Genomic DNA, 56,849 nt, shown 5'->3' with positions numbered 1-56,849 from the left:
CGGCGCCGGACGGTCGACACCTCCCGCGAGCGACCCCGCCACCGACATGAGCGTCAACACCACCGCCCACGTCATGGCGGACCTGGAGCGGCTGCGCGCCCACCTGGGGATCGAGCGGTGGCTGGTGTGGGGCCTGTCGTGGGGCTCGGCCCTGGGACTGCGGTACGCGCAGACGCATCCCGGGGTCGTGTCCGAGCTGGTACTGACCGGAGTCGCCATCGGCTCCAACGCCGAAGTGGCCCTGCTGACCCGTGGGTTGGGGCAGATCTTCCCGGAGGCCTTCGAGGATTTCCTCGCCGGACTGCCCGCCGACGAGCGCGACGGCAATCCGGCCGCCGCGTACAACAGGCTGCTCGAGTCGCCCGACCCGGAGGTCAGGGAACGCGCCGCGCGGGCCTGGACCGACTGGGAGACGGCGACGATCCCCGCGCCGCCCGGTTCGGTCGCCCGGTTCGAGGACCCCGAGTTCCGCAGGGGCTTCGCGCGGACCGTCACGCACTACTGGGGCAACGACCACTTCCTCGGCGAGGGCAACGACGAGGGCGTGGTCCTGCGGGACGCCCACCTCCTCAAGGGCATCCCCGGCACCCTCGTGCAGGGCAGCCTCGACTTCGGCAACCTCCTCGGTATCGTCTGGCGGCTCCACCACGCCTGGCCGGACAGCGAGCTGGTGATCGTCGACGAGGCGGGCCACGACGCCGGAGCGGTCGGCGACGACGCACTGGTGGCGGCGACGGACAGGTACGCGCGCGGCGCCTGAGAGGTACGCGCGGCACCTGACAGGTACGCGCGGAGCCTGAAAGGCCGGCCTTACGGCCGCCACGCGTACCGCACGTCCGGCTCCCGTTCCTCGTTGCCGGAGCCGTCCGTCCACTCGACGGCCGTGAAACCGTGCCGCTCGTAGAAGCGGTGGGCGGGAGTGTTGACCTGGAAGGTCCACAGGCTCAGCCCCCGAGGACGGCGCTCCTTGGCGAGCCGGACGAACCGGTCGCCGATGCCGTGCCCACGCCGTTCCGGTGCGAGATGGAGCTGGGAGAGCTCTTCCCCTTCCAGCACCATCACCCCGACGACCGCGCCGCCGTCCGACGGTTCCGCCTGCGCCACCCACGTCTCCGCCGCGGGGAGCACCACGTCGCGGAAGTGGGCGCGCACCTCGTCGTCGGAGTGGGGCCTGACGACCGTGGGCAGGGCGGCGGCGAAGGACCGCAACCACACGTCGGCCACGGCCCGGGCGTCGGCACTCGTCGCCCGCCGCAGCAGGACCTGCGCCCTGTCGTCCCCGCTCACGGACGCGCGTCCTCGGGTACGACGGCCGTGGCCGTGATCTCCACCAGCTGTCCCGCCACCTGCTCGGCCCGGCGGACCGGGTCTCCCTCACCGAACAGCTCTCCGTCCCCGTCGAGCGGGACGGACCCCGCCAGGAAGGCGAGCCCGGTTCCCGCCTCGACGACGGAGGCATGGGCATGGCCGGGCGGCGGGAACAGGCCGGGCACGGTGACGCGCTGGATCATCGGGGCCCTCCTGGGGCGGCGATCGGTCGACCCGCCGATGGTCCGTCTTCGGGCCGGTCGCCGCATCCGGTTTTTCCCCGCCGCCCCGCGTGCGGTGCAACTACGGGTGCAGCACCACCTTCGTGTAGCCCTCGATCCGCTTGTCGAACTTGTCGTAGGCCGACGGCGCCTGATCCAGGGGCAGTTCGTGGGAGACGACGAAGCTGGGCTTGGCCCTCCCCTCGATGATCATGTCCCGCAGGTACCGGTTGTAGCGCTTCACGTTGCACTGTCCCGTCCCCACCCGCAGACCCTTCTCGAAGAGCTTGCCGATCGAGACGAGGAGCATGCCCTGCCGGGCCTGCTCGTCCGGGCCGCCCGGATCGGACGGGACGTAGAGGCCGGGCACGCCGAGCGCTCCGGTGGCCCTGACCGTACGCACGAGTGAGTTCAGGACGGTCGCCGGTTCCTCGCGGTCCGTGCCGCGCGCCGCCGCCTGGTAGCCCACGGCGTCGATGCCCTTGTCGGTGCCGGTTCCGTCGGTCTGCTCGTGGATCTGCTCGACCGGGTCGCCCTCGGCGAAGTTGATCGGCACCGCGCCGATCTCCTCGGCCTTCTGCAGCCGCTCGGGAACCCGGTCCACGACGAACACCTTGCTCGCGCCGCGCAGCAGAGCCGAGTAGGCGGCCATGAGCCCGACCGGCCCCGCGCCGTACACCGTGACGCTCTCGCCGGGGCGGACCTGGGCGAGTTCGCAGCCGTGGTAGCCCGTGGGGAAGATGTCGGCGAGCAGTACGAAGTCGTTCTCGTGCTCCTTTCCCGGCGGCAGCTTCAGACAGTTGAAGTCGGCGTAGGGAACGCGGAGGGATTCGGCCTGGCCGCCCTTCCAGGGCCCCATGGCGACGTAGCCGTAAGCGCCGCCCGGGAAGCCGGGATTGACGGTCAGACAGTAACCGGTGAAGCCCTCGACGCAGTTGGTGCAGAATCCGCAGGCGACGTTGAAGGGCATGACCACGCGGTCGCCCTCCTTGAGCGACGTGACGCCCTGGCCGACTTCCGCGACGGTTCCCATGTTCTCGTGGCCGAAGGTGATGCCGGGCTCGGCGGCGGTGCGTCCCTCGTACATGTGCAGATCGGAACCGCAGATCGCGGTGGACGTGACCCGTACGATCACGTCGTTCGGATGCTGGATGGTGGGATTCTCGACGTCTTCGACCGCTACCTCGAACGGTCCCTTGTACACGACGGCCTTCATGGCTACGACCTCCGCTCGATGGCGTACGTGTCCGGTTGCCGCGCCCCTCCCGACTCTCCGCGTGACCGATATCTCATGATTCTCCGGTCTGCTCGATGGGGCAAGCCGGTAATATCCGCATGCATAACGTCCGACGTCGTACCGAGAGTCGTACCGAGAATGGAGAGGGGTGGACATGGCGGCGCAGCGGCTGGGAACCCTGCTTGTCCCCGTGCCCGGGCTGTCCGGCACCACTTATCCGCCGGGCACGACCGTGACTGTCCGTGGTCGCGGCGCGACGGTCGACGCCTTCGTCGACGGAGACTGGCTGCCTCTGTCGTGGTGGGAGTTCTCCGACGGTTTGCGCGAGGACATCGCGGACCGCTGACCTTGGTCCGTCTCCCCCTGCCCGCTGACCCCCGTCAGGTGACGTGGACCCAGTCCAGGGTGCGCTCCACGGCCCGCTTCCAGTCCTGGTAGCCGTCCCGGCGCCGTTCCTCGCTCCATTGTGGGCTCCAGCGCTTCGACTCCTGCCAGTGCGAGCGCAGCTCGTCGGTGTCCCGCCAGAAGCCGGTCGCGAGCCCGGCGGCGTACGCGGCGCCCAGTGCGGTGGTCTCGGCCACCACGGGACGGCTGACCGGCACACCCAGTACGTCGGCCTGGATCTGCATGCACAGGTCGTTCGCGGTCACGCCGCCGTCGACCTTGAGGACGTCCAGGTGCACGCCCGAGTCCTGTTCCATGGCCTCGACCACGTCGCGGCTCTGGTAGCAGATGGCCTCCAGTGTGGCCCGCGCGATGTGACCCCCGGTGTTGTAGCGAGCCAGCCCCACGATGGCGCCACGGGCGTCCGAGCGCCAGTAGGGGGCGAACAGACCGGAGAAGGCCGGAACGAAGTACATCCCGCCGTTGTCGTCCACCGAACGCGCCAGCTGTTCGCTGTCCGCGGCGCTCCTGATGATCTTCAGCTGGTCGCGCAGCCACTGCACGGCCGCGCCGGTGACGGCGATGGATCCCTCCAGCGCGTAGATCACCGGGCTGCCCGCGAACTGGTACGCCACCGTCGTCAGCAGCCCGTGCCGCGAACGCACCAGTTCCGTGCCCGTGTTCAGCACCAGGAAGTTGCCGGTGCCGTAGGTGTTCTTGGCCTCGCCGGGGGAGAAGCAGACCTGGCCGACGGTCGCGGCCTGCTGGTCGCCGAGTACGCCGGTGATCGGGACGGCGGCGCTCAGCGGCCGGGAGGAACGGGCCCGGCCGTACGCCTCGGGATCGGACGAGGGGCGGATGACCGGCAGCATCGCGCGCGGGATGCCGAAGATGTCCAGCAGTTCCTCGTCCCAGTCGAGGGTCTCCAGATTCATCAGCATGGTGCGGCTGGCGTTGGTCACGTCGGTGGCGTGCACGCCACCGTTGGGCCCTCCGGTGAGATTCCACAGCACCCAGGCGTCCGTGTTGCCGAACAGGGCGTGGCCCGCCTCGGCGGCCTCGCGCAGTCCGTCCACGTTCTCCAGCAGCCACTTGATCTTGCCGCCGGAGAAGTAGGTGGCGGGCGGCAGGCCGGCCTTGTGGCGGATGATCGCGCCCCGGCCGTCACGATCGAGGGCCGCGGCGATGCTGTCGGTGCGGGTGTCCTGCCAGACGATGGCGTTGTAGTACGGGCGGCCGGTGCGCGGGTCCCAGACCACGGTCGTCTCGCGCTGGTTGGTGATGCCGATCGCCTGCAGATCGGTGGCCGACAGCCCCCCGTCCCGCAGAGCGTTCTGGATCACCGTGTTGGTGCGCTCCCAGATCTCCACGGGGTCGTGCTCCACCCAACCCGACCGCGGCAGGATCTGGCGGTGCTCGAGCTGGTGCCTCGCCACCTCGTTGCCGGCGTGATCGAAGATCATGAAGCGCGTGCTGGTGGTTCCCTGGTCCACCGCGCCGACGAATTCGGGCATCGTTCGCCACCTCTTCTCGTGACCGCTCTTCTCGTGACCGGGCAGGCCTGTGTGTGCCTGGGCGGTGTCGTTCGGATCGTGCCGAGCCGAGCGGGGCCCGGCACGCGCGTCTGCCGTGTTGTCGTCGGTTGCCGGGGCTCCGCCCCGGCGCCCTCCTCCGCCTCGCGGCCGCACGCACCGGACCCGGCTCGGCTCGGCCGCAAGGCGCCGTTTCGGCGGAGTCGGCCTGATCCGGCACCGCCTAGGGCTGTTCGGTGGCCGGGCCCTCCTCGGCCGCCTCCGACCTGGCCTTGATCACCGGGCTGATGAGCAGGTCGTACACCCAGGCGCCGAGCACTCCACCGATAAGGGGGCCGACGATGGGGATCCACCAGTACCCGCTGAACCATCCGAAGGTCCCGGGCAGGGCGATCGAACCCCAGCCTTCGAAGAAAGTGAACAGCCGGGGTCCGAAGTCGCGTGCGGGATTGATCGCGTATCCGGCATTGGTGCCGAACGTCATACCGATCGCGACGACCACCAGGCCGATGAGAAACGGGTGGAGATTCGACATCGGAGCCGTATTGCGGGTGTCGATGAGTGCGCAGACCAGCAGGAGGAGGATTCCGGTCCCCACCATCTGGTCGAGCAGGGGGCCCCACCACGAATCCCCGAAGTATTCGGCGGGGAATGTGGCGAAGATCGAGTAGGTCGCCAGCGATTCGTCCCGCGGGACCCCCGCCTTGGCGTCCGCCGCGTCGATCGCCCACCGGTAGCACGCGTAGACGAGCGCGGCGGCGACGAAGGCGCCGACGACCTGCGCCAGCCAGTAGGGCAGGACCTTCCGCCAGGGGAAGTCCCTGCGTACGGCGAAGGCCAGCGTCACCGCGGGATTGACGTGGGCGCCGCTGATACCGCCGGCCACGTAGATGGCGAACACCACGGCGAGACCCCAGCCCCAGGAGATGATGAGCCAGTTGGCGGGTCCGAACTCCACCACTTGCCGGCCTGATCCTGGCAGACCGACAACAGCGACAGCAACCGACCCGACTCCCAACAGAATCAGTACGAAAGTCCCCAGGAATTCGGCGAGCATCTCACCGCCGAGGCCTTTTCGGTAACCGCGTCGACGTGCAATGCGTTCAGCCATCGGCTCTCCTCGGCTGGAATGGCACGGGCCTTCCCTCCCTCAACGGAAGCGTAGGTGTACCGGAGGGATAGGGCGCGCCGAGCGCCACAATTCCTCCCAACAGAGCAATGCGCGCGACAGCGCTCATCCGCCCGCGCCCGCGGTCATCGGCGGCCGGCCTCCCCTGTACGCTCGCGGGTCCGCCGCGTTCCGCCCCGACCGACAGGAGCCCGCAGCATGCACTCCCGCACGGACCAGGCCTTCCTCGACGCCACCGCCGACCGTCTCGCCGGCCTGCCCACCGTCCGGGCGATCGCCCTCGGCGGGTCCCGCGCCCAGGGCACCCACCGGACCGACAGCGACTGGGACATGGCGATCTACTACCGGGGCGCCTTCGACCCGGACGACCTGCGCGCGGTCGGCTGGGCGGGGGAGGTCTCCGAGATCGGAGCATGGGGCGGCGGCGTCTTCAACGGGGGTGCCTGGCTGACCATCGACGGGCGCCGGGTCGACGTCCACTACCGCGATCTCGACGTCGTCGAGCACGAACTGGCGGAGGCGGAGGCGGGCCGCTTCCGCGTCGAACCGCTGATGTTCCACCTGGCGGGCATCCCGACCTACCTGGTGATCGCCGAGCTCGCGATCAACGAGGTGCTGCGCGGCGAACTGCCCCGCCCCGCCGCATACCCGGACGCGCTGCGCGGCACCGCTCCCGAACACTGGCGCGGTACGGCCGCCGCGACGCTCGCCTACGCGCGTGCGCACCACGCCCCGCACGGCCGTCTCACCGAGGTCGCCGGGGCCATCGCCACAGCGGCGCTGCACAGCGGGCACGCCGTGCTGGCCGCACGCGGCGAGTGGGTCACCAACGAGAAGCGGCTGCTCGACCGCGCGGGACTTAGGGGCGTGGACGGCATCCTCGCCCGGATGCGGGACAACCCGGAGTCGCTCAGCGCCGCCGTCGCCGACGCGGAGGCGCTGTTCGCGGCGTCACCGCGCTGACTCCGCGGCGTGCCAAGGTTCGAGGAGCCGGCCCGGCACGCCGGACCGGCTCCGGGCCGAGCCGTCGCCCCGAACGGTGACGGTGGTGTTCCGGCCGGCCCCGTGCCGGTCGGGACACCGGCGCACCTGCCCTACCGTCTTGCCGGGGCCGGCGGGACGGGGCATGACGCCCCAGCCGTCCGCGAGGGCGTCCACCAGGAGCAGGCCGCCGTCGATGATCGGGTCCGCGGTCCTGGTCCATCCGAAGGGCCGGGTCCGTTCGTCCACCGGAAGGACGCCCGGCCCGGGTTGCGTTCACAGAGAAGGCGTCTCGCGCCCGCATCGTCACCTGCCCGAAACACGCTCGTTCGCCCCCTTCCGACAACGCCGCCTACCGTGGAGGACGCGTTCCCCTCGGCCCGGTCACCGTCGCCCGTGAGCTAATCCACCCCCGACGCGACCACTGGAGCCCCGTGACCCGCCCCGCCCGCGCCCTACCCCCGTGGCTGGCCCATGCCCTGCGAGCCCAGCGCGGACCGGTCTCCTGGAGCGCGGTCGTGCGGGGCGCGCTGGGCGGCGGGCCCCTGCTGCTCGCGGCCGTGCTCGGCGGGCGGCCCACGCTCGGTGTCGTCGCCGCCATCGGGGCCATGTTCGCCGGGATCAACGACCGGCCGGGGAGCAGGCGGGCCTCGGTCGGGCGGATCGGCGGACCCGCGCTCGCGGGGGCGGCCGGGCTGGTCGCCGGGACGTATGCCGGGGACCACGTCCCGGCCGTGCTGCTCACGGTGGTGCTGACCGGTCTCGGTCTGGTCGCCGGCGGGGTCAGCGCGCTGGGGCCGGTGGGTTCCGCCGTCGGCACGCAGCTGCTGGTCGGCGCGGCCGTCGGCGCCGGGATGCCGTTGCCCGAGCCGGGATGGCAGCGGGCGCTCGCCTTCCTCGCCGGTGCCGGGTGGCTGCTCCTGCTGCGGCTGGCACTGCCCACCCCGGGTTCGCTCGCCGGGGACTTCCGGCTCGGCTTCCGGTTCGACGGGGAGCGGCACGCCGTCGCCGGGGTGTACGACGCCGTCGCCGCGCTGCTCGACGCGACCGGCTCGCAGACGGCCACCGCACGGCGGGCCGCGCTCACCGCCGCCCTCGACCAGGCGCAGGACGCGCTCGCCGGTCCCCGGCTGCGGCGGTACGCCTCGTCCGCGGCCGAGCGGCGGCTGCACGCGCAGTACGCCGCCGCGCTGCCGCTCGCCGAGGCGGCGACCGCGCTGGCCTGGGCGGAGGAGGCCGTACCGGCCCGCGCGTCCGAGGGACCTCGGCGCCTCGCCGCCGCCGTGCGCGGCAACACCCCCACCGGGCCGCTGCCCGCCCCCTCCCGGTCCGCTCCCGCGCTGCGCGCCCTCGACGACGCCCTCCTGAACGCCGCCGAGGCCTTCGACCGGGCGGACGGCGGCGACCTGCACAGCCGCAAGCGGTCCCGCGCCGCCCGCGCCCGCACCGTCCTCGGCGCGCGCGGCCGCGAGTATGGCATCCGGGTCGCCCTCTGCTTCGGGGCGAGCGCCGCCATCGCCCAGGCCCTGCACCACGCCCGCTGGTACGGGCAGCACGAGCACTGGTACTGGCTGCCCGCCACCGCCGTCTTCCTCGTCAAGCCCGACCTCGGACCGCTCGCCTCCCGGGTGCTCTCCCGGGCCGCCGGAACGGTCCTCGGGGCGCTCCTCTTCGCCGGGTTCGCCGCGGTGCTGCCCCGGCCGGAAGGGCTCATCGCGCTGGTCGCCCTCAGCGGGGCGCTGATCCCCGTCGCGACCCGGCACTTCGCCGCGCAGACCGCCGTCGTCACCGTGCTCGTGCTGGCCCTCGTGATGGTCGGCGGCGAACCCCAGGCCTCCGTCGGCCGGATCGCCGAGACGCTGCTGGCCTGCGCCGTCGTGCTGGTCGTCGGCCACCTCCCGATGCCGGGACAGCGCGGCGACGCCATCCGCGCCCGGCTCGCGGAAGCGGGCGGAGCCGCCCGGGCGTATCTCGACCACGTGCTCGGTGAGTCCGGCGACCGCGCCGCCCGCTGGGCCCTGCGCCGCGAGGCCTATCGCACCCTCGCGGAGGCCCGTACCGCCATCGCCCTCGCCTCCGCCGAGCTCCCGCCGCTCGCCCGGCACGCGGACGGCGCCGACGAGATCGCCACCACCCTCGAACGGCTCGTCGACACCACCACCGCCTGCGCCGTCCAGCTCGACGACACCGGCGGGCTCGACCCCCGGCACGTCCGGCGACTCGCCGAGCTCCAGGACGAACTCGCCCTCCGCCGCGACCGCGTGGGGCTCCGTCCGTCGGACCTGCCCGTCGCCGGCTGAGCCGGCGGCCGGTCTCACCCGACGCGCACCCACACCGGCGCGTGGTCCGACCCCGCCACCCCGCGCCGCTCCGCGGGGTCGGGACCGACCGACGGCAGCCGCGGCGGGACCTCGTCCGGCAGGCCCGTGCCCGCCACCGTCACCCGACGCACCAGCCGGTGACTGAGCAGCACATGGTCGATCAGCTCCCGGCGACCGAAGTTCACCCGCGAATAGCGCTGCGCGGCGGGGATGAGCGGAGCCACGTCCCACAGCCGGAACGCGTCGCCGTCGTCCGGGCGGTCGTAGCCGGGCGTGCCGATCTCCGAGCCGGGCGGGCCGAGCAGGATCTGGGTGGTCGCCGCCTGCACCTCGTCGTTGAGGTCGCCGAGCACCGCCACGTCCCGGTCCCGCCCGTCGCCGTCCAGCAACTCGTCCGCCAGCGCGCGCAGGGCCACCGCCTCCGCCGCCCGCCGGTACAGTGCGTACGCGCCGTAGCGGGCCCGTTCACCCTCGTCACGCGGATGGAAACGGCCGTTCGGATACGACAGCAGCTTCGACTTCAGATGGCACACCGCCACCCGCAGCGGCGGCCCGTCGCCGTCGCCCGCCACCTCCACCGCGAGGAAGCCCCGGCCCGCCTGCCCGGCCGTCAGCCCCGCGTCGTCCGCCTGCACCGGCAGCAGCTCCGCCGGGAACGCCACGGTGTCGGCGACCACCGTCGGGTCCGTACGGCTCAGGAAGCCGACCCGTATGCCCCGGCTGTCCGCGTGCTCGGACAGGGCGATCCGCCAGTCGTCGTCCAGCATCCCGGCCAGGTCCTCCAGCGCGCCGGGGTCGCCGACCTCCTGCACCCCGAGCAGCGCCGGATCGAGCTCCGTGATCACGGCGGCGAGCGAGGCCAGCTTCGATGCGTACGCGGCCTCGTCCTCGGGCCCGAAGGGGCCGCCGGGCCGGTAGAGGTTCTCCAGATTCCAGGTGCCGAGGAGCATGCGGGCCCCTTTCAGCCGTGGGCGGGCTCGTGGTGAGGCCGGGGTGCGCGCCCGGCCCGCCCCGCGACAGAACCGCGACAGGATGTCGAGGTTCGGCTCACCCCGGGTCAGGAGCGCGTCGTACGTTGACGTGATGACGCCCTCTGCCGTGGAGAGTCCCGCCGGACTCATCATCACCGGATGCACTGTCCTCACGCACGACGATCAAGAAGGGATCGGATTCGCGCAGGACGCGGCGATCGTCGTACGCGACGGGGTCGTGGCGGAGGTGACCGGCGCCGAGGCGGTCGCGGGCCGGGCGGCCGACGAGTGGATCGACGCCCGTGGGCAGGTCGCGCTGCCGGGCCTGATCAACTGTCATACGCACGCCCCGATGGTGGCCCTGCGCGGTCTCGCCGAGGACCTGCCGACCGACGAGTGGTTCAACGACGTCGTCTGGCCGGTGGAGTCCAACCTCACCGAGCGGGACGTCGAGCTGGGCGCGCGGCTCGCCTGCGCGGAGATGATCCGGGGCGGCGTCACCTGCTTCGCCGACCACTACTTCGCCATGGACACGGTCGCCGCCGTGGTCGCCGAGTGCGGGATGCGGGCGCTGCTGGGCGAGGCCTACTTCTCGTCCCAGGGACCCCGAGGGCGGGAACGGTCGCTGGAGTTCGCGCTGCGGCACCGGGGCTCGGCCGACGGACGCGTCACCACCGCACTCGCCCCGCACGCCCCCTACACCGTGGACGACGCCGATCTCGCCGCCACCGCCGAACTGGCCCGCGCGCACGGGCTGCCCGTGCATCTGCACGCGGCCGAGAACCGCGACCAGACCGAGACCAGCCTGGCCCGGCACGGCGTCACCCCCATCGAGGTCCTGCACCGCACCGGCGTCCTCGACACCGATGTGCTCATCGCCCACGGCACCGGCATCGTCGAGAGCGACCTGCCGCTGCTGGAGCGCGCGGACGGCCGTACCGCGGTGGCCACCGCACCCCGCGGCTACCTCAAGTTCGCCTGGCCCACCACCACCCCCGTCCGCGCGCTGCGCGGCATCGGCGTCCCGGTCGGACTCGCCACGGACGGCGCCGCCTCCAACAACTCCCTCGACGTGTGGGAGGCGATGGCGCTCACCTCCCTGATCCAGAAGTCGACGGAGGACGACCCCCGCTGGCTGACCTGCCGTCAGGCCCTGCACCACGCCACGCTGCAGAGCGCCCGCGCGGTCGGCCTCGGCGAGAGCGTCGGCAGCGTCGCGCCCGGCCGCCGCGCCGACATCGTCCTCGTCGACCTGACCGGCCCGCACACCCAGCCGGTGCACGACCTCGCCGCGACCCTGGTGCACAGCGCACGCTCCGCCGACGTCCGTACGACCGTCGTCGACGGCCGGATCCTCATGCGCGACCGGGAACTGCTCACGATCGACGTCCCGGCGGTGGTACGGGAGCTGGGCGAGCGGCTGCCCGCGCTCGTCGACCGGAGTCACGGCCGGCGGATCCAGCAGTACGACACCTGAGAGCGGACGCAGGCGTACGACTCCCGAAGCGGACGCGGGCGTACGACTCCTGAAACGGACCCGGGAGTGCCGCACCCGAAGTGATCCAGGGGTGCGACACCCGAAGCCCGGAAAACATCCGCGAGGGAGCGATGAGTTCCGCACGGGCCGGGAGTCACCTTCCGCAACGGGACCGTCGCACAGGAGGATCCATGTCGCTTCCGGAGATCGTTTCGCGCGCCGAGTGGCGTGCGGCGCGTGAGGAACTGCTGGTCAAGGAGAAGGTCGTCACACGCGCGCGGGACGCGCTGAGCGCGGAGCGGCGCCGGCTGCCCATGGTCCGGATCGACCGGGAGTACGTGTTCGAGGGCGGTGACGGCAAGGCCACGCTGCTCGATCTGTTCGAGGGGCGGCAGCAGCTCGTCGTCCACCACTTCATGTTCGCCCCCGACTGGGACGCCGGGTGCCGCGGCTGCTCCGCGTTCCTGGACCAGATCGGGCATCTCGCCCACCTCAAGGCCCGGGGCACCACGTTCGCGGCCGTCTCCCGGGCGCCGTACACCAAGATCCTGCCGTTCAAGGCGCGGATGGGCTGGACGCTGCCCTGGTACTCCTCGTCCTCCGGCGACTTCAACGAGGACTTCGAGGTGACCCTCGAACACGGCGGGGAGCTGGTCGAGCGGCCCGGCCTCAGCTGCTTCCTGCGCGACGGCGACCAGGTCTTCCACACCTACTCGACCTACGGACGCGGCCTGGACGGACTCGGCTCGACCACCAGTCTGCTGGACCTCACCGCGCTCGGCCGGCAGGAGGAGTGGGAGGAACCCGAGGGACGCGCGTCGGCCTTCGGGGCGCCTGCGGGAAGTGAGCGCATCCGCTATCACGACGAGTACGACGACTGATACGGAAGGTGACGGATTGCTCCGAAAAGCTGAGAGCCCGCTCACACTTGGCGGTGAACCGGTGTCAAGTACGTCTCAGTACCGTCACTGAGCGAGGTGTTCGCCCCATGGTTGGCGTTTAACTCTACGAGTACAACGCTGCATGGAGGTGGCAGGGTGAACGGGCGAACGGTGCTCGAACGCTTTCCCGCAGGTGGACCGCGTGGGTCATGGCCGGCGGAGGAGTTCGCGCACGCGCGGCGCCTGGAGGGCCTGCCCGCCGAGGTTGTCATGGACCTCGCGACCGACATGTTCCTGGTGATCGTCCGCGGCGACGGCGGCGGTGATGCGACGGCGTGAGCGAACGTCGGCGCAGGGCCGCCCGCCGGGCGGTTACGCGGTGACCGGGCGGGACCAGGTGGGGGTCGTCCCCGTCAGGCGGCACAGGGCGAGGTAGAGCGGTATCGGCGGCGTGTAGGGGAGCGTGCCGTCGGGGCGGTGGATCAGGCCGGGCAGGTTCGGGGCATCGGCGTCCGCGAGCACGGCGCCGGCGGCGTAGCGCGCGGGGGCGGGCCACTCCAGGGCGTAGTCGGAGTCGGACGGGACCAGCCACCACCAGTGCGCGTCATCGGCGTAGACGCAGCCCACGCGCGGCAGCCGGGGTATCACCAGCGGGCCGAAGCGGGCGGGGACCGCCACCGCGTCGCAGCCCATGGGGGCCGTCATGCCGTCGGGTACCGGCAGTCGCCGGGGGACGCCGGGGGTCTGCCGTCGGCGCTGGAGGCGGACCAGCGAGTCGAGGCTCAGCGCGGGAACGCCGGACGTCCCCGTCACGCCCGTCCTCCGTTCCGGTGGGTGCGCTGACTCGGGGGTGTGCCCCGGTTCCCGGCCGGCCGGCGCGGCCGGCCGGCCTTGTCCGCGTCGTCGCCGTCGCCCTCGTCCGAGCCGCCGGCCCGTCCGGGCTTCGGGCGCGCGCCCCAGCCAAGGTCGTCGTGCGGCTCCGCGGGGTCGCGCGAGGTGTCCGCCGTGCGGGGCAGATCGGCCCAGACCAGCAGCCCGGGACCGTGCTCGTGGGCGCCCCACGAGTGACACAGGGCGTCGACGAGAAGCAGTCCCCTCCCGTGCTCCTCCTCCGGCCGCTGCCGGGTGTTCGCCCTCGGCCGGCCCGGTGCGCAGCCCTCGTCGCGCACGGCTATGCGCACGAGATCGCCGCCGTCGTGCAGCTCGCAGACTATGTGGCTGCTCGCCGTGTGCACGATGGCGTTCGTGACCAGTTCGGAGACGACCAGGGCCGCTGTGTCACAGGTGTCCTCGCAGACCGACCAGCCGGTCAGTCGCGCCCTTGTCAGGCGTCTGGCCTGAGCCGGGGAACCCGGATGGGCGGCCAGCTCGAAACGGAACCGGCGCTCGGCAGCGGCCCCGGAGGAGGCGGCTCCCGCGACGGCACCGAGGCCGATGGAGCCGGCGGCGGTGGCTTCTGTTCCTAAGGGCGCGGACGGAATCACGCTTGCCACTATCGCCCCGCCGTGAACACTTGGCAAGTGTCACTCTGAAAAATGCAGAGTGCTGTGTGACGGTCTGGACGGGCGTGGCACACTGCTCGCAACAGCACCTCGCGCGGCGCCAGTTGGGATTACCGAAGGTCTGTTCGAATGAGCATTCGCTTGATGTTCGGATGAATGGGTCATCGGAAGGATCTCCGCATGGCGCCGCCGGGCTGTCAGGATCTGTTTGAGGGAGGTGGAGTATGAGTGAACCCCGTTCCGCGCCGACGGTCGGTCAGGTCGTCCTCGGCCGGCGCCTACTGGACCTGCGGGAACGCGCGGGACTCAAGCGGGAGGAGGCCGCCCGCATCCTCCGTGTCGCCCCCGCCACCGTCCGCCGTATGGAGATGGCCGAGGTCGCGCTCAAGATCCCGTACCTCCAGCTCCTGCTGAAGGCGTACGGCGTCTCCGACGACGAGGCCGAAGCGTTCGTGCAGCTGGCCGAGGACGCCAACCGGCCGGGGTGGTGGCAGCGTTTCCACGACATCCTGCCCGGCTGGTTCTCGATGTACGTCAGCCTGGAGGGCGCGGCCGCCCTCATCCGCAGCTACGAGCCCCACTTCGTCCCCGGACTGCTCCAGACCGAGGACTACGCGCGCGGTGTGCTGCGCTCGGGTGCCGTCGGGCAGACGCAGCCCGAGGACATCGAGCGCCATGTCGACCTCCGCATGCGGCGGCAGGAACTGCTCAGCCGTGAGGACGCGCCCCGGCTGTGGGTCGTGATGGACGAGACCGCGCTCCGCCGCCCGGTCGGCGGCCCGAAGGTGATGCGTGATCAGATCGACAAGTTGCTCGAGGCCGCGAAGCTGCCCCATGTGACGCTGCAGGTCGCGACGTTCGCCGGCGGGCCGCACCCCGGCACGTACGGGCCGTTCGTGCTGTTCCGATTTGCCATGCCCGAACTGCCGGACATGGTCTACAGCGAGTACCTGACCGGCGCCGTCTACCTGGACGCGCGCACCGAGGTGGCGACCCACCTCGAGGTCATGGACCGCATGGCGGCGCAGGCCGCCACGGCACATCGCACGAAGGAGATCCTCCGGGATCTCCGCAAGGAGCTGTGAATGGAACTCATGGAGCCCCTGAAGTCCCTGCCCCGGCCGCGGGTCCGCGCCGGACGGATCTACAACGGGATGCCCGCGCGGGAGCTGGGCAGCGAGGGCTGGCGCAAGCCGTGGAGCGGCGGCAACGGGGGGAACTGCCTGGAGGCGATGAAGCTCGACGACGGCCGGATCGCCGTACGCCAGTCCACCGACCCGGACGGACCGGCGCTCATCTACACCTCCGCCGAGATGACGGCCTTCATTGAGGGAGCGAAGGCGGGGGAGGCGGATTTCCTGCTGTCCTGAGGTCTTTTGTCCGCTTTACCTTTGTTTCATCGCCTCACTCTTCTCACTTCTTGGCACTGACTTGATCATTAATAGTTGCAGAGACTTATGGAGTCCGTCATGACCGGGCAGTACCCCGTGGAAATCGACACGAGCAGGCCGCACCCCGCGCGGATGTACGACTGGTATCTCGGAGGCAAGGACAACTACCCGGTCGACGAGGCCATGGGCCGGCAGATGCTGGCCCTCGACCCGAGGGTCCCGGTGATGGCACGCGTGAACCGCGCGTTCATGCAGCGGACCACGCGCTGGCTGGCCGGCCAGGGCGTACGTCAGTTCCTCGACATCGGCACCGGCATCCCCACCGAGCCCAACCTGCACCAGGTGGCCCAGGCGATCGCGCCGGACGCCCGCGTCGTGTACTGCGACAACGACCCCATCGTGCTGGCCCACGCGGCGGCCCTGCTGCGCGGTACGGACGAGGGGGTGACCGAATACCTCCAGGCCGACGTGCGGGAACCGGACGCCATCCTGGAGGGGGCGCGGGAGATCCTCGACTTCACCGAGCCGGTCGCGCTGTCGCTCATCGCGCTGCTGCACTTCGTCTCCGACGAGGACGGCGCGCACGAGCTGGTCGGGCGGCTGCTGGACGCGCTGCCCTCCGGCAGCCATCTGGTCGTCACCCACGCGACGGCCGACTTCACGCCCGAGGAGTCGAAGGCGGCCACCGAGAAGCTCAAGGCCGCGGGCGTCACCCTGGCGCTGCGCTCCCGCGAGGAGTTCAGCCGCTTCTTCGACGGCCTCGACCTGGTCGATCCCGGCGTGCAGGTGCCCCACCAGTGGCGCCCGGAGCTGGGGGAGCCGATCCCGGGCCAGGACGACGGGGTGATCCCGGGCTACGGGGCGGTGGCCCGCAAGCCGTGAACCCGGCGGAGTAATGGGGCCCGCCCGGGTCCTTCGTTCCGGCACCACTCCGCCCCCGGCGGCCCGCCGTACGACACGGCGGGCCGCCGTCGCGCGTGCGCCTCCGGATGGTGGGTGCGTCGGGTCCGTAGGCGTCGCCGACTGCGGGCAGCCGTGCCTCCCCCCGTGCGAGAACGGCCTGGGAGGTGCCCCCGGGGCGGCACGGCCGGGTGCGGTGGCACCCCGTAAGCGCCGGGCTGCGCGAACACCTCCCGGCCCACTCGCTGCCGGCACCCCGCAAGCGCCGCGGCTGCCCACCGACCGGCCGGCGGTACAGCGGGGCGCCCCCGCAAGCACCGGGCTCCCGCCCACCCGACGGACAGCGCCGCGGCGCGTCACCACCGTACGGGGCGGGTCACGCCGTCATCGGTCGGTCGTATGGGCGGATCGGGGCAGGGAGACGTGTGGTGCCGTCGGTCAGATGGCGGTCGACCGCTGCCGCCACCGCGCGGCCCTCCGCGATGGCCCACACGATCAGCGACTGCCCGCGGGCGGCGTCCCCGGCCGCGAAGACGCCCGGCGCGTTCGTGGCGAAGCCCGCGTCCCGGGCGATCGTGCCGCGGGGCTCCAGCTCCAGCCCCAGCTGGGCGATGAGCCCGTCCCCCTGGTCGGGCCCCGAGAAGCCGAGCGCGAGCAGGACGAGATCGGCGGGCAGCGTCCGCTCGGTGCCCGGCACGGGGCGGCGGCCCGCGTCCACCTCGACCAGGTGCAGTGAGCGCACCTGCCCGTCCGCGTCGCCGGTGAAGCGCAGCGTGGATGCCGCGAACAGCCGGGCGTCCGCGTCCGCCGCCGGCGCCGTCCGCAGATCGCGGGCCTCCTCGTGCGCGGCGGACAGCCGGTACAGCTTCGGATACGTCGGCCAGGGTTCCGCGTCCTCGTCGCGCTCGGCGCCCGGCCGGCCGTAGATGTCGAGCTGGGTGACCGACGCCGCTCCCTCGCGCACGGCCGTGCCCAGACAGTCGGCGCCCGTGTCACCGCCCCCGACGATGACGACGTGCCTGCCCGCCGCGGACAGCGGCGACGACTCCAGATCCCCCTCGCACACCCGGTTGGCCAGCGGCAGATACTCCATCGCCTGGTGAATACCGGTGAGTCCCCTGCCCGGAACGGTCAGCTCGCGCCACGCCGTCGCCCCCGTGGCGATCACCACGGCGTCGTAGCGGGTCCGCAGCTCGGCCGCTTCCACATCGCGCCCGACCGTCGTGGACGTACGGAACTTCGTCCCCTCGGCCCGCATCTGCTCCACGCGCCGTTCCAGATGACGCTTCTCCATCTTGAACTCGGGGATGCCGTACCGCATCAGCCCGCCGATCCGGTCGTCCCGCTCGTACACGGCGACCGTGTGACCGGCCCGGGTCAGCTGCTGGGCCGCGGCCAGTCCCGTGGGGCCCGAACCGATGACCGCGACCGTCCGGCCGGAGAGCCGGTCCGGCGGGGCCGGCGGCGCGAAGCCCTGCTCCCAGGCACGGTCGGCGATCGCGCACTCGACGTTCTTGATGGTGACCGCTGGCTGATTGATGGCGAGCACACAGCCCGCCTCGCAGGGTGCCGGGCACAAGCGGCCGGTGAACTCGGGGAAGTTGTTGGTGGCGTGCAGCCGGTCCGCCGCCGCCCGCCAGTCCTCCCGGGACACCAGGTCGTTCCACTCGGGGATCAGATTGCCCAGCGGGCAGGCCTCGTGGCAGAAGGGGACACCGCAGTCCATGCAGCGGTCGGCCTGTGGGCCGACGATGGGCAGCAGCGCCCCGGGGACCTGGACCTCGTTCCAGTCGTGGACCCGTTCCGCCACGGGCCTGCGGGGCCACTCCTGGCGGGGCGTGGTCAGAAAACCCTTGGGATCGGCCATGGCCGTCTTCCTTGCGTGCGCGGGTGACAGGCCGTGCGTCGTCGGGGCGGCACTCCTGCGGCCACGATACGTCCGCTCAGCCGTGCTCGCAGAGTGCCCGGACAGCGCTTTCCGGGAAGCGCCGCCCGGCCATGGCCGAGCGGCGCGGGCCCATGCGAGCGTCCAGGGCGGGCTGCCGGGGCGGGTTGTCAGGGCGGTGCGCGCCTGCCACGACGGCAACCGGCGCGGTGCCGTTCTCTGAGCGGCCCATGGACGACAAACCCGCGGAACGAAGGGGGAGCTGAGCGGGGTGCCGTACATGATTGCTTCCCCGCGACGCGACGCGGGCCACGTGCCGGCCGCCGGGCACCGGACCGCGTAGGACCATGCGATCCGAGCGATCCGAGCGATCCGAGCGACCTGAGCGACCTGAGCGACCTGAGCGACCTGAGCGACCTGAGCGATCCGAGCGATCCGAGCGATCGGAGCGACCGGACCGGCCGCTGACGCATCATGGCCGTGTGCGACTCGAAGCGATCACCTGGGACCGGCTCGGCGACCTCCTCGCCGAACGCCTGCTGGAGCTGAACACGGCCGACGGCGGCCCCTGGCCCCGGGTCGCCCTCGACGGCGCCCCGGCCGCCCGTCCGGGAGACCTCGCCGAGCGTGTCGCCGAGGCGCTGCGCATACGCGGTCGCCCCTCCCTGGTCGTGGGCACCGAGGGCTTCCTGCGGCCCGCCTCGGTCCGGCTCGAATACGGCCACCGGGACGTGGAGTCCTACTACGGCGGCTGGTACGACACCGGAGCCCTCTGGCGCGAGGTGTTCGGCCCTCTCGAACCCGGCGGCGGCGGACGGGTCCTGCCCGACCTGTGGGACCCCGTCACCGACCGCGCCACCCGCAGCCCCTACGTCGAACTCCCGCCCGGTGGCGTGCTGCTCCTGCACGGACCATTCCTTCTGCGGCACTGGTTCCCCTTCGATCTGAGCGTCCATGTCCTCCTCTCCCCGGGTGCCCTGCGCCGCCGTACCCCCGAGGCCGAGCACTGGACCCTCCCTGCCTTCGCGCGCTACGAACAGGAGACCGACCCGGCCGGCACCGCCGACGTGCTGGTGCGGGCCGACGACCCCCGCCATCCGGCGTGGCACGGCTGAGACCGACGGGGCGGCGCGAGGGGGTTCGCGGAGCGAGCCGCCCTCCGTGTGCCGTCCGCGGTTGGTACGGCGAGAATGAAGAGCGCCGGGACTCGCGGAGCGCCCCGCGCCGCGCCGGCCGTCCGGCACCGGGAGGTACCTCATGACCACCGCCGGAGACATCATGCACCGCGGCGCCCAGTGGATTCCCGCTCACCAGACCCTCGATCGCGCCGCGCAGTTGATGCGCGAGCTGAACGTCGGCGCGCTGCCCATCAGCGACGAGGACGAGCGGCTGTGCGGCATCCTCACCGACCGGGACATCGTCGTCGGCTGCGTCGCGATGGGGGGCGATCCGGCCCGGGTCACCGCCGGTGAGATGGCCAAGGGCACCCCGCGGTGGATCGAGGCGGACGCCGACATCGGCGAGGTGCTCCAGGAGATGCAGACCCACCAGATCCGCAGGCTGCCCGTCATCGACGGCAAGCGCCTCGTCGGCATGATCAGCGAGGCCGATCTCGCCCGGCACCTGACCGAGGGCCAGATCGCCACCTGGGCCGAGAACGTCTACGCCAGGACCACCACGGGTTGACCCCCGGGCCGCCGCACCGGGGCGGGTCTCAGAGCCAGCGCGTGCGCCGGAACGCCCGGTACAGCAGCAGGCAGGCCACGGATATCACCCCGATGACCATGCCGTAGCCGTACCGCCAGTGCAGCTCGGGCATGTGGTCGAAGTTCATGCCGTACATCCCGCAGACCATCGTCGGCACCGCGACGATCGCCGCCCATGCGGTGATCTTGCGCATGTCCTCATTCTGCGCCACCGTGACCTGCGCGAGGTGGGCCTGGAGGATGGAGTTGAGCAGTTCGTCGAAGGCCGCTATCTGCTCCTTCGCCCGCTGCAGATGGTCGGAGACGTCGCGGAAGTACGCCTGTATCTCCGGGGCGACCACCCGGATCGGCCGTATGGCGAGCTCCTCCAGCGGCCGGCCGAGCGGCACCACCGCCCGCTTCAGTTCCAGGAGTTCCCGCTTGAGCTGGTAGATGCGGCCCGGGTCGACCCGGGCGCCGTGCTCCGCGAACACATCCGTCTCGACCTGGTCCATGTCCTCCTGGACCGAGTCGATGACGGTCAGATAGTCGTCGACGACATGGTCCGCGATCGCGTGCAGCACCGCGGACGGGCCCTTGGCCAGCTGCTCGGGATCGGACTCCAGCCCCTCGCGCAACGGTCCCAGCGAGCCGTGCCGTCCGTGCCGCACGGTGATCACGAAATCCTCTCCCAGGAACACCATGATCTCGCCGGTGTCCACCACCTCGCTGGTGGCGGTGAGCTCCTCGTGCTCGACGTAGCAGACCGTCTTGAACACGGCGAACAGCGTCTCCCCGTACCGCTCCAGCTTGGGCCGCTGGTGGGCCTCGACGGCGTCCTCGACCGCCAGCGGATGCAGGTCGAACAGTCCGGCGATGCCGGCGAACTCCTGGTCCGTCGGTTCATGCAGGCCCAGCCAGACGAACCCCTCCCCGCTCTTGCGCACCTGCTTCACGGCGTCCATCAGATCCCCGCGCGCGGCGATGCGGTGACCGTCCCGGTACGTCACGCAGTTGACCACCGAGGAGCCCAGCGGAGACCGGGCGGGGTGACTCAGATCCACGCGGGGGCGCCGCCGGGCCAGCCGGGCCACCCGGCGCAGTCCGCCGACCTTCCCCAGACTCGTGACCTTCCGCAGATTCCCTGCCATGGACATCTGGCTCTCCTTGCGTGGTTCCCCCGCGCCGTACCTGTTTCCCGGCCTTGGCGCGCCAGTCTGCCAGTCCTGGACGCGGCGTGCGCGAGCCTGTGGGAACCGACTATTCCGCTCGGTTCCCGCCTGTGGACAAGGGGAGTTCACCCGGTGTGATGTCCGTTCGTCAGGCCCGTGCGGGTGGGCGTCCCCCTATGCTCTCCACCGCTTGTGCGCCCGCCCTGCAACCCTCCTCCGCCGCCTGCTCCGGGCCGGCGCCCGCGAGCAGGGCGGCCAGGAACGCGCCGGTGAACGCGTCGCCGGCGCCCGTCGTGTCCTGTGGCGTCGCGGGTACGGCGGGGACACGGGCACACACCTCGCCGGACCGCGCGAGCAGCGCGCCCTGCGCGCCCTGCTTGGCCACCACCAGCGGGACGAGCCGGCTCAGCCGCGCCGCGGCATCGGCGGCATCGGACGACCCCGTCAGCAGACAGGCCTCGTCACGGCTGGGCAGCAGGACGTCCACGCCTTCGACGAGCGCCCGGAACCGGTCGATGCCCAGATCCACGAGGAACCCGGCCGACGCCGGATCCAGACTCACCGGCACCCCCCGCGCACGGGCCGCCTTCAACGCCACCGCGACGAAGGCCCGGCTCGGTGCGGTGAACAGGAGGTAGCCCGACAGGTGCAATCGCGCCACACCGTCCAGCAACGCGTCCGACCAGTCACCGGGGTCGAACCGCAGCGACGCGCCGCTGTCGGTGAGAAAGGTCCGTTCGGCTGCCGCGCCCTCGTCGACCAGGCAGATCACCGTCCCCGTGGGGGTCTCGCCGTCCACGACCAGCAGGGGGCGGACCCCGCAGGCGGCCAGCTCCCGCTCGTGCCAGGCCGCCGCGTCCGAACCCACCCGTCCGAGGAGCCGCACCTCGGCATCACCCCAACGGGCCGCCCAGCAGGCCACATTGGCACCCGCGCCACCCGGCACCCTCCTGATCGACGCCGCCGTGTCCGTACCCGGGGCGAGCGGCCTCCGGTGCCGGGCGACCACATCCGTGATGACGTCACCGACGACCAACAACGCCCCGCCCCGCACCGCCCCCGTCATTCCCCGGCGGCCCAGGCCGTCGCGACGCGCGCCGCCAGGCGTACGTTGCCCCGGACCGCCGCCAGGTTCGCGGCGAGGGAGGCGCCGTCGGTGTGGCGGACCAGATAATCGAGCAGGAAGGGGGTGACCCCCTGACCGCTGACGCCCTCCGCCTCGCACGCGTGCAGCGCCTCGTCGAGCACCCGCGCGTGCACCCCCGGGTCCAGCTGCTCCTCCTCGCGGACCGGGTTGGCCACGATCAGCGCCGACTCCGGCCCGCCGAGCGCGTCCTGCGTCCGCATCACGTCCGCCACCTGCCCCGGAGTGTCGAGCCGCCAGTCCACGGGATGCCCCGAGTCGGACAGATAGAAGCCGGGGAAGCGATCCGTGCCGTACCCGGCGACCGCGACCCCCAGCGTCTCCAGCCGCTGCAAGGTCGCCGGCACATCCAGGATCGACTTCACCCCCGCGCACACCACGGTGATCCGCGTACGCGCCAGCAGACCCAGGTCGGCCGACTCGTCCTGGGTCACCGTCCACTCCCGGTGCACCCCGCCGAGCCCCCCGGTGGCGAACACGCGCACGCCCGCGAGCGCCGCCAGCAGGGCGGTGGCCGACACCGTGGTCGCCCCGCTCGCCCCGGTGGCCACCGCGAGCGGCAGATCACGGTGGCCCAGCTTGCGGATACCGTCCTCGTTGGCGACCCGCTCCAGCTCCTCCTTGTCCAGGCCGACCCGGGGCCGCCCGTCCAAGACGGCGATCGTCGCCGGCACCGCGCCCTCCTGCCGTACGGCCGCCTCCAGCTCCAGCGCCACCTGTAGATTGCGGGGCCGGGGCAGCCCGTGCGCGATGATCGTGGACTCCAGGGCCACCACCGGCCGACGCGCGAAGATCGCCTCCCGTACCTCTTCGGACACCATGAGCACCACGCGCCTGCCTCCTGTCTGCCGGTACTCCCTCATCTCTGGCGGCCCGCGCGCCGGGCCAAACCCTTGCGCGCTGTCACGGACATCACGGAGGCTGGCAGATATGACGGACAACACGACTCGGCTCGACCACGTCGTCCTGTGGGTGCGTGATCCCATCGCCGCCGCCGGCTTCTACGAGAAGGCCGTGGGCCTGGAGCCCGTCAGGCTCACCGACTTCTCCGTGGGTGAGGCGCCCTTCCCCTCGGTGCGCGTCAACCAGGAGACCATCCTCGACCTCATGCCGGTGGCCAGGGCGGACCGCATGACGATGCTTCCCGGCGCCGCCGAGAGCTCGGGCCACCCCGTCAACCATGTCTGCCTGTCCCTGCCGGCCGACGACTTCGACGCCCTCCGCAGCCGCCTCGAGGAGCGCTCCGTACCCGTGACGGACCTCTCGCACGACTCCTTCGGCGCGCGCGGCCCGGCCAAGCGCAGCTTCTACTTCCGCGACCCGGACGGCAACGTGTTCGAGGCGCGGCACTACGACTGACCGATGGCGCCTGGAGGCTGTTCGCGGCGAGGGACCCACCGCCGCCGTCCCGATCCGTCTGGACGGCGCGCCGCAGTGCCGGAGTGCCCGAGCCGTCAGAACAGCGGCTCGGGCAGCACACCCTCCAGCGCGAGCAGTCGCCTCTTGGTCTCCAGCCCGCCGCCGAACCCGCCGATGCCGCCGCCGCTCTCCACCACCCGGTGGCACGGCACGACCACCGGCAGCGGATTGGCGCCCATCGCCATACCCACCGCCTGGGCGGCACCGGGCTGACCGACCCGGCCGGCCAGATCCCCGTACCCCACGACCGTCCCGAACGGCACGCCGACGGCCAGCTCCCGCAGAACCTCACGGTGGAAACCGGCGATCAGCGACCAGTCCAGCGGCAGGTCGAACGCCTGCCGCCGGCCCGCGAAGTACGCCTCGACCTGACGTATCGCCTCGGCCAGCAGCGGGGAGCCGGGCTCCTCGACGGGATCGGTGCCGAGCCGGGACGCCAGCCGGTCCAGCGCGCTGTCGCGCACCTCGTCCGTGGCGTGGAACACGACGTTGACCAGACCCTCACGGGTCGCGGCCAGCAGCAACGGGCCGATGCCGGTGCCGACGACGGCCCACACGACCCGCTGCTCGTACTGCCCATGGCTGTCCATGCGCCCCACCGTACGACCCGCCGCTGACATCGACCCTCGTAGCGGCTTCCGGCGGTCGTGGCTCTGCCACTGACTGACGCGACGCCGGGACGAAGAGGGCGGCGCGGGCGGACGCCTCAGCCGCCCACCGCCTCCCGCACCACGTCGGGCGTGTTGGTGATGATCCCGTCGACCCCGAACCCGGCGACCCGCCGGGCGGCGTCCGCGTCGTTCACGGTCCAGGTGAACACCTCCAGCGGCCTGCCGTGCGGCCCCCGGAAGGCGTGCACGGCGGCGACGTAACCGGAGGAGAGCGAGGCGTACGACGGGTTGATCTGATCGGTGAAGGCCGCGTACGACGGCAGGTCCGCGACCGGCGGCGTCCCGAGGAAGCCGGTCTTCACCGCGGGCTTCAGGTCATGGACCGTCCGTACGCTGTCCGCGCTGAAGCTCTGCACGATCAGCCGGTGCTTCACATGCGGGCGGTCCAGCCACCCCTCGTTGCTCAGAACCTTGAGGGTCTGCCGCTCTATGCCGGGATACAGCTGAGGGTTCTTGATCTCCAGCAGCAGCTTCTGGTCGTGCCGCTCGACGCGGTGCACGAACTGCTCCAGTGTCGGCACGCGCGCGCCCGCGTACGCCGGGCCGAACCAGCTGCCCGCGTCCAGCCGGGCGATCTCCGCGGCGGTGAAGTCCTTCACCTTCCACGGAGCCCGGTCGGGGAAGACCTCCTCGACGTCCGTGGTGCGCTGCAGGCTGTCGTCGTGGACGACGACGAGTTCACCGTCCTTGGTGCGCTGGACGTCGTTCTCCACCCAGTCGACGCCGAGCGCGGCCGCCTGGTCGACGGCCGCCAGGGTGTTCTCGGGCGCGTACGCGGAGGCGCCCCGGTGGGCGACGACCACGGGGCGGGCACCGCTGTCGGCGGCCCGCGCGGGGGAGAGCGGAAGCAGGAGGGCGGCGGTTCCCAGGAGCGCGGTGGTCGAGGCGGCGACAGCGCGTGCGTGCATGCGTACTCCTCGCGTCGAACGATCACGGACAGCTCAACTGTGACAGCAGAGGGCCAACGCGAGACGGGTGCAGGATGGCCACAGATTGAACGGCGTCGTCCGAACTCCGCACACTGGTGCCACACACCTGGGGCAAGGGCGTGTTTCTTTGCCGGAAAGTCGTTCGACCATTCCGGTGGGGCCATACTCTCTGCGTCAACCCTGGCCGCCGTCGCGGTCCTGGGGAGGGGGCTCACTTCGGGTAATTGCGGGACGCACAGGGCGGAAAGGGCAGCCGCGCATGCAGAGCACGGTCGACGGATTCAACTACGGGCTGGTCACACCGCTGGTGGCCTACCTCATGGCCTGCCTCGGCGGTGCCCTGGGCCTGCGCTGCATCACCAGGGCCATGGTGGTGGCCCGGTCCTGGCGCCCCGGCTGGCTCGCCCTGGGGTCCGCGGCCATCGGCTCCGGCATATGGACGATGCACTTCATCGCGATGCTGGGCTTCACCATCGAGGGGACACCGATCCTCTACGACCGGATGATGACGTTCGCGAGTCTGGTCGTCGCCATCGTCATGGTGGGCACGGGGGTCTTCATCGTCGGCTACCGAGGCGCCTCCGGGACGGCCCTGTTCACCGGGGGCACCGTCACCGGCCTCGGCATCGCCTCGATGCACTACCTCGGCATGGCCGGCATGAGCCTCGACGGACGGCTGGAGTACAACACCGTGACCGTCGCCGCCTCCGTGGCCATCGCGATGGTCGCCGCCAGTGCCGCGCTGTGGGCGGCCGGGCAGATGAAGGGCTTCCTGTGGAGCGTGGGGGCGAGCCTCGTCATGGGGCTCGCGGTCACCGGCATGCACTACACGGGCATGGCCGCCCTCGACGTGCACGTCCACGGCACGGCGGACCCCGTCACGGGGGAGTCCGCGGCCGCCCTGCTCGGGCCGATGATGGTCGGCCCGCTCGCCCTCCTCGTCCTCGTGGGCATCGTGGTGATCTTCGACCCGCTGATCGTCATGGCCGGATCCACCGCGCCCCCGGTCGAGCACAAGCCCGGCATTCCCGCCCACTCCCCGGTCCCGCGCTCGCGGCTGCGGGCCCGGGGCCCCGTGGAACACCGCTCCCGGACCCCGCAGCGACGCTGATCCCGACCGGTTGTCAGTGCCGGGTCGTACGGTGGATGGCATGCGGCCCGTTTCCCAGATCGAACGCTCGGTGGCGCCCTTCGAGGTCGTCAGTCCCTACCAGCCCAACGGCGACCAGCCCGCGGCCATCGCCGACCTCGCCCGGCGCATCGAAGCCGGTGAGAAGGACGTCGTCCTGCTGGGCGCGACCGGCACCGGCAAGTCCGCCACCACCGCGTGGATGATCGAGAAGCTCCAGCGTCCCACCCTGGTCATGGCGCCGAACAAGACCCTGGCCGCCCAGCTGGCCAACGAGTTCCGCGAGCTGCTGCCGAACAACGCGATCGAGTACTTCGTCTCGTACTACGACTACTACCAGCCCGAGGCGTACGTCCCGCAGTCGGACACCTACATCGAGAAGGACTCCTCGATCAACGAGGAGGTCGAGCGGCTGCGCCACTCCGCGACCAACTCCCTGCTCACCCGCCGGGACGTCGTCGTGGTCGCCTCGGTCTCCTGCATCTACGGCCTGGGCACGCCGCAGGAGTACGTGGACCGCATGGTCCCCCTCCGCGTCGGCGACGAATTCGACCGGGACGAACTGCTGCGCCGCTTCGTGGACATCCAGTACACGCGCAACGACATGGCCTTCAGCCGCGGCACCTTCCGCGTCCGCGGCGACACCATCGAGATCTTCCCGGTCTACGAGGAGCTCGCCGTCCGGATCGAGATGTTCGGCGACGAGATCGAGGCGCTGTCCACACTGCACCCGCTCACCGGCGAGATCATCAGCGACGACGAGCAGCTGTACGTCTTCCCGGCCACCCACTACGTCGCGGGACCCGAGCGGCTGGAGCGCGCGGTCACCGACATCGAGAAGGAGCTCGGCGAGCGGCTGACCGAGCTGGAGAAGCAGGGCAAGCTCCTCGAGGCCCAGCGCCTGCGCATGCGGACCACGTACGACCTGGAGATGCTCCGCCAGATCGGCTCCTGCTCCGGCGTCGAGAACTACTCGATGCACTTCGACGGCCGCCTGCCCGGCTCGCCGCCGAACACCCTGCTGGACTACTTCCCGGACGACTTCCTCCTCGTCATCGACGAGTCGCATGTGACCGTCCCGCAGATCGGCGCCATGTACGAGGGCGACGCCTCCCGCAAGCGCACCCTCGTCGACCACGGCTTCCGGCTCCCCTCCGCCCTGGACAACCGCCCGCTGAAGTGGGAGGAGTTCCAGGAGCGCATCGGCCAGACCGTCTACCTGTCGGCCACCCCCGGCCAGTACGAGCTCTCCCGCTCGGACGGCGTCGTCGAGCAGATCATCCGCCCCACCGGCCTCGTCGACCCTGAGGTGGTGGTCAAGCCGACCGAGGGCCAGATCGACGACCTGGTGCACGAGATCCGCACCCGCGTGGAGAAGGACGAACGCGTCCTGGTCACCACGCTCACCAAGAAGATGGCCGAGGACCTCACCGACTACTTCCTCGAACTCGGCATCCAGGTGCGCTATCTGCACAGCGACGTCGACACCCTGCGCCGCGTGGAGCTGCTGCGGGAGCTGCGCAGCGGCGAGTTCGACGTCCTCGTCGGCATCAACCTGCTGCGTGAGGGCCTCGACCTGCCCGAGGTGTCCCTGGTGGCGATCCTCGACGCCGACAAGGAGGGCTTCCTGCGCTCCGGCACCTCCCTGATCCAGACCATCGGCCGCGCGGCGCGCAATGTCTCCGGCCAGGTCCACATGTACGCCGACAAGATCACTCCCGCGATGGAGAAGGCCATCGACGAGACCAACCGCCGCCGGGAGAAGCAGGTCGCGTACAACCAGGCGAGGGGCATCGACCCGCAGCCACTGCGCAAGAAGATCAACGACATCGTCGCGCAGATCGCCCGCGAGGACATCGACACCGAGCAACTGCTCGGTTCGGGTTACCGCAAGGCCAAGAAGGACGGCGGCGGCACCAAGGCGCCGGTGCCCTCGCTCGGAACCAAGGCCGCCAAGGGCGCGAAGAGCACCAAGGGAGCCAAGGGCAAGGCCGCGGAGACGGTGCCGACCGATCGCCCCGCCGCCGAACTCGCCGAACAGATCGAGGAACTCACCGCGCGGATGCGGGCCGCCGCGGCCGACCTGCAGTTCGAGATCGCGGCCCGGCTGCGCGACGAGGTGTCCGAGATGAAGAAGGAACTGCGGCAGATGCGGGAGGCGGGCCTGTCCTGACCCCGCACGGGATGTGTTGCAAGAACGACACAAAGTGCGGACCTGGGTACGTCACTGTCAGTGCCCCTGCGTAGGGTTCTGGGCAACCGCGGTTTCGCGGCAACAGGGGACAGTCCGAGAGGGGAATCAGCACGTGACCGTCAACATGACCAAGGGTCAGGCCATCAGTCTGCAGAAGAACGACGGCGGCAGCCTGACCGCGGTGCGCATGGGTCTCGGCTGGCAGGCGGCTCCCCGTCGGGGCCTGTTCGGCTCGCGCACCCGGGAAGTCGACCTGGACGCCTCGGCTGTCCTGTTCGCCGACAAGCAGCCGGTCGACGTCGTCTTCTTCCGCCACCTGGTGAGCGACGACGGCTCCGTGCGCCACACCGGCGACAACCTCGTCGGCGGTGTCGGGCAGGGCGGCGACGACGAGGCCGTCCTCGTCGACCTCTCGCGCGTCCCGGTCCACATCGACCAGATCGTCTTCACCGTGAACTCCTTCACGGGCCAGACCTTCCAGGAGGTGCAGAACGCGTTCTGCCGCCTCGTCGACGAGACCAACGGCCAGGAACTCGCCCGCTACACGCTGGCCGGTGGCGGCGCCTACACGGCCCAGATCATGGCGAAGGTGCACCGCTCGGGCACCGGCTGGACGATGACGGCCCTGGGCAACCCGGCCAACGGCCGCACCTTCCAGGACCTCATGCCGGCGATCCTGCCGGTCCTCTAGGCACCCGAAGGCGGCGCCGGCCCCGGGCGGGCCGGCGCGAGCCACACGCCACATCACACGCGACACGGGGGGACGAACGCGATGACGGCCGAGCTGGTGCGGGGGCAGAACCACCCGCTCTCCCAGTCCCGTCTGGAGATCCGGATCTCGGCCGGCACGCCGATCGTGGCCGCGGCCGCGCTCGGCGACGAGGACGGCCGGATCCACGGAGTGGAGTGGGTGGCCCATCCGGGCGCCCCCACCCGACCCGGTCTGGAGGTGTCGCGGCAGGCGGCCGCCGACCACCGTCTCGCGGTGGACCTGGACGCCATGGCGGACGCGATCCACCGCGTCAGTGTGCTGCTCGCCCTGCCCGCCCCGGGCAGCGGCCCGGGCACCGCCCGGTTCGGCGCCGTGGCCGCCCCCTTCGTCGCTGTCACCGGCCTGGACGGCGCCGAGGTCGCCAGCTACACCCTCACGGGTCTGGAGGCCGAGTCGGCGGTCGTCGCGCTGGAGCTCTACCGGCGGCAGGGTGCCTGGAAGGTGCGCGCCGTCGGCCAGGGCTACGCGGGCGGCCTGGCCGAACTCCTCACCGACCAGGGCCTGCCCGAGGCCGTGCAGCTCGCGGGCACCATCAACGAGGCGGTCGCGCGGGGCCTCGCCCGCTCCGTGCAGGCACCTTTGCCCCGCCCGGCCGACGGCGACCGCTCCCGGCAGGCGGCCGCTCCCGCGTTCGGCCCGGACCAGGGCGGCATCGCGCCCCAGGGTGCCCCGGGCCCCGTACAGCCGTCGTACGGCGGGCAGCCGGCCGGCGGGCCGGGGCAGGGCGGGCCGCAGCCCGCGTACGGGGGTGCGGGTGCCGACTCGTCCGCGGCCACCGGCGGCGGCCCGGTCGACTACAGCCACCCCGGTCGGCGGAGCTCCGCGCCGCCGCCACCCCCGCCGGCCGCGCCGCAGGCCCGGCCCGGGCAGCCCGCGCAGCCCGTCGCGGGGGACGCGACCGGCTGGTCCATGGAGGAGCGGCTCTACAACCAGGTCTGGGGCATGTTCGAGGACCTGGCCCGCACCACCGCCGCCTACCGGAGCGCCGTCGACTTCGCCGAGTCGCGCATGGACAGGGAGCTGGAGCAGGCCCTGTCCGACCCGCGCAGCCGGATCGGTGGCCAGGGCGACGCCGCCCGTGAGGCCGCCCGGGCCCGGCACACCCAGCTCGTCGAGCAGGCGCGGGAAGTCCTCGACCGGGACCTCGCCCAGCTCGTCGCCGAGGCCGAGGTCGTCGAGCCCGCCCTGCCCATGGCGTTCGCCCGCTGGGACAACCCCGTCTGGCACGCCTACCGCGCGCCGATGGAGATCCCCATGGCGCTGCGCCTGGGTGACCTCCGCCTTCCCGAGGCCGAGCGGATCCGCATACCGATGCTTCTCCGGCTGCCGCTGGAGCGCGGTCTGTGGATCGACAGCGGGCGGACCGACTCGCTCGACGGGTCGTTCACCGACTCGCACGACATGCGGCGTCTCGCGATGGAGACGGCGGTGGCGCACGCGGCCCGGCTGCTCGCCGTCTATCCGGCGGGCGAGTTCACGGTGCATGTCATCGACCCGGCCGGATCCGGTGCGCAAGCACTGGCGCCGCTGACGCAGACCGGTGTACTGGCGGCCCCTCCCGCCCAGGGCGCCGCGGGCGTGACGGACGTGCTGGGCAGGCTCACCCAGCGGGTCGACCTGGTGCAGATGGCGCTGCGCGGGGGAGCGCCGGACGCGCTGCCCCCCGGTTTCGACACCTCGCAGCAGCTCCTGATCGTCAACGACTTCCCGCACGGCTTCGACGACCGGGCCGTGAACCAGTTGCGCTACCTCGCCGACGAGGGCCCGTCCGTCGGTGTCCATCTGATGATGGTCGCCGACCGGGAGGAGTCCGCGGGTTACGGCCCGCTCCTCGACCCGCTGTGGCGTTCGCTGCTGCGGCTGACCGCGGTGCCCGACGATCACCTGGCGGACCCGTGGGTCGGGCATGCCTGGACCTATGAGCCGCCGCTCGTGCCGCCGGGCAGCCAGGTGCTCCACCAGGTGCTCACCCAGGTGGCGGCGGCCCGTCGCTCCTGGAACCGGTGACCGCCTCGCACGGTTGGACCAAGCTCACGTAAAGCCCCTCCGAGCAGGGGCTTTGTGCGTCCCTTTACTCAGCTCTTTACCAATCCTTGGTGATTGGGGTATGGTCGACCGCACGGAGGGGAGTACTCCCTGTCTGTGCGGCGACCCCGTCAATACGGATCAGGCCAGATCCCGGGGCGTCGGCCCGACGGATCGTCCGGACGCAGTCAAGCGTCGGAGGGCCCGGGTGGAAGAGACCTCCGGCAGCGACGACGCTGACATTTTCCGTGTGACGTATCTGCCGGAGGCGCAGTGGATGTTTCCATGACCCTATGGGTCCTGACGATCGTGGGCCTTGGTGCCCTCATCGCGGTCGACTTTTTCATCGGCCGCAAACCGCATGACGTATCCATCAAGGAAGCCGGGATCTGGACCGTCGTCTGGATCGCCCTGGCCGCGCTCTTCGGACTCGGCCTGCTGATCTTCGGCGGGGGCCAGCCCGCGGGCGAGTTCTTCGCCGGCTTCATCACCGAGAAGTCGCTGAGCGTCGACAACCTCTTCGTCTTCGTCCTGATCATGGCGAAGTTCGCGGTGCCCTCGCAGTATCAGCAGCGAGTGCTCCTCGTGGGTGTCCTCATAGCCCTGGTGCTGCGCGCGATCTTCATCGCCGCCGGCGCCGCGATCCTCGCCAGCTTCTCGTGGGTGTTCTACCTCTTCGGCGCCTTCCTGATCTACACCGCCTGGAAGCTCATCCAGGAGGCACGGGCCGACGAGGAAGACGAGGATTACGAGGAGAACAAGCTGCTCAAGGCGGCCGAGCGCCGCTTCGGTGTGGCCGACCGGTACCACGGCACCAAGCTGTGGATCGAGCAGAACGGCAAGCGGGTCATGACCCCGATGCTCGTCGTCATGCTCGCCATCGGCACCACGGACGTCCTGTTCGCGCTCGACTCGATCCCCGCGATCTTCGGCCTGACGCAGGACCCGTACATCGTGTTCACCGCGAACGCGTTCGCGCTGATGGGCCTCAGGCAGCTGTACTTCCTCATCGGCGGCCTGCTGAAGAAGCTGGTCCACCTCTCCTACGGCCTGTCGGTCATCCTCGGCTTCATCGGGGTGAAGCTGGTGCTGCACGCCCTGCACGAGTCCGGGGTGCATGTCCCCGAGATCAGCATCCCCGTCTCGCTGGGCGTGATCTGCTCGGTCCTGGTCATCACCACGATCACCAGCCTCTGGGCCACCCGTAAGCAGGCGCAGGCCGAGGCGGCCGCAGGCCAGGGCGAGACGTCCGAGAAGGACAACGTCGACGCCTGACCCCGTCGGACACCGGGAACGCCGGCACCGGGAGCGGAGGGCGGCACATCGCCGACCACCGCTCCCGGTTTTCCGTTGGTTTCCACCCGCGCCGCCCGCCGGCGCCGACCCAATTCGACTCGTACGAGGAGGCCATGCGTGACCATGATGACCCCGAGACGATCAGGATGGCGGAGCGGAGGGACACGCCGGGCGACGGTGGCCCCCGGCGCGCCCACCGCGGTCGGTCCATGGGCGGGAGGCGCCGGCAAGGTGCGACGCCCCTTCACGTCTGCGACGATCGCCCCATGACCGCTCGGCTCAGGTCACTCGCACAGTGGACGACCCTGGTGCCGGTGTTCGCCATAGTCCTGCTGGTCCTGACCTGGGGACGCGACCTGCCCGGCTGGATCGTCGTGGTGGTGACCCTGGTCCTCGCGGGGGCCGTGCTCGCGGCCGTGCACCACGCCGAGGTGGTCGCCCACCGGGTCGGCGAACCCTTCGGCTCCCTGGTCCTCGCGGTCGCCGTCACCGTCATCGAGGTGGCGCTCATCGTCACCCTGATGCTCGACGGCGGGGACAAGAGCGCGACGCTCGCCAGGGACACCGTGTTCGCGGCCGTGATGATCACCTGCAACGGCATCCTCGGGCTGAGTCTGCTCGTCGGCTCCCTGCGCCACGGCACGGCGGTCTTCAACTCGGAAGGCACCGGCGCGGCGCTCGCCACGGTGGCGACGCTGGCGACCCTCAGCCTCGTGCTGCCGACGTTCACCACGAGCAAGCCCGGCCCGGAGTTCTCCACCGTGCAGCTCACGTTCGCGGCGGTCTCCTCGCTGATCCTCTACGGCTTGTTCGTCGCGACCCAGACCGTCCGACATCGCGACTACTTCCTGCCGGTATCCCGGCAGGGCGAGTCGGTCACGGCCGCGGAAGAGCACGCCCCGGCGCCGTCCTCACGCACCGCGCTGATCAGCCTGGGGCTGCTGGCACTGGCCCTGATCGGAGTCGTCGGCCTGGCCAAGGGGGTCTCGCCCACCATCGAGTCCGGAGTGGAGGGGGCCGGGCTTCCCCACTCGGTCGTCGGTGTGATCATCGCCCTGCTGGTCCTCCTCCCGGAGACCATCGCCGCGGGGCGCGCCGCGCGCCGCAACCAGGTGCAGACGAGCATGAACCTGGCGCTCGGTTCGGCGATGGCCAGCATCGGTCTGACCATTCCGGCCGTCGCCCTGGCCTCCCTGTGGCTCCCCGGGCCGCTCGTCCTGGGCCTCGGCAACACCCATATGGTGCTGCTCGCGCTGACCGTGGTGGTGAGCGCGCTGACCGTGGTGCCCGGGCGGGCCACACCGCTCCAGGGAGGCGTGCACCTGGTACTGCTCGCGGCCTATCTGGAGCTGGCGGTCAACCCCTAGCAGGTCTGGTCGTCGCACACAGCGGGCCGAGGTCCGGACGGGGTCAGTAGGTGACGGTGATGCGCCGGGCGGGCCCGTCGACGCGGACCAGGCCGCCGTAAGGAATCACCAGCTGCGGGTCGGTGTGCCCGAGGTCCACGTCGAAGACGACGAGGGCCCCGGGCGCGTAGGCCCGCATCGCCCGGGACACGGCCTCACGCTGCTCGGCGGCGTAGGCCGCGCCCTCCTCGGGACTGTGGGGCCGCTCGAAGGACCAGGTCTTCGGGCGGCCCATGAGGAGCGCCGAGAAGCGCCCCAGCAATCCCCGCTCGCCCATGTTCCGCAGGGTGCGGAAGACCTCCTCGGCGCTCGGCAGCTCCTCCGAGGTCTCCAGGAACAGCACACCGCCGTCGTACTCCGACAGGTCCCGTGCGAGTCCGCGGCCGGCCATCAGCATCCAGCCGACGATCTCCAGGCAGCCGCCCCAGGTGCGGCCCTCGACCACGCGGTCGGCGTTCACCCATGTCCAGCCCGTCCCCGGCCTGGTCTCGGGCTCCGCGTCGAACGTCGCCGGGTCCGCCCAGTCCCGGTCGACGTCGCGCCACCGCCCGGCGGGGCGCAGCTCGTAGGGGCCCGAGGTGAACAGGGCCGCCCGCAGGCAGCCGGCGGTCTGCGGGTGCATGGCTCCGGGGCGGCCCAACTCCACCATCACGCTCGCGCCGTGGAACCCGACGATCCCCATCTCGTGCAGAAAGGCGAGCAGGTTGGTGTTGTCGCTCGTCCCGAAGAACGGCTTCGGGTGGGCGCGGATCAACTCCCGGTCCAGCAGCGGCACCACGGTGATCTGGTCGTCGCCGCCGATCGACGCGAAGACCGCCGTGATCCCGGGGTCGGCGAAGGCGGCGTGAATGTCGTCGGCGCGCTGCCGAGGCGTCGAGCCCATGGTGCGCGTCGCCGGGTACTCGACCGGCTCCAGCCCGTAGTCCTCGCGCAGCCGTTCCAGCCCCAGCTCATAGGGGAGCGGGAAGAGCCCCGGAAGCCCGGCGGACGGTGAGATCACGGCGACGCGGTCGCCGGGCGAGGGCTTGGGCGGCTGCACGAAGTCGGTCACGGCGAGAGGTTAAGGCCCGGCGGCCGTGTGGCGCACCGTGATAAACCGGGTCCCAGCAGCGGTTCCGGCGAGGACCGCCCACCCCGACGGACCGGAGGAACCGTGCCCCGCACCCTGGCCAACGCCCCGATCATGATTCTCAACGGCCCCAATCTGAACCTGCTCGGACAGCGCCAGCCGGAGATCTACGGTTCCGACACGCTCGGCGACGTCGAGAGCCGGTGCGCCAAGGCGGCGGCAGCGCACGGTGGCACGGTCGACCTGCGTCAGTCCAACCACGAGGGGCAGTTGGTGGACTGGATCCACGAGGCGCGCCTGAACCACTGCGGGATCGTCATCAACCCCGGTGCCTACTCGCACACCTCCGTCGCGATCCTGGACGCCCTCAACGCCTGTGACGGACTGCCCGTGATGGAGGTCCACATCTCCAACATCCACCGCCGCGAGTCCTTCCGGCACCACTCCTACGTCTCACTGCGCGCCGACGGGGTCATCGCGGGGTGCGGGGTGCAGGGGTACGTGTTCGCGGTGGAGCGGATCGCGGCGCTGGCCGGCCCGGCACTCGCCGAGGCGTAGGCCCCGTTCACCAGGCGGGCGTTCCTTACCGACGTCCTCGCTCCGCCGCGCTCACCAGCCCCGCGCGTGCCACTCCGGCAGGTGCGGGCGCTCCGCGCCCAGGGTGGTGTCGTTGCCGTGTCCCGGGTAGACCCAGGTCTCGTCCGGGAGCACGTCGAAGATCTTCGTCTCGACGTCATGGATCAGACGGGCGAACGCCTTCGGGTCCTTGTGGGTGTTGCCCACACCGCCCGGGAACAGACAGTCCCCGGTGAACAGATGCGGATGGCCGTGCGGGTCGTCGTAGACGAGGGCGATGGAGCCGGGCGTGTGCCCGACCAGGTGGCGGGCGGTGAGCTCCACCTGCCCCACCCGGATGGTGTCGCCGTCGTCCACCAGGACGTCGGTCGCCACCGGGATGCCCTCGGCGTCGTCCCGGCCGGCGTGCGTCCGGGCGCCGGTGGCCGCCACGACCGCGGCGAGCGCCTGCCAGTGGTCGCCGTGCCGGTGGGTGGTGACGACGGAAGCGATGCCGTCGTCACCGATCGTGCCCAGCAGGGTTTCCGCGTCGTTGGCCGCGTCGATCAGCAGCTGTTCGTCGGTGGCCCGGCAACGCAGCAGATACGCGTTGTTGTCCATGGGGCCGACCGCGACCTTGGTGATCATCAGGTCCTTGAGCTCGTGCACGTCGGCTGGGCCGCCGACCGTCACCCGACCGCTGTACGTCATGGCCGTCAGCCTATAGCGGGAACCCGCGCCGGTCGTCCCGGTCCCGGGACCCGGCGGGCTCTAGAGCGGGGGAAGCGCCGGAAGGTCGCCGCCCTTGACCGCCAGGGCGGAGCCGTCCCGGCGGCCGGCGAGCCAGCCGAGCAGGTCGGCGGCCGTCCCCTCGACCGAGACCGGGCCGCCGTCCGCCCCGCCGCCGGTCGTCCAGGTCCGGCCGTCCGCCGTGGCCAGGGTCGTCGAGGGCACGTCCGCGTGTCCGTCGAACCGCGCCGCCAGGAAGTCGATCTCCCGCTCCGTGAACTCGGCCGGCAGGTCCTCCAGCTCGTAGCCGATCCCGAGGTCCACGTGGTGCAGCTCCACCTCGACCCAGCGCCGGAACGGCACCCGCTCCGCCCGGTCCGTGACCCCGTTGCGCAGCTCCACCGCGCGCGACCAGTCCGCCGGGGCCGCGCCCACCGCGCGGAAGCGCTCCGCGCTCTCCCGCAGGTCGGCGAGCTGGACGCCGAGGGGGCGCGGAGCTCCCTCGTCGATCTCGGCGTCCCGGGCCTCGCCGGAGACGTACATGGGCCGTCCCTCCAGGACGTTCACCAGGGCGTCGGCGTTGCGGGCGAGGTGGGCCAGCACATGGCCGCGGGTCCAGCCGGGAAGGCGTGACGACTGGGTCACAGCCGCGTTGTCCAGTGCGGCGACCGCGGTGAGCAGCCGCTCGGTCGCTGCTTGTACAGACGCCAGGTCATCAGCGTGATCCATCATGCTGCTGACCCTAGCCCTGTCACACCTTTGGGTGAAGGTGGTGAACCCGCGCCCGTAATCGAATGCACGTGCTATATGGTCGGGTGCGGCGTCGGGCATGCTGGAGAGCCGGGGTTTGTTGTCAACCCGTGAATCCGAACCGGCGTTGTCAGAGGCTCCCCCTAGTCTGAGAAGCACGGGGGCCACCGCCCCTGTCACTTCTCCAAAGAAAGGTGCGGACCGGCGTGGCCGACCGTCTCATCGTCCGTGGAGCGCGCGAGCACAACCTCAAGAACGTCTCGCTCGACCTCCCGCGCGACTCGCTCATCGTCTTCACGGGCCTGTCGGGGTCGGGCAAGTCCTCGCTGGCCTTCGACACCATCTTCGCCGAGGGACAGCGGCGCTATGTCGAGTCGCTCTCCTCGTACGCCCGGCAGTTCCTCGGTCAGATGGACAAGCCGGACGTCGACTTCATCGAGGGCCTGTCCCCGGCGGTCTCCATCGACCAGAAGTCGACCTCACGCAACCCGCGCTCCACGGTCGGCACCATCACCGAGGTCTACGACTACCTGCGTCTGCTCTTCGCCCGCATCGGCAAGCCGCACTGCCCCGAGTGCGGCCGGCCGATCTCGCGCCAGTCGCCGCAGGCCATCGTCGACAGGGTCCTGGAGCTGCCGGAGGGCAGCCGTTTCCAGGTGCTCTCCCCGCTGGTGCGCGAGCGCAAGGGCGAGTTCGTCGATCTCTTCGCCGACCTCCAGACCAAGGGCTACTCCCGCGCGCGGGTGGACGGCGAGACGATCCAGCTCTCCAGCCCGCCCACGCTGAAGAAGCAGGAGAAGCACACCATCGAGGTGGTCGTCGACCGCCTCACGGTCAAGGACAGCGCCAAGCGCCGCCTCACCGACTCCGTGGAGACCGCCCTCGGCCTGTCCGGCGGCATGGTCGTGCTCGACTTCGTCGACCTCCCCGAGGACGACCCCGAGCGTGAGCGGATGTACTCCGAGCACCTGTACTGCCCGTACGACGACCTGTCCTTCGAAGAGCTGGAGCCCCGCTCCTTCTCCTTCAACTCGCCCTTCGGCGCCTGCCCCGAGTGCACCGGCATCGGCACGCGCATGGAGGTCGACCCGGAGCTGATCGTCCCCGACCCGGACAAGAGCCTCGACGAGGGCGCCATCCACCCGTGGTCGCACGGCCACACCAAGGACTACTTCGACCGCCTGATCGGTGCCCTCGCGGACGCGCTGGGCTTCCGCACCGACATCCCGTTCGCGGGCCTGCCGCAGCGCGCGAAGAAGGCCCTGCTGCATGGCCACAAGACCCAGGTCGAGGTCCGTTACCGCAACCGCTACGGACGCGAGCGCAGGTACACGACGGCCTTCGAGGGCGCCGTCCCCTTCGTCAAGCGCCGGCACAGCGAGGCCGAGAGCGACGCCAGCCGGGAGCGCTTCGAGGGCTACATGCGCGAGGTGCCCTGCCCCGCCTGTGAGGGCACCCGGCTCAAGCCGGTCGTCCTCGCCGTCACCGTCATGGGCAAGTCCATCGCCGAGGTCTCCGGTATGTCCATCAGCGACTGCGCGGACTTCCTGGGCGAGCTGAAGCTCACCGCCCGCGACAAGAAGATCGCCGAGCGCGTGCTCAAGGAGGTCAACGAACGGCTGCGGTTCCTCGTCGACGTCGGCCTGGACTACCTCTCGCTCAACCGCGCGGCGGGCACCCTCTCCGGCGGTGAGGCCCAGCGCATCCGCCTGGCCACCCAGATCGGCTCCGGACTCGTCGGCGTGCTCTACGTCCTCGACGAGCCGTCCATCGGCCTGCACCAGCGTGACAACCACCGGCTGATCGAGACCCTGGTCCGGCTGCGCGACATGGGCAACACGCTCATCGTCGTCGAGCACGACGAGGACACCATCAAGGTCGCCGACTGGATCGTCGACATCGGCCCCGGCGCCGGCGAGCACGGCGGCAAGGTCGTGCACAGCGGCTCCCTGAAGGAACTGCTCGCCAACACCGAGTCGCAGACCGGGCAGTACCTGGCCGGCAAGAAGGCCATCCCGCTGCCCGACATCCGCCGCCCGCACGACCCGTCGCGCCGGCTCACGGTGCACGGTGCCCGCGAGAACAACCTCCAGGACATCGACGTGTCCTTCCCGCTGGGCGTGTTCACCGCGGTCACCGGTGTGTCCGGCTCCGGCAAGTCCACGCTGGTCAACGACATCCTGTACACGCACCTGGCCCGCGAGCTGAACGGCGCCCGCAGCGTCCCCGGACGGCACACGCGGGTGGAAGGCGACGACCTCGTCGACAAGGTCGTCCACGTCGACCAGTCGCCCATCGGCCGCACCCCCCGCTCCAACCCCGCGACGTACACCGGAGTCTTCGACCACGTCCGCAAGCTGTTCGCCGAGACGACCGAGGCGAAGGTCCGCGGCTACCTGCCGGGCCGGTTCTCCTTCAACGTCAAGGGCGGCCGCTGCGAGAACTGCGCGGGCGACGGCACCATCAAGATCGAGATGAACTTCCTCCCGGACGTGTACGTCCCGTGCGAGGTCTGCCACGGCGCCCGCTACAACCGGGAGACGCTGGAGGTCCACTACAAGGGCAAGTCCATCGCCGACGTGCTGAACATGCCGATCGAAGAGGCCATGAACTTCTTCGAGGCGGTCCCGGCGATCTCCCGCCACCTCAGGACGCTCAACGACGTCGGTCTCGGCTACGTCAGGCTCGGCCAGTCCGCGACCACTCTGTCCGGCGGTGAGGCACAGCGCGTGAAGCTCGCCAGCGAGCTGCAGAAGCGCTCCACCGGCCGCACGGTCTACGTCCTGGACGAGCCGACCACCGGCCTGCACTTCGAGGACATCAGCAAGCTGCTGAAGGTCCTCGCCGGTCTGGTCGACAAGGGCAACACGGTCATCGTCATCGAGCACAACCTGGACGTGATCAAGACCGCCGACTGGGTCGTCGACATGGGGCCGGAGGGCGGTTCCGGCGGCGGTCTGGTCGTCGCGGAGGGCACGCCGGAGCAGGTCGCGAGCGTGCCGGCCAGCCACACCGGCAAGTTCCTGCGGGAGGTCCTGGGGGCGGAGCGGATCAGCGACGCCGCCACCCAGGTGCGGGCCCCGCGCAAGGCGGCGGCGAAGAAGGCGGTCGCCGCCAGGACCGGCACCAGGAAGACGGCCACCAAGGCGGTCGACGGCACGGCCGCCAAGAAGACGGCCACCAAGGCCACCGCGAAGGGGACGACGCGGGCGACCAAGGCCTGACCGGCGACACCGACACGCGCCGTGCCGCGCGGGGGCATCGCCTCCCCGCGCGGCACGGCGCGTGTGCGTCAGGCGCCCTCGGGCTCCAGCTCGTGGGCGTACGGCGGTTCCGCGCCCGCGCGTGAGCAGGTGATCGCCGCCGCGCGCGCCGCGAAACCGAGCAGGCCTTCCCAGCCCTTGGCGCCCAGCGCGGCCACGCCCTCGTCACTGAGCGCGTCCCGGGCCGCGAGGCCGTGCAGCAGCGCCGCGTTCACCGTGTCACCGGCGCCGATCGTGTCCACCACCTCGACCCGCTCACCCGGAACGGCGTACTGGCCGCCCTCGCGCGTGAACACGGTCAGCCCGTCACCTCCCCGGGTGACCACCACCGCCACCGGACCGGCCGCCAGCCACTCCTGCGGGGACCCGCCGAGCCACTGGGCGTCCTCCGCGGACACCTTCAACAGCGACACCGACGGCAGCCAGCTCTTGAACCGGGCCCGGTAGGCGTCGGGATCCGGGATCAGACCCGGCCGGATATTGGGGTCAAGCGCCGTGAACACGCCCCGCGCGGAAGCGGTGCGCATCAGCTCCTCGTACGCGCTCGCGCCCGGCTCCAGAACGAGCGAGCAGGTGCCGAAGGACACCGCGCGGGTACCGGCCGGCAGCGCTTCGGGCGCCGTGAACAGCCGGTCCGCGGTCCCCTCCACGTAGAAGGAGTACGCCGCCGAACCGTCCGTGCCGACCGTGGCGACGGCGAGCGTCGTCGGCTCGTCGCCGCGCTGCACCGACGACACGTCCACCCCGGTCTCCCGCAACCGGTCCAGCAGCGCCTCGCCGAAGGCGTCACGGGACACCCGGGAGCAGAAGGCGGCGGGGGAGCCGAGGCGTCCGAGCGCCACCGCCGTGTTGTAGGGGCCGCCGCCGAGCGCCGGCGTCAGCGCCGCGAGCGCACCCGCGCCCCGCGGCACCAGGTCGATCAGTGCCTCACCGGCTACGACGATCACGAGGGGTTTCCTTTCTCGACACGCTCGGGGCGCTCACCATGCCCGGGCCGTCCGGGCCGTCCGGGCTTCTCTTCGGGGTGCTCGGGCCGCTCCGGTCCGTCCGGGCAGCCGCAGGACGTGCGGTGCACGAAGGCGCACGGCAGCCGTTCGGTCCGCGCCGGCCGCTCCGGTTCGGCCAGGCGCTGCAGCAGTACGTGGACGGCACGGGCGCCGATCTCCCGGCTGGGCTGGGCGATCGCCGTGAGGCGGGGCGAGAAGAGATCCGCCCAGGCGAAGTCGTCGAAGCAGCACAGCGCGATGTCCCCGGGCACGGACAGGCCGTGTGCCCGCAGGGCACGCAGCGCACCGATGGTCATGGTGTTGTTGGCGGTGACCAGCGCGGTGGGACGTGAACCGAGGGACAGCAGGCCGGCGGTGGCCCGTTCGGCGCCGGCCTGCTCGGAGTCGCCGTGCACCAGGAGCCGTTCGTCGTAGAGCAGCCCGGAGGCCGCGAGACCGTGCCGGTATCCGGTGATGCGCTCGGACGTCGTGCTGAGCCCCCACAGCCCCGCGACCAGGGCGATACGGCGGTGGCCGAGCCCGGCGAGGTGGGTGACCAGCCGGGCCGTCGGCTCCGCGCTCTCGGCGCAGACCTGGTCGAAGCGCGGTCCGCCGCCGTCCCCGGGCGTCTCGACCAGCCGGTCGAGGAACACGGCCGGTACCCGGTGGCGCCCGAGGTAGTCGAGCAGCGCGCGCGGCTGCGCGGAGGGCGCGACGATCATGCCCTCCACACGGCGCTCGTGCAGCAGCTGGACGACCTTGCGCTCGTGCTCCGGGTCGTCGTGCGGGTCGGCGATGAGCAGGCTGTAACCGTGCTCCAGGGCCGCGGCCTCGACGCCCTGGAGGATTTCCGTGAAGTACGGGTTGCTGATCGCCGACACCGCCAGCCCGATCGACCGGGTCCGGGATGTCACCAGGGAGCGCGCCAAGGTGTTCGGCGTGTAGCCGAGCTCCTCCACCGCGTCCAGAACCGCCTGGCGGGTGTGGGGCAGCACCGGCCGGGTGTCGTTCAGCACGTGCGAGACGGTCGCGACCGAGACACCGGCGCGGCGGGCCACGTCCGCCATGGTCGCCATCGTGTGCTCTCCCTCCGCTGCCCGCGCATTACCTCTCGGGTGGGGAACGTATCCCATCCGGCGGCGCGCGTAAACGCTTGCGCAAACGTTTACGCGCATGCTTGCGCACCGGCACCCACCCTCAGCCGGATCGATCACCCCGGGTATCGTCCCCGGTGCCGTCCCCGTGTACCGCCGTCCGACCAGTGGAGCCCTCATGCCCGCCCGACCCGCCGCGAGCCGCCGTACCGTCCTGCGAGGCGTGGCCCTCACTCCCGTAGCCGGACTGGGGCTCGCCGCCTGCGCGGGCGCCGAGGACGACACGTCGGCCCCGCTGACGGAACCCGTCGAGCTCGGGCCCGAGAGCGAGGTCGCCGAGGACGGCGCGAAGCTGTACCGGGATTCCCATGTCGTGGTCAGCCGGGGCGAGGACGGCGCCCTCAAGGCGTACAGCTCCCTCTGCACGCACGCGGGATGCCCCATCAACAAGCTGGCAGGGACGAAACTGATCTGTCCCTGCCACGGCAGCGAGTTCGACGCCACCACCGGCAAGGTGCTGCGCGAGCCGGCCGTGGCCCCCCTGAAGCCGCTGACCGTCGAGGTGAAGAACGGGACGATGGTCGCCAGGCCACAGGTCTGACCGGGTCAGTCCCAGTTCCAGGCGATCCCCACGTACTCCGACCGCACAGGCGGTTCCACCAGGTGCACCGAACGGTGCCGCCCGCTGGGCGCCAGTTCCTGACGACCACCGCGCGGCGCCGCCACCGACAACACCTGATGCCCTAACGGCGGCACGCACACCCGCGGGGCCGCACCGGCCGTCGGGGCCGGCACGGCCCCGCGGCCCGTACCGTGATGAGATTTTCGTCCGGAGTGCGGCCGGTTCCTGAAGTCGCCTGTCCTACGAGCCGGTCGTGTCCTTCCCCTGCGGACGCGGGCGCAGGCGCTTCGCGCGCACGATGTCGGGATCGCGTGGGTCGAGGGATTCGAAGGGCGCGGGCGTCGCGTCGGCGTACCGGCGGGTCCGGGCCGGTCGTCGTGGTTTCTCGATCCGTGTCTGTCGCATTCGACCAGCCCTCCGACTCGTGACCGTCCGCCACTCGCCCGAGGGACGGAACCCCCACCTTCCCGCTTCCCGCCCGCCGTAACCCATCCGGAACCCACCGGACCACTCACCGCACCTCACCGGATGACCTACCGAGCCGTACCGGATCACCTGCCGGACCACCCGCCGGGCCTCACCGGATCGCCTACCGAGCCGTACCGGACCACTTGCCGGACCACCCGCCGAACCTCCGCGGACCACACCCATCGAACCTGACCGGATGACCTACCGAACCGCACCGGGCCACCTACCGGCCCCCACCGGACCACTCACCGAACCCGCCGGGCCCCGGCGCCCCCGGGCCCGCCGCGGTGTCGGTCCCCGCCAGTAGGGTGTGAGACATGGCCGACCCCTCCAGCTACCGCCCCAAACCGGGCGAGATCCCCGACTCGCCGGGGGTCTACCGGTTCCGCGACGAGCACCGCCGGGTGATCTACGTCGGAAAGGCGAAGAGCCTGCGCCAGCGCCTGGCGAACTACTTCCAGGACCTGGCCGGGCTGCACCCGCGCACCCGCTCCATGGTCACCACGGCGGCGTCCGTGGAGTGGACGGTGGTGTCCACGGAGGTCGAGGCGCTGCAGCTGGAGTACTCCTGGATCAAGGAGTACGACCCCCGGTTCAACGTCAAGTACCGCGACGACAAGAGCTATCCGTATCTCGCGGTGACGATGAACGAGGAGTTCCCGCGCGTGCAGGTGATGCGCGGTCACAAGAAGAAGGGCGTGCGCTACTTCGGTCCGTACGCGCACGCGTGGGCGATCCGCGACACCGTGGACCTGCTGCTGCGCGTCTTCCCGGTCCGCACCTGCTCGGCCGGTGTCTTCAAGAACGCGGCCCGCACCGGCCGCCCCTGTCTGCTCGGCTACATCGGCAAGTGCTCGGCGCCCTGCGTGGACCGCATCTCCGCCGAGGACCACCGCGAACTGGCCGAGGACTTCTGCGACTTCATGGCCGGCCGCACGGGCACCTACCTCCGCCGTCTGGAGAAGCAGATGACCCAGGCGGCCGAGGAGATGGAGTACGAGCGGGCGGCCCGTCTGCGCGACGACATCGGGGCCCTGAAGAAGGCCATGGAGAAGAACGCGGTCGTGCTCGCCGACGCGACCGACGCCGATCTGATCGCCGTCGCCGAGGACGAGCTGGAGGCGGCCGTCCAGATCTTCCACGTCCGCGGCGGACGCGTGCGCGGCCAGCGCGGCTGGGTCACCGACAAGGTCGAGGAGATCACCACCGGCGCCCTCGTCGAGCACGCCCTGCAGCAGCTCTACGGCGAGGAGACCGGCGACGCCGTCCCCCGGGAGGTCCTGGTCCCCGCCCTGCCCGACCCGGTGGAGCCGGTCCAGCAGTGGCTCACCGAGCGGCGCGGCTCAGGCGTCTCCCTGCGGATACCGCAGCGCGGGGACAAGAAGGCGCTGATGGAGACCGTGGAGCGCAACGCCCAGCAGGCGCTCGTGCTGCACAAGACCAAGCGCGCCTCCGACCTCACCACCCGCTCGCGCGCGCTGGAGGAGATCACCGACGCCCTGGGCCTGGACAGCGCCCCGCTCAGGATCGAGTGCTACGACATCTCGCACCTCCAGGGCGACGACGTGGTGGCCTCCATGGTCGTCTTCGAGGACGGGCTGGCCCGCAAGAGCGAGTACCGCCGCTTCCAGATCAAGGGATTCGCCGGTCAGGACGATGTCCGCTCCATGCACGAGGTGATCACCCGCCGGTTCCGCCGTTACCTCGCGGAGAAGGAGCGGACGGGGGAGTGGACCGACGGCGGGGACCCCGGCGCCGAGGGACCCTCCGGAGGCCTGGCCGAGCCGCCCGCGAGCGTCCTCGCCGAGCCGTCCGCGAGCACCCTCACCGAGGACGACGGCCGCCCCAAGCGCTTCGCGTACCCGCCGCAGCTCGTCGTGGTCGACGGCGGGGCCCCGCAGGTCGCGGCGGCCCGGCGGGCGCTGGACGAGCTCGGCATCGACGACATCGCCGTGTGCGGCCTCGCCAAGCGGCTGGAGGAGGTCTGGCTGCCGGGCGAGGACGACCCGGTCGTGCTGCCCCGCACCAGCGAGGGCCTCTATCTGCTCCAGCGGGTCCGTGACGAGGCCCACCGCTTCGCGATCACCTACCAGCGCACCAAGCGCGGCAAGCGCTTCCGCTCCAGTCCTCTGGACGATGTGCCCGGCCTGGGAGAGACCCGCAAGCAGGCACTGATCAAGCACTTCGGGTCGTTGAAGAAGCTGCGATCGGCGACAATCAATCAGATCTGTGAGATTCCAGGCATAGGTCGCAAAACGGCCGAGACGATCGTCGCGGCCCTCGCCCAGGCGGCACCCGCCGCCCCCGCCGTGAACACGGCGACGGGCGAGATCATGGATGACACGGAAGAACCCGGGGACACCACGGGTCCTCCCGGGGAACCCGTGTCCACGGGAGCCCCGGACGAACGACGGGGGCAGGAGCGATGAGCGAGCACGAGACAGGTCCCGCGGCACAGCGAGATCGGACACAGCAGGAAACCGGCGCGGACACCACCCGCCCCGACGCGGGCCAGGACGACGGAGCACAGGTGAGTACGGGCAACGAAACGGCAGGGGTGCCCGAGGCGGCCATCCCCGAGCTGGTGATCATCTCGGGCATGTCCGGGGCCGGCCGCTCGACGGCCGCGAAGTGTCTGGAGGACCTGGGCTGGTTCGTCGTGGACAACCTGCCGCCCGCGCTGATCCCCACCATGGTGGAGCTCGGCGCCCGCTCCCAGGGCAACGTGGCGCGGATCGCGGTCGTCGTCGACGTCCGCGGCCGGCGTTTCTTCGACAACCTCCGCGAGTCCCTGGCCGACCTGGACGGGCGGAGTGTCACCCGGCGGACCGTCTTCCTGGAGTCCTCCGACGAGGCCCTGGTGCGCCGCTTCGAGTCGGTGCGCCGCCCGCACCCCCTCCAGGGCGACGGCCGGATCGTCGACGGCATCGCCGCCGAGCGGGAGCTGCTGCGTGAGCTGCGCGGCGACGCCGACCTGGTCATCGACACCTCCAGCCTCAACGTGCACGAGCTGCGCGCCAAGATGGATGCCCAGTTCGCCGGCGAGGAGGAGCCCGAGCTGCGGGCCACCGTGATGTCCTTCGGCTTCAAGTACGGCCTCCCGGTCGACGCCGACCTGGTCGTGGACATGCGGTTCCTGCCCAATCCGCACTGGGTCCCCGAGCTGCGCCCGTACACCGGCCTCAACGAGGAGGTGGCGTCGTACATCTTCAACCAGCCCGGCGCCAAGGAGTTCCTCGACCGGTACGCCGAACTGCTGCGCCTCATCGCCGCGGGCTACCGTCGTGAGGGCAAGCGCTATGTGACCATCGCCGTCGGCTGCACCGGAGGCAAGCACCGCTCGGTCGCCACGTCGGAGAAGCTCGCCGCCCGGCTCGCCGCGGAGGGTGTGGAGACGGTGGTCGTCCACCGGGACATGGGACGCGAATGACACCACGTACTCCGCGGCTGAGCCGGCTGCGCAGGGCGGTGCCCGAGGGGCGGGCCGGCCGGCCCGCCGACGTCCGCGGCGCGAGACCGCGCCGAAGGGGCGCCCAGCCCAAGGTGGTCGCCCTCGGCGGCGGTATGGGGCTGTCCGCCTCGCTCGCCGCACTGCGCCGGATCACCGGGGATCTCACCGCCGTCGTCACCGTGGCCGACGACGGCGGCTCCAGCGGGCGCCTGCGGGACGAACTGGGCGTGCTGCCGCCCGGCGATCTGCGCAAGGCGCTGGCCGCGCTGTGCGGCGACGACGACTGGGGCCAGACCTGGGCCAGGGTCATCCAGCACCGTTTCCAGTCCCAGGGCGATCTGCACGAGCACGCGGTCGGCAATCTGCTGATCGTCGCCCTGTGGGAGCAGCTCGGCGACCATGTCCAGGCGCTGGACCTGGTCGGCCGGCTGCTGGGCGCGCACGGGCGGGTGCTGCCCATGTCCGCCGTCCCGCTGGAGCTCCAGGCGCTGGTCAAGGGCCACGACCCGGAGCGGCCCGAGGAGGTCGACACCGTCCGTGGACAGGCGACGGTCGCCCTGACCCCCGGTGAGGTGCAGTCCGTGCACCTCGTGCCGAACGACCCGCCGGCCGTCCCCGAGGCGGTGGAGGCGGTCCTCGACGCGGACTGGGTGGTGCTCGGCCCGGGCTCCTGGTTCTCCTCGGTCATCCCGCACCTGCTCGTGCCGGAACTGCTGGACGCCCTCATCGAGACGAAGGCGCGCCGGGTACTCTCGCTGAACCTCGCGCCGCAGCCGGGAGAAACCGAGGGCTTCTCCCCGCAGCGTCATGTGGAGGTTTTGGGACGACACGCCCCTAAACTCGCCCTGGACGTGGTGCTGGCCGACGAGGCCGCCGTGCCCGACCGCGACTCGCTGACCGACGCCGCCATGCGGCTGGGCGCCGCGGTCGAGCTGGCCCCGGTGGCCCGGCCCGACGGAAGCCCCCGGCACGACCCGGAGCTGTTGGCCGCCGCGTACGACCGTATTTTTCGGATGCATGGAAGGATCGGCCCATGGCGATGACGGCAGCGGTGAAGGACGAGATCAGCCGACTCCCCGTCACCCGTACCTGCTGCAGGAAGGCGGAGGTCTCCGCCGTCCTGCGGTTCGCCGGCGGCCTCCACCTGGTGAGCGGGCGCATCGTGATCGAGGCGGAGCTGGACACCGCGATGGCGGCCCGCCGTCTCAAGCGGGACATCCTGGAGATCTTCGGCCACAGCTCCGAACTGATCGTGATGGCTCCGGGCGGACTGCGCCGCGGCTCGCGCTACGTCGTCCGGGTGGTCGCGGGCGGTGACCAGCTGGCCCGGCAGACCGGCCTGGTGGACGGCCGGGGCCGCCCGATCCGCGGCCTGCCCCCGCAGGTGGTCTCGGGGGCCACCTGTGATGCCGAGGCCGCCTGGCGCGGGGCCTTCCTGGCGCACGGCTCCCTCACCGAGCCCGGCCGTTCCTCCTCCCTGGAGGTGACCTGCCCCGGCCCCGAGGCAGCGCTCGCCCTGGTCGGCGCGGCCCGCCGGCTGTCGATCGCCGCGAAGGCGCGTGAGGTGCGGGGCGTGGACCGGGTCGTGGTCCGTGACGGCGACGCGATCGGCGCGCTGCTCACCCGCCTGGGCGCCCATGAGTCGGTGCTGGCCTGGGAGGAGCGCCGGATGCGCCGGGAGGTGCGCGCCACGGCGAACCGGCTGGCCAACTTCGACGACGCCAACCTGCGCCGCTCCGCCCGCGCGGCCGTCGCCGCCGGTGCCCGGGTCCAGCGCGCCCTGGAGATCCTCGCCGACGACGTCCCCGAGCACCTCGCCGCGGCCGGCCGGCTGCGCATGGAGCACAAGCAGGCCTCCCTGGAGGAGCTGGGCGCGCTCGCCGACCCCCCGCTCACCAAGGACGCCGTGGCCGGCCGCATCCGCCGGCTGCTGGCCATGGCCGACAAGCGCGCCGCCGATCTCGGCATCCCGGGCACGGAGGCCAACATCAACGAGGAGCTGGCCGACAACCTCGTCGGCTGACGCCCCGCCAGAAGACCGCCGTCGGCGCCCACTTGGGTGACCGGCGCCGGTCTTCGCGTGTCGTGCCCCTGCTCTTGACTCGATCATGCCGTGTCATGAGCCTGGCACCTGTTCGCCGCCGCGGCGGACCCAGGCTAGGGGGGTTCATGAGACACAGAGCGAGATCGATCCTCGCTGTCGGCGCGCTCCTGATCGGCCAAGCGAGCTTCGCACCCATCGCCCAGGCACGACCCGCGGACCCCGCGGCCTCCGGCACCGACGAGGTCAAGGTCTTCCGCGCCGAGGTGACCAGGAAGCAGGTGTCCCTCCTGCTGGCGGCCGGGCAGGACGGACACGAACTCGGCGAGCGGGTGCCCGACAAGGGCACGGCCACCGTCGAGGTCTACCTCACCGACGGACAGGCCCAGAAGCTGGAGAAGCAGGGCGTCGACCTCACCGAGCACGTCCTCTCCGCCCGGGCGGAGAACAGGGTCGAGGACGCCGCCGAGGGCGTGTTCCGTCCGTACGGCGGACAGGGCGGCCTCAAGGAGGAGATCCTGCGCACCGCGCGGGAGCACTCCGACCTCACCAAGGTCGTCTCCATCGGGAAGACGATCAAGGGCCAGGACATCCTCGCGCTGAAAGTGACCAAGAAGGCCAGGACGACCGGGGACGGGTCCAAGCCCGCCGTCCTCTACCTGTCCAACCAGCACGCGCGGGAGTGGATCACCCCGGAGATGACCCGGCGGCTGATGCACCACTACCTGGACACCTACAAGACGGACCGGCGGATCAAGAAGATCGTCGACACCACCGAGCTGTGGTTCGTCCTGTCGGCCAACCCCGACGGCTACGACCACACCTTCGCCGACGACGACAACCGCCTGTGGCGCAAGAACCTGCGGGACGTCAACGGCGACGGCGCCATCAGCACCGGCGACGGCGTCGACCTCAACCGCAACTTCCCCTACAAGTGGGGCTACGACGACGAGGGCTCGTCCCCCAGCCCCACCAGCCAGACCTACCGCGGCGCGAGCCCGGGCTCCGAGCCCGAGACCAAGGCGATCGACGCCTTCCAGAAGCGCGTCGGCTTCACCTACGGCATCAACTACCACTCCGCCGCGGAACTCCTCCTCTACGGAGTCGGCTGGCAGGTGGCCACGCCGACCCCCGACGAGGTCCTCTACGAGGCACTCGCCGGCACGCCCGGCAACTCCGCGATCCCCGGTTACCACCCGCAGCTCTCCTCCGAGCTGTACACCACCAACGGCGAGGCCGACGGTCACGCGGCCAACGTCAACGGCATGGCGATGTTCACCCCCGAGATGTCGACCTGCCAGACCGTGTCCGACCTCGATCCCGACGACGAGTGGAACGCGGGCGACTGCCGGTCGGGCTTCGACTTCCCCGACGACGAGAAGCTGATCCAGCAGGAGTTCGCCAAGAACATCCCGTTCGCGCTCTCCGTGGCCGAGACCGCCTCCCACCCCGACCGGCCGTCCTCCGCGGTCGGCCTGGAGGCCGCGGACTTCACCCCGGCGGCCTTCGGCACCTCGTACGCGCGCGGCGCCGACCAGGAGGTCTCCGCCGTCGTCCGCAGGGCGGTGCGTGACAAGGAGCTCAAGTACCGCGTCAACGGTGGCCGTACGCACGACGAGGACCTCGAGCGCTGGAAGGGCGGCGAGAGGTTCGGCGGTGAGGACAACCTCTACTTCGACGAGTACCGGGCCGAGGTGGAGCACGGCGAGCCCGGCGACGAGGTGGAGGTGTGGTTCACCGGCGAGACCGGGAGCGGCAGGAACGTCTCCAGTGAGCACTTCACGTACACCGTGGCCGAACGGCCCCCCGCGGACGTCCTCGTGGTCGCCGAGGAGGGCGCGAAGGCCGCACAGGCCCGGACGTACGTCGACGCGCTGAAGGCCATCGGCCGGAAGGCGGCCGTCTGGGACGTGGCCGAGCAGGGCGCTCCCGACGCGCTCGGCGTGCTGAGCCACTTCCGCACGGTGGTGCACCACACCGGCGCGGGCACCCCGGGCATCGCCACCCAGCTCCAGCTGAGGGCCTTCCTCAACGAGGGCGGCCGGCTGATCGAGGCGGGCGAGCAGGCAGGCGGCAGCGTCGATCTCGGCGGCGGCACCCTGTCCGACGACTTCAGCCAGTACTACCTGGGCGCCTACTCGCGCACCCCGGCCTCCGGGGCCACCGCGTTCACCGGCTCCGGCGGCCTGGACGGCTTCACCGGCCCGCTCGGCGACGCGCCCGGCAACCCGCTGGACAAGGCCGGCACCTACGGCGTCACCTCCGACGAACTGCCCGCGGAGAAGTACCCGCAGTTCGCGAGCGTCGGCGCCGGACAGTACCCGGGGACGGTCAACCCGTACGGGCCCCACGCCGGCTCGTACATGGCCGCCGCCGTCCACACCGACGACGGCTACAAACGCCTGACCCGCACCGTCGATCTCACCGGTGTCGGCGCGGCCGACCGGCCCACCCTGCGCACCCAGCTCCTGTGGGACACCGAACCGGGCTACGACCACGTCATCGTCGAGGCGCACACCACCGGCGCCGACGACTGGACGACGCTGCCCGAGGCGGGCGGCGCGACCCGCACCGGCGTGCCGAGCGAGTGCGCGGCCGGGTTCTACGTCGGTGAGCACCCCTGGCTGGAGCACTACCTGACCCTGGCCGACGACGGCTGCACCGCGACCGGCACCACCGGTTCCTGGAACAGCCTCACCGGCTCCTCCAGCGGCTGGCAGCAGGTGAACTTCGACCTGAGCGCCTACGCCGGGAAGACGGTGGAGGTCTCGATCGCCCATGTCACCGACCCGGGCAGCGGCGGCCACGGCGTCCTCGCCGACGAGGCCTCCCTGGTCGTCGGCGGCACGGCCACCGGGACCGAGGGCTTCGAGACCTCCCTCGGCGTCTGGACCGTGTCCGGACCGCCCGCGGGCAGCCCGGCCGTCCTGAAGGACTGGACCCGCACCGGAGCGCTGTTCCGGACCTACGGAGCGGTCACCACCGGCGACACCGTGCTGCTGGGCTTCGGCCTGGAGCACCTGGCCTCCCCGGCCGACCGGTCGGCGCTGCTGGGGAAGGCCCTGGCCGCCCTCGACGGGTGACACCGCACGTCAACCAGGGCCGATGATCCGTAGCGAGTTCGGGTGACACGGGTCCACCGGCCCGGGCGGTCCGGACCCTACTGACGGGTACGGACCGCCCCGCCGGGTAGGGGACAGCTCGATGTCACGGCCGGGGCCCCGGAGAGGTAGGGTCGGCAGTGGTCGGGGACATCCCAAATACAGCTCGCCGGCGACTAGAGCCGGCGTACCAACGAGGAGATCGGTTCGTGACGATCCGCGTAGGCATCAACGGGTTTGGCCGCATCGGTCGCAACTACTTCCGCGCACTGCTGGAGCAGGGCGCCGACATCGAGATCGTGGCCGTCAACGACCTGGGTGACACGGCGACCACTGCGCACCTGCTGAAGTACGACACCATCCTGGGCCGCCTCAAGCAGGAGGTCACCCACACCGCCGACACGATCACCGTGGACGGCAAAACGATCAAGGTGCTCTCCAAGCGCAACCCCGCCGACATCCCGTGGGGCGAGCTGGGCGTCGACATCGTGATCGAGTCGACCGGCATCTTCACCAAGAAGGCCGACGCCGAGCAGCACATCGCCGGCGGCGCGAAGAAGGTCCTCATCTCGGCTCCGGCCAAGGACGAGGACATCACCCTTGTCATGGGCGTCAACCACGACAAGTACGACCCGGCGAACCACCACGTCATCTCCAACGCCTCCTGCACCACCAACTGCGTGGCGCCGATGGCGAAGGTGCTCGACGAGAACTTCGGCATCGTCAAGGGCCTGATGACGACGGTGCACGCGTACACGAACGACCAGCGCATCCTGGACTTCCCGCACAAGGACCTGCGCCGCGCGCGTGCCGCCGCCGAGAACATCATCCCGACCACCACGGGCGCCGCGAAGGCCACCGCCCTGGTGCTGCCGCAGCTCAAGGGCAAGCTGGACGGCATGGCCATGCGCGTCCCGGTCCCGACCGGCTCGGTCACGGACCTGGTCGTCGAGCTCTCCCGCGAGGTCACCAAGGAAGAGGTCAACGCCGCCTTCCAGAAGGCCGCCGAGGGCGAGCTCAAGGGCTACCTCGAGTACACCGAGGACGAGATCGTCTCCTCCGACATCGTCAACGCCCCGGCGTCCTGCACCTTCGACTCCTCCCTGACCATGGTCCAGGAGGGCAAGAGCGTGAAGGTCATCGGCTGGTACGACAACGAGTGGGGTTACAGCAACCGCCTCGTCGACCTGACGGTCTTCGTGGGCAACCAGCTCTGATCGTGGAGCAGGCAGCCTGATATGAGTGCAGGGCTCGGCCGGTGCGGCAACGCGCTGTCCGAGCCCTGACGCACGTATCGGAACAGCCGCCCTCTTTCGATCACGAGCGATCACGAGCGAACACGAGCTCTAGCCAGGGAGCCCCCTCATGAAGACGATCGACGAACTCCTCTCCGAAGGCGTCGCGGGCAAGCGGGTCCTCGTCCGCGCCGACCTCAACGTGCCGCTGGACGGCACCGCCATCACCGACGACGGCCGTATCCGCGCCGTCCTGCCCACCGTCAAGGCCCTCGCCGAGGCGGGAGCCCGTGTGGTCGTGGCCTCGCACCTGGGCCGTCCCAAGGGCGCCCCTGACCCCGCCTTCTCGCTCGCCCCGGCGGCCGCGCGCCTCGGCGAACTCCTGGGCACCGAGGTGGCGTTCGCGACCGACACGGTCGGCGAGTCCGCCGGCTCCACCGTCGCCGGCCTCGCCGACGGGCGGGTCGCGGTCATCGAGAACCTGCGCTTCAACGCCGGCGAGACCAGCAAGGACGACGTCGAGCGCGGCGAGTTCGCCGACCGGCTCGCCGCCCTCGCCGACGTGTACGTGGGCGACGGCTTCGGCGCGGTGCACCGCAAGCACGCCTCGGTCTTCGACCTCCCGGCCCGCCTGCCGCACTACGCCGGGTACCTCATCGCCACCGAGGTCGGCGTCCTGAGGAAGCTCACCGACGACGTCAAGCGGCCCTACGTCGTCGCCCTCGGCGGCGCCAAGGTCTCCGACAAGCTCGCCGTCATCGACCAGCTGCTCGGCAAGGCCGACCGCCTGCTCATCGGCGGCGGCATGGCGTACACCTTCCTCAAGGCCAAGGGCCACGAGATCGGCAACTCCCTGCTGCAGGAGGACCAGATCCCGGTCGTCCAGGAGTACCTGGAGCGCGCCGAGAAGAACGGGGTCGAGCTGGTCCTGCCGGTCGACACGCTGGTCTCCGGGGAGTTCCCCGACATGAAGGCCAAGGACGCCACCCACCCCACCACCGTCGCCGCGGACGCCATCCCGGCCGACCAGCAGGGCCTGGACATCGGTCCGGAGACCCGCAAGCTGTACGCCTCGAAGCTCGCCGACGCCGCCACCGTCTTCTGGAACGGCCCCATGGGCGTCTTCGAGCACCCCGACTACGCCGAGGGCACCAAGGCGGTCGCCCAGGCCCTCCTCGACTCCCCGGGATTCACCGTGGTCGGCGGCGGCGACTCCGCCGCGGCGGTCCGTACCCTGGGCTTCGACGAGCAGGCATTCGGCCACATCTCGACCGGTGGCGGCGCCTCCCTCGAATACCTCGAGGGCAAGACGCTCCCCGGCCTCGCCGCACTGGAGGACTGACCTCAATGAGCACGCGCACGCCGCTGATGGCGGGCAACTGGAAGATGAACCTCAACCACCTCGAGGCCATCGCCCACGTCCAGAAGCTCGCCTTCGCCCTGGCCGACAAGGACTACGAGGCCGTCGAGGTCGCCGTCCTGCCGCCCTTCACCGACCTGCGCTCCGTGCAGACCCTGGTCGACGGCGACAAGCTGAAGATCAAGTACGGCGCCCAGGACATCTCGGCGCACGACGGCGGCGCCTACACCGGCGAGATCTCCGGTCCGATGCTGGCCAAGCTGAAGTGCACCTACGTGGCGATCGGCCACTCCGAGCGCCGCCAGTACCACGCCGAGACCGACGAGGTCGTGAACGCCAAGGTGAAGGCCGCCTACAAGCACGGCATCACCCCCATCCTCTGCGTCGGCGAGGAGCTGGAGGTCCGCGAGGCGGGCAACCACGTCACCCACACCCTCGCCCAGGTCGAGGGCGGCCTGAAGGACCTCCCGGCCGAGCAGGCCGAGTCCGTCGTGATCGCCTACGAGCCCGTGTGGGCCATCGGCACCGGCAAGGTCTGCGGCGCCGAGGACGCCCAGGAGGTCTGCGCCGCCATCCGCGGCAAGATCGCCGAGCTGTACACCCAGGAGCTGGCCGACCGGGTCCGCATCCAGTACGGCGGCTCGGTCAAGTCCGGCAACGTCGCCGAGATCATGGCGCAGGCCGACATCGACGGTGCCCTGGTCGGCGGCGCCTCGCTGGACGCCGACGAGTTCGTCAAGATCGTTCGTTTCCGCGACCAGTGAGTAGGCCGTAGCGGCGATTCGTCGTACCCTTGCGGGGTCCAGCAGTGTGCTGGGCCCCGCGTCGTCCATCGCGTCGTCCATCCGCATCCGAGGAAGTTGGTCCAGCCGTGGTTCTGGGGTTCTCCATCGCCCTGATCGTCTTCAGCCTGCTGCTGATGCTGCTGGTGCTGATGCACAAGGGGAAGGGCGGCGGCCTCTCCGACATGTTCGGTGGTGGCATGCAGTCCTCCGTCGGCGGCTCCTCGGTCGCCGAGCGCAACCTCGACCGGATCACTCTCGTGGTCGGTCTGCTCTGGTTCGCGTGCATCGTCGTGCTCGGCATCACGATGAAGATGAACAACTGACCTGAGCGCAATGCGCACGCACTCCCCACGCATTCCCCTCGTAACGCCCCATGTTCGGTACGCGCAGCTGAGCGCGGCCTATCATGGGGCTTGCGTCTGGATGCGGGGTTGGTAACTCCTGTCACTGGACGCGCGTTGGGCCTTACGTAGACTGAGGCGCTCGCAGCGAAGCGGTACGCCGACTCGCTTCGCGGCACCATCACGCAGGGAGTTACGACCGTGGCAAGTGGCAACGCGATCCGGGGAAGCCGGGTCGGGGCGGGGCCGATGGGCGAGGCCGAGCGCGGCGAGTCCGCGCCGCGGCTGCGCATCTCCTTCTGGTGCTCCAACGGGCACGAGACACAGCCGAGCTTCGCGAGCGACGCGCAGGTGCCCGATACCTGGGACTGCCCCCGCTGCGGATTCCCGGCCGGACAGGACCGCGACAACCCCCCGGACCCACCGCGCACCGAGCCCTACAAGACGCACCTCGCCTATGTGCGGGAGCGGCGCAGCGACGCGGACGGTGAGGCCATCCTCGCCGAGGCGCTCGCCAAACTGCGGGGCGAGATCTAATCCGGCGGTCTGCTTCTGTCTCCTTCAGTCTTCTTCCCGTTCATCGCTGATCAATTAGGTTGGGAACAGCCGGGACAGCGGGGACATCCAAGGAAGAAGGCTGAAGTCCGAGATGAACGCAGACGGTCGTACCAGGCTCCACCAGACGCCCGAGTGGACCGCACTGGCCAAGCATCGTGAGGAGCTGGGCGAGGTGCGGCTGCGCGAGCTGTTCGCCGCCGACCCCGGCCGCGGCACCGCGTACACCCTCCGGGTCGGTGACCTGTACGTCGACTACTCCAAGCACCTGATCACCGACAACACCCTGCGGCTGCTGCGGGAGTTGGCCGCCGCCACCGACGTGTCCGGCCTGCGTGATGCCATGTTCCGCGGGGAGCGGATCAACACGACCGAGGACCGGGCGGTGTTGCACACCGCGCTGCGGGCTCCGCGGGACGCGGTGATCGAGGTCGACGGGGAGAACGTCGTCCCGGCCGTGCACGCCGTCCTCGACCGGATGG

At 71.2% G+C, this 56,849-nt stretch carries 52 protein-coding genes and 1 pseudogene (1 of these 53 running past the window's edge); 33 read left to right on the top strand and 20 right to left on the bottom strand.

The window, feature by feature from the left end:
• A protein-coding gene (pip, locus tag IE178_RS10955) for a prolyl aminopeptidase (RefSeq protein WP_193512105.1) crosses the window boundary here: on the top strand, nucleotides 1-760 show its 3' portion. The gene continues 203 nt to the left of window position 1, outside the view; only the last 760 of its 963 coding nucleotides appear in the window; its start codon lies off the left edge, out of view; its stop codon occupies nucleotides 758-760.
• A gap of 50 nt (nucleotides 761-810) precedes the next feature.
• On the opposite strand, the gene IE178_RS10950 is transcribed toward pip, so the two are convergent.
• The 3 genes and pseudogenes from IE178_RS10950 to IE178_RS10940 all read right to left on the bottom strand — a co-directional run bounded on the left by IE178_RS10950 (nucleotide 811) and on the right by IE178_RS10940 (nucleotide 2,745).
• On the bottom strand, nucleotides 811-1,287 hold the full coding sequence (locus IE178_RS10950; protein WP_193512104.1) for a GNAT family N-acetyltransferase: 477 nt from the start codon (nucleotides 1,285-1,287) through the stop codon (nucleotides 811-813).
• A gap of 38 nt (nucleotides 1,288-1,325) precedes the next feature.
• A pseudogene (locus tag IE178_RS10945) lies at nucleotides 1,326-1,511 on the bottom strand (RidA family protein); the annotation flags it as partial.
• Between the two features lie 100 nt (nucleotides 1,512-1,611).
• Nucleotides 1,612-2,745: a glutathione-independent formaldehyde dehydrogenase gene (locus tag IE178_RS10940; RefSeq protein WP_193512102.1), complete on the bottom strand. Its 1,134-nt coding sequence runs from the start codon at nucleotides 2,743-2,745 to the stop codon at nucleotides 1,612-1,614.
• Nucleotides 2,746-2,920: 175 nt separating this feature from the next.
• Between IE178_RS10940 and IE178_RS10935 the strand changes: the two genes are divergently transcribed.
• Nucleotides 2,921-3,112 carry a hypothetical protein gene (locus tag IE178_RS10935; RefSeq protein WP_145869913.1) on the top strand — a complete coding sequence of 64 codons (192 nt, stop codon included), beginning with the start codon at nucleotides 2,921-2,923 and terminating at the stop codon, nucleotides 3,110-3,112.
• Between the two features lie 34 nt (nucleotides 3,113-3,146).
• On the opposite strand, the gene glpK is transcribed toward IE178_RS10935, so the two are convergent.
• Together glpK and IE178_RS10925 are read right to left on the bottom strand one after the other, a co-directional pair.
• Nucleotides 3,147-4,664, bottom strand: coding sequence for a glycerol kinase GlpK (glpK, locus tag IE178_RS10930; RefSeq protein ID WP_193512101.1), 1,518 nt, complete (start codon nucleotides 4,662-4,664; stop codon nucleotides 3,147-3,149).
• A gap of 241 nt (nucleotides 4,665-4,905) precedes the next feature.
• Nucleotides 4,906-5,793, bottom strand: a complete 888-nt coding sequence (locus IE178_RS10925) for an MIP/aquaporin family protein (protein WP_318279980.1) — start codon at nucleotides 5,791-5,793, stop codon at nucleotides 4,906-4,908.
• Nucleotides 5,794-6,009: 216 nt separating this feature from the next.
• Here IE178_RS10925 and IE178_RS10920 point away from each other — a divergent pair, with 216 nt between their 5' ends.
• Nucleotides 6,010-6,774, top strand: a complete 765-nt coding sequence (locus IE178_RS10920) for a nucleotidyltransferase domain-containing protein (RefSeq protein WP_193512100.1) — start codon at nucleotides 6,010-6,012, stop codon at nucleotides 6,772-6,774.
• On the opposite strand, the gene IE178_RS35840 is transcribed toward IE178_RS10920, so the two are convergent.
• Nucleotides 6,763-7,041, bottom strand: a complete 279-nt coding sequence (locus IE178_RS35840) for a hypothetical protein (RefSeq protein ID WP_318279979.1) — start codon at nucleotides 7,039-7,041, stop codon at nucleotides 6,763-6,765. The genes IE178_RS10920 and IE178_RS35840 overlap by 12 nt on opposite strands.
• A gap of 185 nt (nucleotides 7,042-7,226) precedes the next feature.
• Between IE178_RS35840 and IE178_RS10910 the strand changes: the two genes are divergently transcribed.
• The gene (locus IE178_RS10910) at nucleotides 7,227-9,092 is read left to right on the top strand and encodes an FUSC family protein (RefSeq protein ID WP_193512099.1); all 1,866 of its coding nucleotides are present in this window, start codon (nucleotides 7,227-7,229) and stop codon (nucleotides 9,090-9,092) included.
• A 14-nt stretch (nucleotides 9,093-9,106) separates the two neighbouring features.
• Here IE178_RS10910 and IE178_RS10905 read toward each other — a convergent pair whose 3' ends face one another.
• The gene (locus IE178_RS10905; RefSeq protein ID WP_193512098.1) at nucleotides 9,107-10,063 is read right to left on the bottom strand and encodes an endonuclease/exonuclease/phosphatase family protein; all 957 of its coding nucleotides are present in this window, start codon (nucleotides 10,061-10,063) and stop codon (nucleotides 9,107-9,109) included.
• Nucleotides 10,064-10,196: 133 nt separating this feature from the next.
• Between IE178_RS10905 and IE178_RS10900 the strand changes: the two genes are divergently transcribed.
• The 3 genes from IE178_RS10900 to IE178_RS10890 all read left to right on the top strand — a co-directional run bounded on the left by IE178_RS10900 (nucleotide 10,197) and on the right by IE178_RS10890 (nucleotide 12,781).
• Nucleotides 10,197-11,561, top strand: coding sequence for an amidohydrolase (locus IE178_RS10900; RefSeq protein ID WP_184763475.1), 1,365 nt, complete (start codon nucleotides 10,197-10,199; stop codon nucleotides 11,559-11,561).
• A 191-nt stretch (nucleotides 11,562-11,752) separates the two neighbouring features.
• Nucleotides 11,753-12,442, top strand: coding sequence for a DUF899 domain-containing protein (locus IE178_RS10895; protein WP_193512097.1), 690 nt, complete (start codon nucleotides 11,753-11,755; stop codon nucleotides 12,440-12,442).
• Nucleotides 12,443-12,598: 156 nt separating this feature from the next.
• Nucleotides 12,599-12,781, top strand: coding sequence for a DUF8839 family protein (locus IE178_RS10890; protein WP_078903445.1), 183 nt, complete (start codon nucleotides 12,599-12,601; stop codon nucleotides 12,779-12,781).
• Nucleotides 12,782-12,814: 33 nt separating this feature from the next.
• Here the strand turns inward: IE178_RS10890 and IE178_RS10885 are convergent, their stop codons facing one another.
• Entirely contained in the window at nucleotides 12,815-13,255 is a 441-nt protein-coding gene (locus tag IE178_RS10885) for a hypothetical protein (RefSeq protein WP_193512096.1), read from the bottom strand.
• Nucleotides 13,252-13,935, bottom strand: coding sequence for an ATP-binding protein (locus IE178_RS10880; RefSeq protein WP_184763478.1), 684 nt, complete (start codon nucleotides 13,933-13,935; stop codon nucleotides 13,252-13,254). Before IE178_RS10880 ends, IE178_RS10885 begins: the two co-directional genes overlap by 4 nt.
• A gap of 233 nt (nucleotides 13,936-14,168) precedes the next feature.
• On the opposite strand from IE178_RS10880, the gene IE178_RS10875 reads away from it, so the two are divergent.
• The 3 genes from IE178_RS10875 (at nucleotide 14,169) to IE178_RS10865 (ending at nucleotide 16,217) form a co-directional block, all read left to right on the top strand.
• A complete protein-coding gene (locus tag IE178_RS10875; protein ID WP_193512095.1) occupies nucleotides 14,169-15,029 on the top strand; it encodes a Sco1979 family transcriptional regulator in 861 nt (286 codons plus the stop codon).
• Nucleotides 15,030-15,314, top strand: a complete 285-nt coding sequence (locus IE178_RS10870) for a DUF397 domain-containing protein (protein WP_184763480.1) — start codon at nucleotides 15,030-15,032, stop codon at nucleotides 15,312-15,314. It abuts the gene before it with no gap.
• 99 nt (nucleotides 15,315-15,413) lie between these two features.
• Nucleotides 15,414-16,217 carry an SAM-dependent methyltransferase gene (locus tag IE178_RS10865; RefSeq protein ID WP_229876006.1) on the top strand — a complete coding sequence of 268 codons (804 nt, stop codon included), beginning with the start codon at nucleotides 15,414-15,416 and terminating at the stop codon, nucleotides 16,215-16,217.
• 394 nt (nucleotides 16,218-16,611) lie between these two features.
• Here IE178_RS10865 and IE178_RS10860 read toward each other — a convergent pair whose 3' ends face one another.
• A complete protein-coding gene (locus IE178_RS10860; RefSeq protein ID WP_193512094.1) occupies nucleotides 16,612-18,102 on the bottom strand; it encodes a glutamate synthase subunit beta in 1,491 nt (496 codons plus the stop codon).
• Between the two features lie 500 nt (nucleotides 18,103-18,602).
• Between IE178_RS10860 and IE178_RS10855 the strand changes: the two genes are divergently transcribed.
• Together IE178_RS10855 and IE178_RS10850 are read left to right on the top strand one after the other, a co-directional pair.
• Nucleotides 18,603-19,235: a nucleoside/nucleotide kinase family protein gene (locus IE178_RS10855; protein WP_193512093.1), complete on the top strand. Its 633-nt coding sequence runs from the start codon at nucleotides 18,603-18,605 to the stop codon at nucleotides 19,233-19,235.
• Nucleotides 19,236-19,377: 142 nt separating this feature from the next.
• Nucleotides 19,378-19,806, top strand: a complete 429-nt coding sequence (locus tag IE178_RS10850) for a CBS domain-containing protein (protein WP_184763483.1) — start codon at nucleotides 19,378-19,380, stop codon at nucleotides 19,804-19,806.
• Between the two features lie 28 nt (nucleotides 19,807-19,834).
• Here IE178_RS10850 and IE178_RS10845 read toward each other — a convergent pair whose 3' ends face one another.
• From IE178_RS10845 to IE178_RS10835, 3 genes are all read right to left on the bottom strand, one after another.
• Nucleotides 19,835-20,962, bottom strand: coding sequence for a magnesium and cobalt transport protein CorA (locus tag IE178_RS10845; protein WP_184763484.1), 1,128 nt, complete (start codon nucleotides 20,960-20,962; stop codon nucleotides 19,835-19,837).
• 163 nt (nucleotides 20,963-21,125) lie between these two features.
• A complete protein-coding gene (locus tag IE178_RS10840; RefSeq protein WP_193512092.1) occupies nucleotides 21,126-22,043 on the bottom strand; it encodes a carbohydrate kinase family protein in 918 nt (305 codons plus the stop codon).
• Nucleotides 22,040-22,951, bottom strand: coding sequence for a pseudouridine-5'-phosphate glycosidase (locus tag IE178_RS10835; protein ID WP_184763486.1), 912 nt, complete (start codon nucleotides 22,949-22,951; stop codon nucleotides 22,040-22,042). Before IE178_RS10835 ends, IE178_RS10840 begins: the two co-directional genes overlap by 4 nt.
• Before the next feature lie 100 nt (nucleotides 22,952-23,051).
• On the opposite strand from IE178_RS10835, the gene IE178_RS10830 reads away from it, so the two are divergent.
• Nucleotides 23,052-23,480 carry a VOC family protein gene (locus tag IE178_RS10830; RefSeq protein WP_184763487.1) on the top strand — a complete coding sequence of 143 codons (429 nt, stop codon included), beginning with the start codon at nucleotides 23,052-23,054 and terminating at the stop codon, nucleotides 23,478-23,480.
• 95 nt (nucleotides 23,481-23,575) lie between these two features.
• Here IE178_RS10830 and IE178_RS10825 read toward each other — a convergent pair whose 3' ends face one another.
• Together IE178_RS10825 and IE178_RS10820 are read right to left on the bottom strand one after the other, a co-directional pair.
• Nucleotides 23,576-24,130, bottom strand: coding sequence for a methylated-DNA--[protein]-cysteine S-methyltransferase (locus IE178_RS10825; protein WP_184763488.1), 555 nt, complete (start codon nucleotides 24,128-24,130; stop codon nucleotides 23,576-23,578).
• Nucleotides 24,131-24,246: 116 nt separating this feature from the next.
• Nucleotides 24,247-25,119, bottom strand: a complete 873-nt coding sequence (locus IE178_RS10820) for a glycerophosphodiester phosphodiesterase (protein ID WP_193512091.1) — start codon at nucleotides 25,117-25,119, stop codon at nucleotides 24,247-24,249.
• A 280-nt stretch (nucleotides 25,120-25,399) separates the two neighbouring features.
• On the opposite strand from IE178_RS10820, the gene IE178_RS10815 reads away from it, so the two are divergent.
• The 6 genes from IE178_RS10815 to IE178_RS10790 all read left to right on the top strand — a co-directional run bounded on the left by IE178_RS10815 (nucleotide 25,400) and on the right by IE178_RS10790 (nucleotide 33,923).
• On the top strand, nucleotides 25,400-26,251 hold the full coding sequence (locus IE178_RS10815) for an MHYT domain-containing protein (RefSeq protein WP_193512090.1): 852 nt from the start codon (nucleotides 25,400-25,402) through the stop codon (nucleotides 26,249-26,251).
• Nucleotides 26,252-26,291: 40 nt separating this feature from the next.
• Entirely contained in the window at nucleotides 26,292-28,442 is a 2,151-nt protein-coding gene (gene uvrB, locus IE178_RS10810) for an excinuclease ABC subunit UvrB (protein ID WP_193512089.1), read from the top strand.
• 133 nt (nucleotides 28,443-28,575) lie between these two features.
• Complete coding sequence (locus IE178_RS10805; protein ID WP_184763492.1) at nucleotides 28,576-29,154, top strand: TerD family protein; 579 nt, start codon at nucleotides 28,576-28,578, stop codon at nucleotides 29,152-29,154.
• Between the two features lie 81 nt (nucleotides 29,155-29,235).
• On the top strand, nucleotides 29,236-31,242 hold the full coding sequence (locus IE178_RS10800) for a TerD family protein (RefSeq protein WP_193512088.1): 2,007 nt from the start codon (nucleotides 29,236-29,238) through the stop codon (nucleotides 31,240-31,242).
• Nucleotides 31,243-31,533: 291 nt separating this feature from the next.
• Entirely contained in the window at nucleotides 31,534-32,535 is a 1,002-nt protein-coding gene (locus IE178_RS10795; RefSeq protein WP_184763494.1) for a TerC/Alx family metal homeostasis membrane protein, read from the top strand.
• Between the two features lie 287 nt (nucleotides 32,536-32,822).
• Complete coding sequence (locus IE178_RS10790; RefSeq protein WP_184763495.1) at nucleotides 32,823-33,923, top strand: calcium:cation antiporter; 1,101 nt, start codon at nucleotides 32,823-32,825, stop codon at nucleotides 33,921-33,923.
• A gap of 43 nt (nucleotides 33,924-33,966) precedes the next feature.
• Here the strand turns inward: IE178_RS10790 and IE178_RS10785 are convergent, their stop codons facing one another.
• Nucleotides 33,967-35,013: a S66 family peptidase gene (locus IE178_RS10785; RefSeq protein ID WP_193512087.1), complete on the bottom strand. Its 1,047-nt coding sequence runs from the start codon at nucleotides 35,011-35,013 to the stop codon at nucleotides 33,967-33,969.
• Between the two features lie 102 nt (nucleotides 35,014-35,115).
• Between IE178_RS10785 and aroQ the strand changes: the two genes are divergently transcribed.
• A complete protein-coding gene (gene aroQ / locus IE178_RS10780) occupies nucleotides 35,116-35,589 on the top strand; it encodes a type II 3-dehydroquinate dehydratase (protein WP_184763497.1) in 474 nt (157 codons plus the stop codon).
• Nucleotides 35,590-35,640: 51 nt separating this feature from the next.
• On the opposite strand, the gene IE178_RS10775 is transcribed toward aroQ, so the two are convergent.
• Both IE178_RS10775 and IE178_RS10770 read right to left on the bottom strand, forming a co-directional pair.
• On the bottom strand, nucleotides 35,641-36,297 hold the full coding sequence (locus IE178_RS10775) for an MBL fold metallo-hydrolase (RefSeq protein WP_193512086.1): 657 nt from the start codon (nucleotides 36,295-36,297) through the stop codon (nucleotides 35,641-35,643).
• A gap of 60 nt (nucleotides 36,298-36,357) precedes the next feature.
• Nucleotides 36,358-37,047 carry a maleylpyruvate isomerase family mycothiol-dependent enzyme gene (locus IE178_RS10770; protein WP_193512085.1) on the bottom strand — a complete coding sequence of 230 codons (690 nt, stop codon included), beginning with the start codon at nucleotides 37,045-37,047 and terminating at the stop codon, nucleotides 36,358-36,360.
• Nucleotides 37,048-37,271: 224 nt separating this feature from the next.
• On the opposite strand from IE178_RS10770, the gene uvrA reads away from it, so the two are divergent.
• Nucleotides 37,272-40,289, top strand: coding sequence for an excinuclease ABC subunit UvrA (gene uvrA / locus IE178_RS10765; protein ID WP_193512084.1), 3,018 nt, complete (start codon nucleotides 37,272-37,274; stop codon nucleotides 40,287-40,289).
• Nucleotides 40,290-40,357: 68 nt separating this feature from the next.
• On the opposite strand, the gene IE178_RS10760 is transcribed toward uvrA, so the two are convergent.
• Nucleotides 40,358-41,275, bottom strand: coding sequence for a carbohydrate kinase family protein (locus IE178_RS10760; protein ID WP_193512083.1), 918 nt, complete (start codon nucleotides 41,273-41,275; stop codon nucleotides 40,358-40,360).
• Nucleotides 41,272-42,390: a LacI family DNA-binding transcriptional regulator gene (locus IE178_RS10755; protein ID WP_193512082.1), complete on the bottom strand. Its 1,119-nt coding sequence runs from the start codon at nucleotides 42,388-42,390 to the stop codon at nucleotides 41,272-41,274. Before IE178_RS10755 ends, IE178_RS10760 begins: the two co-directional genes overlap by 4 nt.
• A gap of 196 nt (nucleotides 42,391-42,586) precedes the next feature.
• Between IE178_RS10755 and IE178_RS10750 the strand changes: the two genes are divergently transcribed.
• The 12 genes from IE178_RS10750 to IE178_RS10695 form a co-directional block, all read left to right on the top strand.
• Nucleotides 42,587-43,009, top strand: a complete 423-nt coding sequence (locus tag IE178_RS10750; protein WP_193512081.1) for a Rieske (2Fe-2S) protein — start codon at nucleotides 42,587-42,589, stop codon at nucleotides 43,007-43,009.
• 806 nt (nucleotides 43,010-43,815) lie between these two features.
• The gene (uvrC, locus tag IE178_RS10745; RefSeq protein ID WP_184763503.1) at nucleotides 43,816-45,927 is read left to right on the top strand and encodes an excinuclease ABC subunit UvrC; all 2,112 of its coding nucleotides are present in this window, start codon (nucleotides 43,816-43,818) and stop codon (nucleotides 45,925-45,927) included.
• On the top strand, nucleotides 45,924-46,928 hold the full coding sequence (gene rapZ, locus IE178_RS10740; protein WP_184763504.1) for an RNase adapter RapZ: 1,005 nt from the start codon (nucleotides 45,924-45,926) through the stop codon (nucleotides 46,926-46,928). The genes uvrC and rapZ overlap by 4 nt, the downstream gene beginning before the upstream one ends.
• Nucleotides 46,925-47,992, top strand: a complete 1,068-nt coding sequence (locus IE178_RS10735; protein ID WP_184763505.1) for a gluconeogenesis factor YvcK family protein — start codon at nucleotides 46,925-46,927, stop codon at nucleotides 47,990-47,992. The genes rapZ and IE178_RS10735 overlap by 4 nt, the downstream gene beginning before the upstream one ends.
• Nucleotides 47,983-48,972, top strand: a complete 990-nt coding sequence (gene whiA / locus IE178_RS10730; RefSeq protein ID WP_184763506.1) for a DNA-binding protein WhiA — start codon at nucleotides 47,983-47,985, stop codon at nucleotides 48,970-48,972. Before IE178_RS10735 ends, whiA begins: the two co-directional genes overlap by 10 nt.
• Before the next feature lie 146 nt (nucleotides 48,973-49,118).
• Nucleotides 49,119-52,073, top strand: coding sequence for a M14 family metallopeptidase (locus IE178_RS10725; protein WP_193512080.1), 2,955 nt, complete (start codon nucleotides 49,119-49,121; stop codon nucleotides 52,071-52,073).
• Nucleotides 52,074-52,300: 227 nt separating this feature from the next.
• Entirely contained in the window at nucleotides 52,301-53,308 is a 1,008-nt protein-coding gene (gene gap / locus IE178_RS10720) for a type I glyceraldehyde-3-phosphate dehydrogenase (RefSeq protein ID WP_184763508.1), read from the top strand.
• Nucleotides 53,309-53,456: 148 nt separating this feature from the next.
• Nucleotides 53,457-54,668, top strand: a complete 1,212-nt coding sequence (locus tag IE178_RS10715) for a phosphoglycerate kinase (RefSeq protein ID WP_193512079.1) — start codon at nucleotides 53,457-53,459, stop codon at nucleotides 54,666-54,668.
• 5 nt (nucleotides 54,669-54,673) lie between these two features.
• Complete coding sequence (tpiA, locus tag IE178_RS10710; RefSeq protein WP_193512078.1) at nucleotides 54,674-55,450, top strand: triose-phosphate isomerase; 777 nt, start codon at nucleotides 54,674-54,676, stop codon at nucleotides 55,448-55,450.
• Nucleotides 55,451-55,563: 113 nt separating this feature from the next.
• Entirely contained in the window at nucleotides 55,564-55,794 is a 231-nt protein-coding gene (gene secG / locus IE178_RS10705) for a preprotein translocase subunit SecG (RefSeq protein WP_030224637.1), read from the top strand.
• A 219-nt stretch (nucleotides 55,795-56,013) separates the two neighbouring features.
• Entirely contained in the window at nucleotides 56,014-56,349 is a 336-nt protein-coding gene (locus IE178_RS10700; protein ID WP_003957010.1) for an RNA polymerase-binding protein RbpA, read from the top strand.
• Between the two features lie 112 nt (nucleotides 56,350-56,461).
• Nucleotides 56,462-56,849 (top strand): phosphoglucose isomerase-related protein (locus IE178_RS10695; RefSeq protein WP_498370633.1); only part of this gene is annotated, 388 nt, incomplete at its 3' end.

This window comes from Streptomyces griseoloalbus (assembly GCA_014650015.1).
GTDB lineage: Bacteria > Actinomycetota > Actinomycetes > Streptomycetales > Streptomycetaceae > Streptomyces > Streptomyces griseoloalbus.
Note: the sequence above shows the minus strand (reverse complement) of the source record. Positions and strands in the feature narration are given on the sequence as shown.

Excerpts from the sequence above, each read along its gene's own strand:
- IE178_RS10850 (WP_184763483.1), top strand. The coding sequence starts at position 19,378 with ATGACCACCGCCGGAGACATCATGCACCGCGGCGCCCAGTGGATTCCC.
- tpiA (WP_193512078.1), top strand. The coding sequence starts at position 54,674 with ATGAGCACGCGCACGCCGCTGATGGCGGGCAACTGGAAGATGAACCTC.
- IE178_RS10875 (WP_193512095.1), top strand. The coding sequence starts at position 14,169 with ATGAGTGAACCCCGTTCCGCGCCGACGGTCGGTCAGGTCGTCCTCGGC.
- whiA (WP_184763506.1), top strand. The coding sequence starts at position 47,983 with ATGGCGATGACGGCAGCGGTGAAGGACGAGATCAGCCGACTCCCCGTC.
- IE178_RS10715 (WP_193512079.1), top strand. The coding sequence starts at position 53,457 with ATGAAGACGATCGACGAACTCCTCTCCGAAGGCGTCGCGGGCAAGCGG.
- IE178_RS10775 (WP_193512086.1), bottom strand. The coding sequence starts at position 36,297 with ATGACGTACAGCGGTCGGGTGACGGTCGGCGGCCCAGCCGACGTGCAC.
- IE178_RS10830 (WP_184763487.1), top strand. The coding sequence starts at position 23,052 with ATGACGGACAACACGACTCGGCTCGACCACGTCGTCCTGTGGGTGCGT.
- rapZ (WP_184763504.1), top strand. The coding sequence starts at position 45,924 with ATGAGCGAGCACGAGACAGGTCCCGCGGCACAGCGAGATCGGACACAG.
- IE178_RS10735 (WP_184763505.1), top strand. The coding sequence starts at position 46,925 with ATGACACCACGTACTCCGCGGCTGAGCCGGCTGCGCAGGGCGGTGCCC.
- IE178_RS10935 (WP_145869913.1), top strand. The coding sequence starts at position 2,921 with ATGGCGGCGCAGCGGCTGGGAACCCTGCTTGTCCCCGTGCCCGGGCTG.
- IE178_RS10825 (WP_184763488.1), bottom strand. The coding sequence starts at position 24,130 with ATGGACAGCCATGGGCAGTACGAGCAGCGGGTCGTGTGGGCCGTCGTC.
- IE178_RS10920 (WP_193512100.1), top strand. The coding sequence starts at position 6,010 with ATGCACTCCCGCACGGACCAGGCCTTCCTCGACGCCACCGCCGACCGT.
- IE178_RS10860 (WP_193512094.1), bottom strand. The coding sequence starts at position 18,102 with ATGGCCGATCCCAAGGGTTTTCTGACCACGCCCCGCCAGGAGTGGCCC.
- IE178_RS10905 (WP_193512098.1), bottom strand. The coding sequence starts at position 10,063 with ATGCTCCTCGGCACCTGGAATCTGGAGAACCTCTACCGGCCCGGCGGC.
- IE178_RS10870 (WP_184763480.1), top strand. The coding sequence starts at position 15,030 with ATGGAACTCATGGAGCCCCTGAAGTCCCTGCCCCGGCCGCGGGTCCGC.
- IE178_RS10845 (WP_184763484.1), bottom strand. The coding sequence starts at position 20,962 with ATGTCCATGGCAGGGAATCTGCGGAAGGTCACGAGTCTGGGGAAGGTC.
- IE178_RS10755 (WP_193512082.1), bottom strand. The coding sequence starts at position 42,390 with ATGGCGACCATGGCGGACGTGGCCCGCCGCGCCGGTGTCTCGGTCGCG.
- IE178_RS10895 (WP_193512097.1), top strand. The coding sequence starts at position 11,753 with ATGTCGCTTCCGGAGATCGTTTCGCGCGCCGAGTGGCGTGCGGCGCGT.
- IE178_RS10865 (WP_229876006.1), top strand. The coding sequence starts at position 15,414 with ATGACCGGGCAGTACCCCGTGGAAATCGACACGAGCAGGCCGCACCCC.
- IE178_RS10925 (WP_318279980.1), bottom strand. The coding sequence starts at position 5,793 with ATGGCTGAACGCATTGCACGTCGACGCGGTTACCGAAAAGGCCTCGGC.
- IE178_RS10790 (WP_184763495.1), top strand. The coding sequence starts at position 32,823 with ATGACCGCTCGGCTCAGGTCACTCGCACAGTGGACGACCCTGGTGCCG.
- IE178_RS10820 (WP_193512091.1), bottom strand. The coding sequence starts at position 25,119 with ATGCACGCACGCGCTGTCGCCGCCTCGACCACCGCGCTCCTGGGAACC.
- IE178_RS10800 (WP_193512088.1), top strand. The coding sequence starts at position 29,236 with ATGACGGCCGAGCTGGTGCGGGGGCAGAACCACCCGCTCTCCCAGTCC.
- uvrB (WP_193512089.1), top strand. The coding sequence starts at position 26,292 with ATGCGGCCCGTTTCCCAGATCGAACGCTCGGTGGCGCCCTTCGAGGTC.
- glpK (WP_193512101.1), bottom strand. The coding sequence starts at position 4,664 with ATGCCCGAATTCGTCGGCGCGGTGGACCAGGGAACCACCAGCACGCGC.
- IE178_RS10725 (WP_193512080.1), top strand. The coding sequence starts at position 49,119 with ATGAGACACAGAGCGAGATCGATCCTCGCTGTCGGCGCGCTCCTGATC.
- IE178_RS10900 (WP_184763475.1), top strand. The coding sequence starts at position 10,197 with ATGACGCCCTCTGCCGTGGAGAGTCCCGCCGGACTCATCATCACCGGA.
- IE178_RS10840 (WP_193512092.1), bottom strand. The coding sequence starts at position 22,043 with ATGACGGGGGCGGTGCGGGGCGGGGCGTTGTTGGTCGTCGGTGACGTC.
- IE178_RS10750 (WP_193512081.1), top strand. The coding sequence starts at position 42,587 with ATGCCCGCCCGACCCGCCGCGAGCCGCCGTACCGTCCTGCGAGGCGTG.
- IE178_RS10815 (WP_193512090.1), top strand. The coding sequence starts at position 25,400 with ATGCAGAGCACGGTCGACGGATTCAACTACGGGCTGGTCACACCGCTG.
- uvrC (WP_184763503.1), top strand. The coding sequence starts at position 43,816 with ATGGCCGACCCCTCCAGCTACCGCCCCAAACCGGGCGAGATCCCCGAC.
- IE178_RS10940 (WP_193512102.1), bottom strand. The coding sequence starts at position 2,745 with ATGAAGGCCGTCGTGTACAAGGGACCGTTCGAGGTAGCGGTCGAAGAC.
- IE178_RS10770 (WP_193512085.1), bottom strand. The coding sequence starts at position 37,047 with ATGATGGATCACGCTGATGACCTGGCGTCTGTACAAGCAGCGACCGAG.